Genomic DNA, 54429 nt, shown 5'->3' on the forward strand with positions numbered 1-54429 from the left:
AACGGTGCGTGCCGATTGCGCTGTTTCTGCCGGATTGGCAATCCTTGCTCCACCACCAAGTGTTCCTGAATTGCCCACCATTAGCGTAGTGTTGCGCAATCGTACCTTGAGCGAAGCCAGTGAATGGCTGGCAGAGGCTTTGCAAAAGACTGGATTACAAGCCGCGTGAGTTCCATCACCATATTCTGGAATTTCCGCAATACAATGCTCATACCTGCAAAAACTGTGTCGCTTAATTATACCTTACAGCGTCAAGACCTGAACATTTTTAAAGGTTTGAAAATTTGTTGTCATCAACTGGGTCAGTTCTTTCTTGTGATCGGTATCCAGCTTGTCGAGACAGTTGGTGATGGCCGCCTTGAAAGCGGGAAACTTATCATAGTATTTCGAGTACAAGCATTTTTTCTTGACGAACTTCCACAACCGTTCAATCAGATTGAGGTTGGGTGAATAGGTCGGTAAAAATAATAGTTCAATATTGAGCCTTTTCGCACAGGCAAACACGGCTTCACAGCGTTGATACTTGGCATTATCCAAGACCAAAGTGATCGGTATTTTGAGTGCTAACGCTGCAATTTTTTCCAATAATTCACACACGCTGTTAGCGTTGATATAGGAGTCGTTAGTGATCGTGATGAGTTGTAGCGTTATCGCATTGAGTGCGCCCAATACGTTGTAGCGTTGTCGACCACAGGGGGCTTTGATGAATACGCGGGAAAATGACCACAAAAACCCCAGAAACGGTGCTAACACGAAGTGGGCGGCATCGACAAAAAAGGGCGCGTTTGCCCTCCTTAGCCTCCTGAATGCGCGGTTTTAGTTCATTTTCCAGGAACTTTTCTTGTGCTTCCACATCAGCTTTGGCGGGTATCATCCCCACTTTATGGATGTCCATCCCTATTTTCTTCATAAAGACACGTACCCTGTCCTCACTGCGTTTGATGCCTGTCAGCTCCTCAATCTTAGCGGCTGCCGCCTTGCTGGTTGCGGGGGGATATTCACGAAAATAGGCTTCAATCTTGTCTTTATATGCCATCAAATCACTCTGTGGTTTATTGAATCGTATTTCTTTAAGAGCTTCTAAACCGTTAGGTTGTAGGTAGGCGTTTAGGTAGGCAAGCAGCGTGGCTTCTGTAATCCTTTCCAATCGTTTGATTTCCTTATGCGTCAACTGTTGGGATTTCAGGTACAGCACGGACATTTTCTTACGGACTCTGGGATGAGGATGGCGCTCCTTCCAGTAGAACAGCTCCGCTATCTCATCCTCAGTGAAAGTGATTTTTAATGTCATACATTACTCATGGCTGCTTTTGTTACCAGTCATCTAACCATATTTCCCTGATCAAAAAAACTATTTTATGGCACGGACTGGTATAAAGAAAATCTGTATCTGTAATGCTTTTTCTGGAAACCCTACACTGGCTATTCCGTAACAACAAGGATTCGGGGATCAGCCATGTTTGACCAAGCCCGCTGCTGGATAGACGGCAGCATTATGCCCGCCTCAGAAGCAAAAATTTCGGTTTTTGACCATGGTTTTCTGTATGGCGATGGCGTGTTTGAAGGCGTGCGTTTCTACAATGGCAAGGCATTCCGCTTGCCCTTGCACCTGAAGCGTTTGCAGCGTTCAGCGCAGGCGTTACAACTGGCAATTCCACTGTCAGGCGATGAATTGACGCAAGCGGTGGCGCAACTCATTGCCGCTTCGCCGCTGAGCGACGGCTATTTGCGGATTATTGTCACACGCGGGGTTGGCGTGCTGGGTATCAATCCCACCACTTGCCAACAGCCGAGTGTCATCATCATTGCCGACCAGTTGCAGATGGTGAGTGATGCGCAACGGGCGCAAGGGGTACGGGCAGTCATCGCTTCGACGCGCCGTTTGACACCCGATCGGCTGGATTCGCGCATCAAAAGCCTCAACTATCTCAACGCGATTCTGGCGCGGATGGAAGCCAACTACGCCGGGGTGGAAGAAGCGATTCTGCTCAATGATCGTGGTTGTGTGGCAGAAGGTACGGCAGACAACCTGTTCATCGTCAGCGATGGCGTGTTGCTGACCCCACCCGCGACCGAAGGCGCATTGGCAGGCATTACCCGCCAAACCGTGCTGGAACTAGCGGTCGCCAACGGCATCCCTGCGCGTGAGGCAATCCTCACACCCTACGATCTCTACAACGCCGATGAATGTTTCCTCACCGGCACAGGCGCGAAACTGATTCCGGTACGCGAAATCGACGGGCGCAAGATCGCAGCGTGTCCGGGGGCGATTTACCAGCAACTAACGGCGGCGTTTGCAGCTTTGATTGAAAGGGAGTTGTCTATTTCCGCCTGATTATCCGTTAGTGTCTGCACTGCCTTCCAATAGCAGCAAGCTTTGCTGGAGGCAGGCGGCTAACAACTCATCCACGGTTTCGCTGTCATCTAATGCCCTTGCAATGGCAACACCACCAATCATCAGTGCGGTTGCTGCCAAGCATTGCTCCCGCATCGGTGAGTTGCTGGATAATTTATCCAGCCATTTGACCATGCCTTGATAAACACGGGTGTAAATGTTGCGCACCAGCGGATCACGGTGGCTGACATCGGTTGCCAAAAACGCCAGTGGGCAAGGGTTAGTGTCTCGCTCAACATGTTCACGGCTGAGGTAGCTACTCAACAAAACAGCCAACCGCCCCTGCGGGTCTAACCCACGGGTATATTTGGCAAAACGGTTTTTGGCGGCATAGGTAATGGCTTCCGCATAGAGGGTGCTTTTGTCGGGAAAATGGCTGTAAAACGCGCCCCGCGTCAGCCCTGCATCCGCCATGACATTATCAATGGAAACATTGTCAAAACCTTGGTGTGAAAACAGTTTAGCGGCACTGTGCAGAATTTTTTCGCGGCTTTGCGGTTTGTGTGTACTGGGGTATGGCATGGTATTTTTCCTGAATATGTCGTTGAACATATTTTATGGCCTAGTAGACTCATCAGCAAATACCAAGGAGAGAATCATGCAACCGATAGCGATTTTATACCCCGCATTTGTGATGGCATTACTGACGTTTGTCGTGGCAGTGTGGTTATTACATTGCCGCATTAAGGCGGTGAAGGCGGGTTTGACACCACTCTATTTCAAGCTGAACCACGGTGCGAAGTTGCCGGACTATCTGGTGCAGGCAACCCAGCATTACGACAACCAGTTTGAAATGCCCGTATTGTTTTACGTTGTGCTGCTGTTGGCGTATGTCACGCAAGGGGCGGATTTGCCCATGATCGGCTTGGCGTGGGCATTCGTGGTAACGCGGGTAGTGCATACGGTGATTCATCTGTCATCTAACCGTTTACGCTGGCGGCGGGATGTTTTTTTGGTGGGTTTCGCCGTCTTGGTGACGCTGTGGGGGTGGTTATTGGCGCATTTACTGACAAATTCATGAGGTTATGAAAAATGGAATATGCCATGAAAACAGCTATCCGTGCAGCAGACATTCCGCCTCGCACCACGCCTTCCGTTTACCCTGAACCGTTCGCAGCGCGTATGGTCGGGCGGGAAAAACACCAGCTTGGAGATTTTTTCGGGCTGCATAATTTCGGGGTGAATCTAACTAGGCTTGCCCCTGGTGCAGTTTCTGCTTTACGTCATTCGCACACGAAACAGGATGAGTTTATTTATGTGCTGCAAGGTTGCCCGACACTGCATGCCAACGACGGTGCGAGCCGACTCGAACCGGGTATGTGTGCAGGTTTTCCGGCTGGCACGGGCAATGCCTGCAATCTGAGTAATGAGACCGATGAGGATGTCGTCTATCTCGAAATCGGCGATCGGATGGCAGGCGATTCAGCCAACTACCCGGACGATGATCTTCAGGCTGTGCAAGTTGATGGACAATGGCAATTCACCCGCAAGGATGGTACGCCCTATGAATAATCAGGAACAATCTTTTAATCCACAACTGTCCACGTTGGAATTCCTGCAACGGCAACTTGAGGGCACTCTGCCCGACAATGCCACCACCGCCATGCAGTACCCAACAGCCATCTCACAACTGCTGGGTTTCAGAATCAGTGCTATTGATAAAGGCTACGCCCGACTGGAAATGAATGCAGATGCCGCCATTCATGGCAATCAGCAACGTACCGTACATGGTGGTTTATTAAGTGAACTGGCTGATGCAACTATTGGCACAGCACATTCTACCGCCATAGAAAAAGGTGAAAGTTTTACCAGTATTGACCTCAGAATTAGTTTTTTTCGCCCAGTTTGGAAAACACTTCTAACCGCAACAGCCCGACAAATTCAGCATGGAAAAACTATTACACATTATCAATGTGAGATTACCAATGAGGATGGCAAGTTGGTTGCTTTGGCTGCTGGCACAGTAATGACCTTAAGGGGTTCCGCAGCAGCTCAAAGATAGAGCAGAAAATGCAATTGAATAGACAGAGGGAGAAAATCGTGAAAACCATACCTTTATTTCAAGTCGATGCCTTCACCAGTCAACCCTTTTCCGGCAATCCGGCAGCGGTGTGCCTGTTGGATAAGGCCGCCGATGCACGTTGGATGCAAGCAGTTGGGGCAGAAATGAACCTGAGCGAAACCGCGTTCGTCTGGCGCGAGGCGGATGGTTTCGGCTTGCGCTGGTTTACCCCGACGGTCGAAGTCGATTTGTGTGGACATGCCACGCTGGCTACTGCGCACATTCTTTGGCAGGAAGGCTGGTTAGTCAGCGACGCAACCGCCCGTTTTTATACCCGCAGCGGTGTTCTGACGGCGCAACTCGTCGGCAAGCGGATTGTGCTGGATTTTCCCGCGACACCGGCGACAACAGCATCAGCACCCACCGGGCTGTTGGCAGCCTTGGACGTGACTGACGCAGCGGTATTTTCCAACCATGTCGATTATTTGGTGCTGCTGGAGAGTGAAGCCGAAGTACGGCGGATACAAGTGGATTTTGCCGCCCTCAAAGCCTGCCAAGTCACACGGGGCATCATAGTGACGGCTGCGGCGCACGGCACGGAATACGATTTCGTGTCACGCTTTTTTGCCCCTGCTGCTGGCATTGACGAAGACCCAGTAACAGGCTCGGCGCATTGCACGCTTGCCCCTTTTTGGGCGGAGCGTTTGGGTAAAAACAGCCTGCAAGCGTATCAAGCATCCGCCCGTGGTGGTGAAGTATTGGTCGAATGGTTGGGTGAACGGGTATTGCTGGCGGGTTCAGCCGTGACGGTATTCAGCGGAACATTATGGGTTTGAGTTTAAAAAACCAAATATTGGAAGGAAAGAAGCATGGAATCAGCAATATTTAACCTCACCGCTTACTGCCAGCGCATCGGCTACACGGGCGAATTGCGTGCCGACCTTGCCACCGTACAAGCCCTGATGCAGCACCAGTTGCGCAGTGTACCGTTTGAAAATCTGGACGTGTTGGCAGGCAAACCCATTTCCCTTAGGAACTGTCCCGAAATAACTTCCCGAAATCAGGGGGACTGAGGGACAGCGGAGTAGTTCCATTTTGGCAGGAAGTCATCGAACTGGATGGTCATGTTATCCTTGAACGCTTGGGTATACTTGCGCCCGGTTTCAAAAACTTTACTGATGATGCGGACAGCGACCTTCAAGCCAGTGGTGGTTTCCGTTTTTGCCATGTAGTGTTTGGCGGTTTCGACCGTTTCCAACGGCACACCCCGGCAGGCACGGGTCACATGGGGGAACAGTCGGTGTTCAATCGGGTTGTATTTGGAGCAATAGGGCGGGTAGTGGGCGATGCGTATTGTCAGGTTCAGGCTGTCCGCCAATGCCTGCAAGTCTTGCTTGAACAGGTACGCAGAGGAACTGTTGCTGCCACCACCGTCACATAAGACCAACAGCTCGTCAGCTTCGGGGTAGTTGGGTTTCCCTTGCTCACGCCACCATAAGCCAAGGCTTTCGCAGGCAAACTCGGTGGTGTCGTGGCTGGTGTTCAGGTGCAGTGCCGCTTCGTTGCGGGCAAGGTCGTAGATGCCGTGGGGGATCACCTGACCATTGCCATAGCTGGGGAAGTCATGGTCATTGACCTCCGTGGGTTCGACGGCATCCGTTACCCCTTCACGGTAAAAGTTGCCCAGCAGTTCCTTCTTTTTGGTGTCAATGCTGATCACGGGTTTGCCTGCTTGCAGGTAGGTTTGTTTGAGTTGGGCAATCTTTTCAAACTGGGCATTACGGTCAGCGTGTTGCCCCATGGTGCGTTTCTTCTGGGGCTTGCGGCGGCGGTAGCCGTGCTCCCGTAATAGGCGCGACACCACGTTTTTCCCAGCCGATGTCCCCAATGCCTGCATCCGCCGGGCAATCTGCCGACGTGACAGGTTCGTCCATTTTACCGCCTCCCGCATGGGGTCGCCTGCCGTATGATCCTTTAAAACTTGGCGAAAATGGTCATCCAATTGCAGGTGCGTAGCGTTCAGCCGTTTGCGCCCGCCCCTTTTTTTCGCTGCCTTACGGTGGGCAAGCCATCTTCCGATTCCAACTCCGTCAACCCGTGGCGGATGGTTTTGGGGTCACAGTCCAATAACCGGGAAATGTAGTCCTGCCCCCCGTGCCCAAGCCGGACGGCTTCCACGGCGGCGTAGCGGCGGCGGTCACGCTCATTGAGCGATTGGTAGAACCGCTGCATTTGTTTTTCTATGGCTGATGGGTAAACATCCATTGGCTCATCCTCGGTGTTGATTGGCATTACAAGGGGCTATCTTCCCCCTTTCGCTGTTAGCAGAAAAGAGGGAGGTTATTTCGGGACAGTTCCTTAACCCCGATGACATCGTGGCGAAAATCGTTGGCAAGCAGCGCGGCGGCTACTGCTACGAAGTCAACGGACTGTTTGCAATGGCACTGCAATCGCTGCAAATCCCTTACCAATTCGTTGCCGCCCACCCGATGTTTTACCCCATGAAACGCCCGCGTACCCACATGGCCTTGCTGGTCACGTTGGACGGTACGGAATGGCTGTGTGATTTAGGTTTTGGCAGTTACGGCATCCGCGCACCGCTGCGGCTGGATGTGCTGGAAACGCCCATCTCACAAGGTTGCGACACTTTCATGCTGAGTGAGGAAGGTGGCGATATTGTCCTCAAAGCGCAAGTGGATGACGCATGGGTGAAGCAATACGGATTTAACCGCTGCCCAGTCGAGTGGATTGATTTTGCTCCGGCTAACTGGTTGAACTCTACCCATCCTGACGCGGTGTTTACCCAGAAACCGCTGGTGGTGCGCTTCACGGTCAGCGGGCGCAACATCCTGTTTGGCGACAGTTTCAAGCAGGTGAAGGAAGGTGTGACCACGCAATGCACCCTTGCCCTACACGAACAAGCGGCGGTATTGGCGGAACATTTCGGTATCAAACACTGACCGCGTGGCACATTCGATGATGCTGGATTCCGGCTACATTCCCCACACACCGATCGTGCGCCCGTTGGTGGTAGCCGTCTCCTGCCAAACCTTGTCATCCCACACCACGTCGGGGCGGCGGTCGAAAATGATCAAATGCGCTTCCGCTGCACCGCATTGGTCGGCATAGCCTGCGGTTTGTTGGATGCCTTCTGCCACCGTGGTTTCGCGGGATTTGTAGAGGATTTTGAGTTCCAGCACGATGCGTTGCACTTCGCCGTAAAAGCCATGTTCCTCATTGACAGGCCATTCGATGTACAGGTCGGTGCGCTTTCTGCCCAGCCCGTATTCGCGGTTGATGCGCCCGCCGCCGTTGATAATGCGTTGCAGGAAGGCTTGCAGCAGCAATTGCGGCCCTGCTTCTTTGTAGTCAAAGCGTTCAATCCACGCATCGGCATTTTCGCGGAAAAATTGCTGGAAGGCTTCCAACAGCTTGGGCATGTCGAGATGACGTTGCGGGGTCAGATACCACGCTTGTTCGTAGGCGATGGTGATTTGCTTCGTCCATGTCAATTCTCGCGGGATCACTTCTTGATAAATGCGGTTGGCAATGCGCAATTGCGGGCGTGATTCGATTAACCCCAAGTCGGCGACGTATTGCACATCGTCTTGCGGCAGGGTGTCATCCGTGGTTTTGCCTGCCAGCAACGCACTGATGACGGAATGCACACGCGCTTCTTTGAGCTTATCCGCCAACTGGTCGAGGTGGGTAGCGCGGGAATAAATCAGGCGTTCACGAGCCGCACGGTATTGTTCCAGCGTAATCGGTTGGGTACGGTCGCGGGCAGGTTTGTATTTCCATGTCATTTCGTGACCGAGGGCATTCACTAGCCAGGGTTGCCCACGAGTGTCTTCCCAAAGTTCAGGGAAAATAGTTGCGTCGAATACCTGCCCCGTGGCTTGGGTGTGTTGGGCATAGAGCGTTTGCACTTCAGTCAGCGTGAAACTACCCATGCGCAAGGATTCGGATTTGATATTGAAGGCACTTCCACCTGTGATCACCTCCTGATTCCCTTGCGTGATGCGGTAATCGCGTACATCGCGCACCCCGCAGAGGATCACACTTTGCGGGAAGGGGACATCAGGCCGCCCGATATAGCCTTCGCGCAATTGACGCAGCAAAGAAATGAGCGTGTCGCCGACCAACGCATCGACTTCATCAATCATGAGCACGATGGGTTTGCTGGATTCGGCTGCCCAGCGAGTGAGCAGGGTTTGCAGGACAGATGTTTCACCTGTGCGCCATGCGTCTTCCAGCCAATCTTGTAAGCGTAAGTCATGAAGGCGGTATTGTGCGCCTTCCACTACACGGCTGGCGATGGTGCGCATTCCCTGTTCCACATCATTGCGGGCAGCTTGCGCGGCTTCGACATTGATGTAGAGCGCGGTGTAATCCCCCGCTTGATTGAGCTTGTCGGCAAGCGCAAACAACGTGCTGGTTTTACCCGTTTGGCGTGGCGCGTGCAGCACGAAGAATTTTCCCGCGCCGATCAGGTATTGGATTTCTTCCCAATCCACCCGTGATACTGGGTCGATGCAGTAATGTTGCTTGGCGTGAACAGGGCCTGCGGTGTTGAAATGTTTCTGCATAGCGGTGGTCTGGTGATAAGGGATAGGGGCATTATAGCACGCTGGGTTGGGTGTTCCGTTTGTCGTTAGCTTGTGTCGATTAGTCACTTATATGTCATTTACCTTGTAATATGAAAGACAACATTTTAAATTACAAGGTATGGAAAGACACTTTACTGCATTCATCAACGAGCTGCTGACCCTGTTTCCGTGCGTGGCGATCACAGGAGTAAGGCAATCGGGCAAGACCACCGCTTTGCGTGACCTGCCACCACCATGGCAACGCTACGATTTGGAAACTGCCAGCGATTACGACCTAGTGGCGCGTGACCCCGACCTGTTTTTGCGCCTGAACCCCAAACAGGTGGCATTGGATGAAGCACAATTATTGCCAGCCGTGTTCCCCGCTTTGCGGGTGGCCATTGATGCTGATCGCAACAGCAATGGGCGTTTCTTCATCACAGGTTCAAGTTCACCGGAATTGCTGCATTCCATTTCAGAAAGTCTGGCGGGGCGCGTGGCAATGGTAGAAGTTGCGCCGCTAATGATGAGCGAGGCATTTGCACAACCACCCTCCGGCTTGTATGAACTGATCCAGTCGCGGCGTTTGCTGACGGATTTTGCCAGTTTGCAACCCAGCAACACCGATTTGCAACAGCACCATGATTATTGGTTGCGCGGGGGCTATCCCGAACCCTGGCTGAAAAACAATGCGCGTTTCCACAAGTTGTGGATGCAAAACTACGTCAAAACCTATCTGGAACGCGATATTTTGCGCCTGTTCCCCAGTTTGCAACGTGAAAAGTATCAGTTATTCCTGCAAATGCTGGCGCAATTGTCGGGGACGATCATCAATTATTCCGACGTAGCGCGGACATTGGGTATCTCACCGCCGACCGCGCGCGAATATTTCAGGATCGCACACGGTACATTCATCTGGCGGCATATTCCGCCGTATGAAAAGAACGCTGCCAAGCGCATCGTCAAACACCCCAAGGGCTATTTGCGGGATTCGGGCTTGTTGCACCACTTCCTGCACCTGTATACCCAGAACGACTTGCTGGCACATCCGCAAATGGGGCATTCGTGGGAAACGATGGTGATTGAAAACCTGATCCGGGGGCTGAATGCGCAGGGCATCCTGTTTGATTACTACCATTACCGCACCAGCGCCGGGGCGGAGGTGGATTTGGTGCTGGAAGGCGAATTTGGTTTATTACCGATAGAAATCAAGTACAAGCAAACCGTGTCGCTACGTGACCTGAAAGGCATCCACAGTTTCATCGAGGAATACCAATGCCCTTACGGGATTGTCGTCAGCAATAATGATCGACTGGGCTTGGTGAGCGAAAAGCTGATCAATGTGCCGTTTCGGTATGTGTAACGAATTGGGTTTAGGTAATGCTATAGTTGAGTGCAAGGGGTGGATTTCCACCCCACGCATCACAGGAGACATCGCATGTTACGCATACTCTTGGCTTTGCTGCTCACCAGCTTCCTCAGCGCCTGTTCCGGCACCGGTTCCATCACGCCCACTCCGCAAGTCATCAATGGCACAGCTTTGCAGGCCGCGAATACCGTGGTGCAAGCGATCAATGGCCTGCAAAATGGCACGGGTGGGTTACAACCCTTCACCGACCTGTTTGATCCGGCGGGAGTGCGCTTTTCGCCGTATTACCGGACGGAAGCCAGCGACCAAATCTTGACGGCAACGGCGTTTGAAAGCGATTTCATCCTGCAAAATCCGCCGACCCGCAACTGGGGGACTCAGGATGGTTCTGGCGACCCGATTGTGCTGCACATCCGCGATTATTTCGGGCGCTACGTATGGGATTTCCCCTACCATAGCAGTGCCACGGTCACGTTGATCAACACCAACAGCGATTTCCTGTCGCAAGGCAACCTGATCAATAACCTGCTGGCAAGCTACCCAGTGGCGCAATACCGCATCGTCGAATACCACCAGCCCGGCACTAACCCAGCCTACAACAGCATGGACTGGACGAGCCTGATGGTAATCTTGAAAGATGCAGGTGGCGGCAATCAGTGGACATTAGTCGGTCTGGCTCACGGTTCTTGGACGATTTAGGTTAATAGCACTCTGACTGCTGCATCAGTTTGACGAAATCACCCAAGGTTTGCCCCGGCAATTCCTCAAAGCTGCGTTCCAGCGTGTCCAACCCGCCGATGCGGTCAAGACGGAAGGTACGGAAATCGTTACGCAATTCGCACCACGCTGTCAGCGTCCACACATTACCCCAGAAAAACAGCCCCAGCGGTTTGACTTCGCGCTGACTGGATTCGTGGTCAGCGCGTTGGTAATCGAGCCGCAGGTAACGACGTTGTGCAATCGCATGGCGACAAGTGTCGAGGGTGGTTTCGAGATCTTCGCGCACCCCGAAACGCATCGCGAACAGGCGGCTTTCTTCCAGATGGCGATGCAATTCGGCGGGAATCACCGCATGAATCTTGTCGAGGACGGATTGCGCACTGCTACCCAATTCGCTGCCGCCCCACGCTTTCAACATTCGCGCCCCGACGACAAGGGCTTCGATTTCGGCGGCGGTAAACATCAGCGGCGGAATGTCGAGCGAATAACGCAGGTGATAACCCACACCCGCTTCGCCTTCCACCGGCACGCCCGACAGGCTCAAATCCTGAATGTCGCGGTAAATGGTGCGTTCGGAAACTTCCAAACGCTCAGCAAGTTCACGCGCCGTCACCAACCGCTTGTTACGCAGGATTTGCACAAGCTGGAACAAACGGTCGGCACGGCGCATAAGGTAGTCTTACGCCATCGAATGCAGGCCGATCATATTGCCTTCGGTATCAAACACCAGTGCAATGAAACCGTGTTCGCCGATAGGCATTTTTTCTTTGAAAATGCTGCCACCATTGGCTGCGGCGCGGGCGGCATCCACCGCACAATCTTCGCAACTGAAATACACCAACGTGCTGTTACCACCGGATGGGCAGCCGCCCATTTTGACCAATGCGCCTGCTGCACCATAGGTAGGATTGTCGCAATCGGACATCGGGAACGTCCACATTTCCAGATCAGGCCATGCTTCAGGGTCAGACATGGGCAGATTTTCCAGCTTGGTGGCAAGCATGGCTTCGTAGAAGGCGACGGCGCGGGGCATATCCTGCACGTAAATTTCAAACCAGCCGACTGGGTTCGCTTTCATGATATTTCTCCTTTGGTGGGTCATTGTTGATTGGTTTTTGTAGTGTAACTGCCTTCTCCTGACAGCATTGTGTCAGGAGAGTTTCAATGCTTAGCCGTAGTCTTGCGCAAGGGCTGTTGCCACCCTGCCGATGAGTTCGTAGGGGATCGGCTGGTTGAGCGGGAATTTCAAATTGCCCTTGGCATTGCGGAAAGGCAGCAGTTCCTTGAGCAAGGCTTCATCGTGTTTGACGGGCGGATAGATGCCGATATGCTGCTGGAAAGCCGCAAAGTAGATGAAGGTGCGTTTGCGCTTGAATGCGGGCATTTGGTAGCTGATGGTTTCCAGCGCATCGGGCACGTTGCGCTGGATCAGTTCCCGGATGCTGACAAGGATGGTGCGGGCTTCGGGCGTGACCGACAGCAGGTAAGCGTCAATGCTGGTCAGTTTGGCTTGGGCGGTCATGCGTATCTCCTGATTGTTATTTGTGAAACTGCGTGCCACCATTCAATGATCCCACAACCAACTGTTAGCGGTGACCTATCATGGGCATGACTTACTGGCTGAATGTACGCGACGACGACAAGATTGCAAGCGAAGAAAACGACTTGTCTGCTACCTGCAAACTAACGGATACCTTGGACAAAGTTTGTCTGGAGCTGGGTGTGCTGGCAGTCAGCGAATTTGTTGACAGCACCGAAATGAGCAGGGAATTCGACGATGAATTTGATCTTTCAGACGATGACGACGAGTTTTATGAAGAAGGCAAACGCCCTTACCCACTAGACGACATGCGCTGGTGTGCGACCAATAGCGGGCTGGAAACCTTTCGCGCTTTGCAAACCCACCTGAACGAATCGCCTGAAACCTTCAAACTTGACCTCGACGACATTGACATGCTCGCGGAGGAACTGGATGAAATCATTGAGCTATTAGAAGAAGCCTCTGCTCAAGGGCGAACGTTCCATCTGGAACTGCTGGGATAATAGGGTTTGAAATAGCTACCATAAAATCTATCTAAATCTATTAAAAATTTATCATTTTGGTTAGGTTTATAAAAGCGTAGTGCCGTTTATCCGTAAAAGATAGCAGCAAAAGCACGGATGACTAGACAACTATCACACCGCGCTGCATTCTGTTTGCCATGATCATCAGCCACAAAATCCGCCTTGACCCCAACCATAAGCAAGCGACGTACTTGGCGAAAGCCGCTGGTACAGCACGGTTCGCCTACAACTGGGCGTTGGCAGAATGGCAAACCCAATACGCCGCATGGAAAGACGATAACACCCAGCCAAAACCCAACCAAATGGGCTTGCGCCGCCAATTGAACGCCATCAAACGCGAACAATTCCCCTGGATGCTGGAAGTCACCAAAAACGCCCCGCAAATGGCGATTATCCAACTCGGTGCAGCTTTCAAGAACTTCTTTGCGGGGCGAGCCAAGTACCCGCAATTCAAAAAGAAAGGCAAAAGCCGCGACAGTTTCACCCTCACCAACGACCAGTTCAGCCTTGACGGTTGCCGCATCCGCATTCCCAACCTTGGGTTAGTGCGGATGCGGGAAACGTTACGCTTTTCCGGTAAAATTCTCTCTGCCACGGTTTCTCGCACCGCTGACCAGTGGTTCGCCAGCATCACCGTGGACACCATCTCAAACCACCTCCTGCCTGCCGAAAACCAAGGCACAGTGGGGGTAGATTTGGGTGTATCTGCACTGGCAACCCTATCAACGGGGGAAAAAGTGGTTGGGGCAAAGCCGCATAAAGCCTTGCTTTCCCGCCTAAAACGGCTCTCGCGCAGCCTGTCCCGCAAGGTCAAAAGCAGTGCCAACCGCCACAAGGCAAAACAAAAACTGGCAAAACTTCACGCACGTATCGCCAATATCCGCCAAGACAGTTTGCACCAACTCACCACGGATTTGACCCGCCGTTTTCACACCATCGGCATTGAAAACTTGAACGTATCGGGCATGGTGAAAAACCGTCATTTATCCCGTGCCATCAGTGACATGGGATTCTTCGAGTTCCGGCGGCAACTGGAATACAAGGCGGAAATGCGCGGTGCGGTGGTCGTGGTGGCTGATCGGTTTTTTGCTTCGAGCAAGACGTGTTCTGCTTCTCGCTGTGGGCATAAAGTGGAAAAGCTACCGCTGTCGGTGCGTGAATGGACTTGCCCTGACTGTCGTGCAGTCCATGACCGTGACATCAATGCCGCCAAAAATTTGAAAAAATATGCCGTGAGTTACACGGTGTCTGCCTGTGGAGGGGAAGGCTCTGGTCTTGGGCGCAAGCCGAAGACGAAACCAGCCCCCGTGAAGCAGGAATTCAACACCATGACTACTTTTAGTTAGCTATAGGTAGATTTGGGTAGGTTTGAAATAACGGTTGACCACGATCCCGTAAGGGCATAGCCATGCACATCACACATCTCCACGAACTGGGGTGGAATCATTTTTTCCAGTCACAACTTACGCTGGAAATGCTCGAAACCAGCCTGCCGTTTCGTGTCACTGGCGTAGAAGCGGTGCTGCAACTGATCGCCGCCAATACTGTTTGTGGTGACTTTCCGCAATGAAGAATTCAGCCTCAATCGGCTGGAACGCTATCTGGCGTTGGCAGCGGAGGCTGGGATTGATGCCGTCGTCGTCCTGACCAAGAAAGATTTGTGTGCGGATACGGCGGTGTATGTGGATGCGCTCCGCAAGCCTTACCCCCGCTTGCCGGTTGAGGTCATCAACGCGACAGATGCGCAGGACGTTGCGGCACTCGCCATGTGGTGCAGCAGTGGGCAAACCGTTGCCTTGCTGGGTTCATCCGGCGTGGGCAAATCCACCCTCCTCATAGCCTGCAAGGGGATGACGGGCAGGCAACCGCGCCTATTCGGGAAAAGGACAGTAAGGGTCGGCACACCACCACTTCCCGCAGCCTGCACGTTTGCAGGGCGGCGGCATCCTGCTGGATACGCCGGGAATGCGTGAGTTGCAAATGGTGGATTGCGAGGAAGGCATTCAATCCACTTTCGCCGACATTGAACAGCTTGCACGGCAATGCCATTTCCACGACTGCCAGCATCTGGCTGAACCGGCAATTGCAGTCTGCCTGTTTCCACCACCACCCTAACGGCGGCCATGAATGCAAGCGACTATGCCAATTCGGCAGCTTGCGGCGGTTTCATCAAGATAACCAACAACGATACGGGGCTAACGCTCAAGCGGGTAATCTCAAGCTCTATTTTGAGGGCAGTTCCAGTCAATGGTGGACGGCGGTGCAGGTGCGCGACCATCGCTATCCGATTGCAAAACTGGAAGCTCGCCTCTCCGGTTCTAGCAATGCCTACACGAGCGTGGCGCGGGAGTCACACAATTACTTTGTTGCGCCCAGCGGCTTGGGTAGCGGGCCTTGCGATTTTCGGATAACCGATTTCTGGGGACAAACCGTTGAAATCAAGGCGATTCAGCTAATGCCGGGGGTAGAACTCGATAGCGGTACGCAATTTGAGGTGTACGATGCCGCCACCCCTGCGAATAACAGCAGTACAGCAGCGGTTAGCACTGCTGCCAATACGAGTAGTAATGGGGGTTCGGGTGCTACAGACTGGATGATATTGCTCCTACTAGGCGGCTTAGTGGCGCGGCGTTTGCAGCGAGGTTGATAGATACGATGCTGTTCCTGTAAATTCATGGATTATGATCCTTAGATTTACAGGAATAGACTATGCTAAACCGCAACATTGCTGCTGACGTACAAGCCTATCTGGCGCATTTCCCGTCCTTGCTGATCACGGGCGCACGGCAAGTGGGCAAATCCACGCTGGCCTTGCAGTTGGGGATTGAACATTACGTCACGTTGGATGACATCGCCACTTACCAAAGTGCCAAGGCTGACCCGAAAGGGTTTGTGCTCAGTTTGCCTAAGCCGGTGGTGATTGATGAAGTGCAGCGTGTGCCGGAATTGTTCGTTGCCATTAAGGAACAGATTGACCTTGACCGCACGCCGGGGCGGTTTGTGCTGACGGGTTCGAGCAGTTTGCAGGGTTTCCGCGATATTTCCGATTCGCTGGCGGGGCGGATTGGGATTGTGGATTTGTATGCCTTTAACCTCAGCGAGTTGTACGGGTGCAGTTTCAATTTCATCGACCATGTGTTTTCTGGCGCGGCATTTCCGGCGGTGGCGCAAGTGACGGATATTGTGCCGCATTTGCTCAAGGGTGGGTTTCCCGAAGTGCAGACGATTGCACACGCTAAAACGCGCATGTTGTGGTTCAGTTCCTATATTCGCACTTACATTGAGCGCGATTTGCACGACATGGGCAATATCCGCAATCTCGACAGCTTTATGCGCTTGTACCTGTCGTTGGCGTTGCGCAGTGCCAATCTGCTCAACAAGGCTGATCTGGCGCGGGATTGCCAGCTTGACAATAAAACGCTGGATAATTACCTCGGCATCCTCAAGCACACTTACCAGATTGCGTTGCTCAAACCGTGGTTCAATAATGCGGCGAAACGGCTGGTGAAAATGCCCAAGGTGTTCATGCTCGATAGCGGCATTTTGTGCCATTTGCTCAAGCTCAGTAGCGCGGAGGATTTACAGCAATCCAGCCAGCGCGGGGCGGTGTATGAAACGTTTGTGCTGAGTGAGTTGGTGAAGGCGAATACTTACGCGGCGCAGCCAGTGGATTTGAGCTTTTACCGCACCAGTGATGGCAAGGAAATCGACTTCGTGCTAGATAACGGCAAAGGGCTGGTGCTGCTGGAGGTGAAGGCGGCGCATAGTGTGACCCCGGCGGATTTCCGGCATATCAGCTACTTTATCGGGCAGAATCCTGGGCGGGTGGCACAGGGGATTGTCTTGTATGGCGGGGAACGGGTGTTACCGTTTGGGGAAAGTGACGGGGTGAAGTTGTGGGCAGTGCCGTTGGGGATGATGGCGGGGTGAGGGGATATGGTGGGTTGAGATACAGTGCCAAGGCTTGGTGGGGCTTAGGTTTTTCTACAGCCTCAACGTCTCGTGTGACGGGCGCGGCGGGGAGTAAGCCGTTCGGAGTCGCGGGCTGTCACCGCGTCCGTCGTCGATGTTATTGTTAGCATTTGCATTCTTAAATTGATAACATTATCTAAATCAATCAAATTTTATTCTTAGATTAGTAAGTGGAATTTCCAAAAGTTTATATGAGTCTTCATCAACTATATCAACTAATTTTCTGTTAATCAAAAATTGAATACCTTGCTCAACGATTAATGGATCATCAATTATTTCCAATAATTTCGATTTACTTATCACTCTGTAAAAACCTTTATTCTGGAAGATATTTAGAATTTCACCGGCTGAGTCAGGTATGATTTTTAGTGATCGAGGAGATAGTAGTGCTAATGTTGTTATGGAAAGAACTCCTATAAAAATAGGATTTGATTTTAATGAGTCAGGCACTCCTGGATAACCCATCCATAAAGCGATTACTTCTGAAACTGAAGATGATTTACGTATAGAGCGACTTGCAAAATCCGACAAACTGAGTTGCTCAATTTTCAGCATTGACCGAACGCCGCATATTCAGCCGATTTTTTACTCAATTTGACCAACGAAACCTGAGCTTTTTCAGTTTTACCGTAACTTTTGCTAAATTTCACCCATACCGATGCGACTGCTCCTGTTTTTCAGTCAGTCTTCCCGTGTTTTTTCAAACCCAGTCGCTTTATAACAAGACACGCATCAGTTGATCAGCACTCAACACCAAAATCCCAAACATCAAGTGGCTGTAAACTTTTTGCGCACCTTGCACCCACACATTCCGACCACCAAATTCATCCTTCAGGCGGGCATTGGTTCGTTCTACGGTGCTGCGAATTTTGTAACGCTCGGCATCAGCAGGTTCAAACGCTTCTTTCTGTCCGCCGCGAGGATTGTGATCAATCAGAGGGACATGCCCCAGATGACGGCTGTATTCGTGCAAATCAGCACTGCAATAGGCCGCATCCATCAGGTCGTAGAGACTGGTGACACGTTGGGCACTGATTTGAGAGAGTGGGATGGCTGCCCCGCTGTCGTGAAAGGAGGCGGAAGACAGAATGGCTGCTATCGGGACACCACAATCGGCGGTATCGATATGCAGTTTGTAGCCGTTCCAACTGTGCTTGTAGCCTTGGGCATTCTTCTTCGTCCCCCGGTTACACTGAACCGGTATCTCATCGAGTGCTTGCTGAAGTGACTGTTCCCGTTGGCGCTGAATCCGTGTTTGCCCTTGTTTTTTCTTTGGCTTTTCCTCGGCAACAGGCCGTTCACGTGCCTCAATGGCTGTTGAATCCCGACACAGGTGGCCGATCAGCGCATCGCCCAAATACGTTTTCACCAACGTTTCATGCACACGTTCCGCTAAACGCTGTTCAGCAAATTCAGCGAAGGCACGTGAAAAGGTGGATTCGGAAGGCAGTTTCTTGGTCAGGGGAAACCCGCAGATGCGTCGCAGGGAGCGATCGTTTTGCAGCCGGTCAATGAGTGCTCGCGTATTGACAATATTGAGCACGCTTTTGGCGACAAAAGCATTGGCAAACCAAGATCGCTCCGTCGCTGGCCGTCCAGACCCATCACGAAAAGAGCGCACAAAATCTTCAATGCGCGTCAGCTCCAGTACGTGAATGAGCTTTTCAAGCTTGGGGGTCAATGTGCCAAAGGCATCATTGAAGCAAGGCAGTATTTCAATTTGCAGCAAACTCCAGCGTTGTGCAATCAGGGCGCGTTCGGTAGAATTCATAGCGTGGGCTTAATGGTTGTTTTGATGCTTCTATTATCGCCGAAAACGGCAGCCCACACTTCTTTTTTCCTTCAGATGAAGGAAGGTTCACGCTGAAAATGTAATTTTGCAAGTGGCTCCTATAGTAATAAGATGACTATTTAAAGAACCCGATTGAGGCGGTGAATGATTTTGAGTTTTATCTAATAAATCCCACAAATTCTCATTAGCTTTTCCATCCCACTCAACTATAAAATGCATCATGACTTTACTCAAATACAGAGTTTAATGAACGATTAAACATGAATTTAAAAGAATCTCCGACAGAATCTTCTTGATCACATGAATCAAAGAATTCTATTGAAGCTTTATCTATTGGAATGAAGCCATGCTTCTCACAACAATAAGGTAATTGAGGTGGATCACCTTCTTCAAAACGCCAAGAATATATTTGTAGTAACTTGATAACAAGTTCAGGCATCAGTCGCATCAATAAATATTCACCATGACTAACTTCATCTGCTTCTTGGAATGGTTTAACATAGACATTTTCACTAATTTCATAACAAAAGTATGGCATGAGTTTTCCTATGAGCGACTTGCAAAATCCGACAAACTGAGTTGCTCAATTTTCAGCATTGACCGAACGCCGCATATTCAGCCGATTTTTTACTCAATTTGACCAACGAAACCTGAGCTTTTTCAGTTTTACCGTAACTTTTGCTAAATTTCACCCATACCGATGCGACTGCTCCTGTTTTTCAGTCAGTCTTCCCGTGTTTTTTCAAACCCAGTCGCTTTATAACAAGACACGCATCAGTTGATCAGCACTCAACACCAAAATCCCAAACATCAAGTGGCTGTAAACTTTTTGCGCACCTTGCACCCACACATTCCGACCACCAAATTCATCCTTCAGGCGGGCATTGGTTCGTTCTACGGTGCTGCGAATTTTGTAACGCTCGGCATCAGCAGGTTCAAACGCTTCTTTCTGTCCGCCGCGAGGATTGTGATCAATCAGAGGGACATGCCCCAGATGACGGCTGTATTCGTGCAAATCAGCACTGCAATAGGCCGCATCCATCAGGTAAGCGACCATTTCAGCACGTCTAGCCCTCGCGATTTCCACGTCCTAAACTGGTTTCCAACCTGAACAACCGAAGGAAACCTCAATGAAACGCCCTCACCGCCGTGCCAGCGAATGGCAAACCCTCATTAGCCAATGGCAAGCCAGCGGCTTATCCGCCCCGGCATTTTGTGAACAGCACAGTATCGGTTACGCCAGTTTTTGCCAATGGCGGCAGCGTCTACGCTCCGCAGATGGCGTGGAGGAACCAGCCGTTCCCGCCAATACCTTCATCGACTTGGGAGCATTATCGGCGGGTCATGCCGCGCTGGGGCAAGGCTGGCACATTGTGCTGAGTTTGGGGAATGGTGTTGAACTACGCCTGAGCCAACGCTGATGTTTGCCCCCGCAGCCACCGCCCGCATCTGGCTATGCACCCAAGCCACCGACATGCGCAAAAGCTTTACGGGGCTGACCGCTTTGGTGAAAAACCAGTTAGGGCAAAATCCCCTGAGTGGGCATTATTTCGTGTTTGTGAACCTGCGTAAAACCCAGATGAAGATCCTCTATTTTGAACCCAGCGGCTATTGCTTATGGAGCCAACGCTTGGAGCAGGGGCAATACCGGGTGCAGCCGACAACCAGCGGGCAGCGCGAACTGACCCGGACGGATTTGCAGTTGATTTTAGCAGGCATTGAGGTGCAAAAATCCAGACAATTCAAGCGTTACCAGTACCCTGTGCAGCCACATTCTGGTACAATAAGCCCATGATTTTAAAGCCATCCACCCCGTCTGACACCAGCGTTCCCATGCCGCCGATTGTGGCGGAAATGCTGGCGTTGCGTGAGGAAAATGCGGGGTTACGTGCAGACAATGCCGTCCTGCAACAGGCAGTTTCTGAATTAAAACGCCAACTGGTGTGGTTCAGGCAACAGGTCTTTGGCAGCAAATCGGAAAAGCGTCCGGTTGAGATACCGGTGGCGCAGTTGCCGTTGTTTGCCCCCGCAGTCGCCCCAGTTGCCGCACCCGAGGGTGAAAGCATTACCGTCACCTACCAACGCGGTAAAGCCCCCAAGCTGCGCCCGGATGACTGCGTGAATGACAGCGGGTTACGCTTTACCGCCGATGTCCCGGTCAAGGTGATTCACCTCACCCCGCCGGAACTTCAGGGGGAAGAGGCTGACCAGTATGAGGTGATCGGCACCCAGGTGACCCATCGGGTGGCGCAACGCCCTGCCAGCTACCTCATCCTGCAATACGAGCGCCCGGTCATCAAACGTAAGGGCAGTGCTTCGGCTTCGCTCAGCAACCCACCACTTCCCAGCCCTGCACCCGCCAACGTGCTGGAACGTAGTGTCACCGATGTCAGCTTTTTGGTGGGGATGTTGGTGGACAAGTTCCAGTACCACCTGCCGTTGTACCGCCAGCACCAACGCCTGACCCAAGCGGGGATCACCCTCAGCCGCACGACGCTGACCAATGCGGTGAAACGTGCCATCGACCTGCTCAAACCCATTGCCGAAGCGCAACTCGCCAGTGTACTGCAAAGCAAGCTGCTGGCGATGGACGAAACCCCCATCAAAGCCAGCCCCGCAGGCAACGGCAAGATGAAGCAAGGCTACTTCTGGCCGCTGTACGGGGATCAGGACGAAATCGTCTTCACCTTCTCCGCCAGCCGTGGGCGGCAACACATTGAAAAGACTCTTCGCCAACAGTTCAGCGGCACACTGCTCAGCGACGGTTACCGTGCTTATGCCAGTTACGTCAACGCCAATGACAAGATTACCCATGCCCAATGCTGGGTACACAGCCGTCGCACCTTCATTGCCGCCGAAACCGCTGAACCACAAGCAGTACGCCAAGCCCTTGACACTATCGCGGCACTCTATCAGCACGAAGCCCAGATTAACGAGAAAAAACTCGACGGGGAAGCCAAACGTACCTACCGCCTCACCCACAGCAAGCCGTTGGTCGACCAGTTCTTTGAATGGTGCCAAACCCAATTACAACGTACCGATTTAGTCCCCTCCAACCCGCTGACCAAAGCCCTTGGTTATGTCATCCGCCGCGAACACGAACTGCGCGTGTTTCTGGAAGATCCCGACGTGCCAATGGATACCAACCACATCGAACGCGCCCTGCGGCCCATCCCCATGGGCAGGAAAAACTGGTTGTTCTGCTGGACAGAACTCGGCGCGGAACACGTGGGCATCATCCAAAGCCTGATCACCACCTGCCGCCTGCATGACATTAACCCGTATGTCTATCTGATGGATGTTCTGTTGCGCGTTAGTGAGCATCCCGCTTCTCAGGTGCAAGACCTTACGCCAAGATGTTGGAAACAACGGTTTGCGGATAAGCCATTGCGCTCGGATTTGTTTGCGGATATCAACGACGGGCTAGAATGACCGTTTACACACGTTGGGCACTGATTTGAGAGAGTGGGATGGCTGCCCCGCTGTCGTGAAAGGAGGCGGAAGACAGAATGGCTGCTATCGGGACACCACAATCGGCGGTATCGATATGCAGTTTGTAGCCGTTCCAACTGTGCTTGTAGCCTTGGGCATTCTTCTTCGTCCCCCGGTTACACTGAACCGGTATCTCATCGAGTGCTTGCTGAAGTGACTGTTCCCGTTGGCGCTGAATCCGTGTTTGCCCTTGTTTTTTCTTTGGCTTTTCCTCGGCAACAGGCCGTTCACGTGCCTCAATGGCTGTTGAATCCCGACACAGGTGGCCGATCAGCGCATCGCCCAAATACGTTTTCACCAACGTTTCATGCACACGTTCCGCTAAACGCTGTTCAGCAAATTCAGCGAAGGCACGTGAAAAGGTGGATTCGGAAGGCAGTTTCTTGGTCAGGGGAAACCCGCAGATGCGTCGCAGGGAGCGATCGTTTTGCAGCCGGTCAATGAGTGCTCGCGTATTGACAATATTGAGCACGCTTTTGGCGACAAAAGCATTGGCAAACCAAGATCGCTCCGTCGCTGGCCGTCCAGACCCATCACGAAAAGAGCGCACAAAATCTTCAATGCGCGTCAGCTCCAGTACGTGAATGAGTTTTTCAAGCTTGGGGGTCAATGTGCCAAAGGCATCATTGAAGCAAGGTAGTATTTCAATTTGCAGCAAACTCCAGCGTTGTGCAATCAGGGCGCGTTCGGTAGAATTCATAGCGTGGGCTTAATGGTTGTTTTGACGCTTCTATTATCGCCGAAAACGGCAGCCCACACTTCTTTTTTCCTTCAGATGAAGGAAGGTTCACGCTGAAAATGTAATTTTGCAAGTGGCTCCTATAAATTCAAACTCATGGTCAGTAACTAATCTAATCAATGTTTCTTCTTGATAATAGTCGGGCAAGAATTCAGAAAAATTACTTCCTACAGCATCTGCAATTTTTTTGTTTTTATTTTTGCAGAATTCATCTTTCATGGGTTCTGCAACTCTTGAATATACGGACTCTATAATTAAAGAAATAAATTTTGATATATGCAATGAAAGTTCTATAAGTGATTTTCTATTTGATGATGCATAGTATTTTTTAGATAATGGATCAAAAGCGCAAAATATATTACTATGTAATTTTTCTTCAAATTCTATTTTCTCATCTTCGGAGTCATACTCATCTTCGTCAATATTACATTTTAGATAAGAATCATGAGATGAATCTTTTGGCTTTATATGAGCCACTTGCAAAATTACATTTTCAGCGTGAACCTTCCTTCATCTGAAGGAAAAAAGAAGTGTGGGCTGCCGTTTTCGGCGATAATAGAAGCGTCAAAACAACCATTAAGCCCACGCTATGAATTCTACCGAACGCGCCCTGATTGCACAACGCTGGAGTTTGCTGCAAATTGAAATACTGCCTTGCTTCAATGATGCCTTTGGCACATTGACCCCCAAGCTTGAAAAGCTCATTCACGTACTGGAGCTGACGCGCATTGAAGATTTTGTGCGCTCTTTTCGTGATGGGTCTGGACGGCCAGCGACGGAGCGATCTTGGTTTGCCAATGCTTTTGTCGCCAAAAGCGTGCTCAATATTGTCAATACGCGAGCACTCATTGACCGGCTGCAAAACGATCGCTCCCTGCGACGCATCTGCGGGTTTCCCCTGACCAAGAAACTGCCTTCCGAATCCACCTTTTCACGTGCCTTCGCTGAATTTGCTGAACAGCGTTTAGCGGAACGTGTGCATGAAACGTTGGTGAAAACGTATTTGGGCGATGCGCTGATCGGCCACCTGTGTCGGGATTCAACAGCCATTGAGGCACGTGAACGGCCTGTTGCCGAGGAAAAGCCAAAGAAAAAACAAGGGCAAACACGGATTCAGCGCCAACGGGAACAGTCACTTCAGCAAGCACTCGATGAGATACCGGTTCAGTGTAACCGGGGGACGAAGAAGAATGCCCAAGGCTACAAGCACAGTTGGAACGGCTACAAACTGCATATCGATACCGCCGATTGTGGTGTCCCGATAGCAGCCATTCTGTCTTCCGCCTCGTTTCACGACAGCGGGGCGGCTATTCCACTGTCCCAAATCAGTGCCCAACGTGTCACCAGTCTCTACGACCTGATGGATGCGGCCTATTGCAGTGCTGATTTGCACGAATACAGCCGTCATCTGGGGCATGTCCCTCTGATTGATCACAATCCTCGCGGCGGACAGAAAGAAGCGTTTGAACCTGCTGATGCCGAGCGTTACAAAATTCGCAGCACCGTAGAACGAACCAATGCCCGCCTGAAGGATGAATTTGGTGGTCGGAATGTGTGGGTGCAAGGTGCGCAAAAAGTTTACAGCCACTTGATGTTTGGGATTTTGGTGTTGAGTGCTGATCAACTGATGCGTGTCTTGTTATAAAGCGACTGGGTTTGAAAAAACACGGGAAGACTGACTGAAAAACAGGAGCAGTCGCATCGGTATGGGTGAAATTTAGCAAAAGTTACGGTAAAACTGAAAAAGCTCAGGTTTCGTTGGTCAAATTGAGTAAAAAATCGGCTGAATATGCGGCGTTCGGTCAATGCTGAAAATTGAGCAACTCAGTTTGTCGGATTTTGCAAGTCGCTCATATGATAAGACGTGATTTTTCTTTGTATCTCTTGGTATGCTTTATTGTACTTTAATGTAAGGTTATCTGGAAAACACTTTGATAAGAATGAAGATTTATCACGCTCGTAAGAAATAGTTATTATATTTTCAATTTCGCAAACAAAATTAAGGAGATATTCATATATATCTACAGGGTGAGGATAAAATTCTTGAAAACTTGAGTTATCTTCTTCATCATCTATATCACCATATCGCAAAGCTGCACTAATAATTAAAACAAAAACCAACGGTTCTTTTCCTCCTGCATTTTTAAAAGCAGACCATGCAGCAGTATGTAAACGGTCATTCTAGCCCGTCGTTGACATCCGCAAACAAATCCGAGCGCAATGGCTTATCCGCAAACCGTTGTTTCCAACATCTTGGCGTAAGGTCTTGCACCTGAGAAGCGGGATGCTCACTAACGCGCAACAGAACATCCATCAGATAGACATACGGGTTAATGTCATGCAGGCGGCAGGTGGTGATCAGGCTTTGGATGATGCCCACGTGTTCCGCGCCGAGTTCTGTCCAGCAGAACAACCAGTTTTTCCTGCCCATGGGGATGGGCCGCAGGGCGCGTTCGATGTGGTTGGTATCCATTGGCACGTCGGGATCTTCCAGAAACACGCGCAGTTCGTGTTCGCGGCGGATGACATAACCAAGGGCTTTGGTCAGCGGGTTGGAGGGGATTAAATCGGTACGTTGTAATTGGGTTTGGCACCATTCAAAGTAAGCGACCATTTCAGCACGTCTAGCCCTCGCGATTTCCACGTCCTAAACTGGTTTCCAACCTGAACAACCGAAGGAAACCTCAATGAAACGCCCTCACCGCCGTGCCAGCGAATGGCAAACCCTCATTAGCCAATGGCAAGCCAGCGGCTTATCCGCCCCGGCATTTTGTGAACAGCACAGTATCGGTTACGCCAGTTTTTGCCAATGGCGGCAGCGTCTACGCTCCGCAGATGGCGTGGAGGAACCAGCCGTTCCCGCCAATACCTTCATCGACTTGGGAGCATTATCGGCGGGTCATGCCGCGCTGGGGCAAGGCTGGCACATTGTGCTGAGTTTGGGGAATGGTGTTGAACTACGCCTGAGCCAACGCTGATGTTTGCCCCCGCCGCCACCGCCCGCATCTGGCTATGCACCCAAGCCACCGACATGCGCAAAAGCTTTACGGGGCTGACCGCTTTGGTGAAAAACCAGTTAGGGCAAAATCCCCTGAGTGGGCATTATTTCGTGTTTGTGAACCTGCGTAAAACCCAGATGAAGATCCTCTATTTTGAACCCAGCGGCTATTGCTTATGGAGCCAACGCTTGGAGCAGGGGCAATACCGGGTGCAGCCGACAACTAGCGGGCAGCGCGAACTGACCCGGACGGATTTGCAGTTGATTTTAGCAGGCATTGAGGTGCAAAAATCCAGACAATTCAAGCGTTACCAGTATCCTGTGCAGCCACATTCTGGTATAACAAGCCCATGATTTTAAAGCCATCCACCCCGTCTGACACCAGCGTTCCCATGCCGCCGATTGTGGCGGAAATGCTGGCGTTGCGTGAGGAAAATGCGGGGTTACGTGCAGACAATGCCGTCCTGCAACAGGCAGTTTCTGAATTAAAACGCCAACTGGCGTGGTTCAGGCAACAGGTCTTTGGCAGCAAATCGGAAAAGCGTCCGGTTGAGATACCGGTGGCGCAGTTGCCGTTGTTTGCCCCCGCCGCCACCCCGGTTGCCGCACCCGAGGGTGAAAGCATTACCGTCACCTACCAACGCGGCAAAGCCCCCAAGCTGCGCCCCGATGACTGCGTGAATGACAGCGGGTTACGCTTTACCGCCGATGTCCCGGTCAAGGTGATTCACCTCACCCCGCCGGAACTTCAGGGGGAAGAGGCTGACCAGTATGAGGTGATCGGCACCCAGGTGACCCATCGGGTGGCGCAACGCCCTGCCAGCTACCTGATCCTGCAATACGAGCGCCCCGTCATCAAACGCAAGGGCAGTGCTTCGGCTTCGCTCAGCAACCCACCGCTTCCCAGCCCTGCACCCGCCAACGTGCTGGAACGTAGTGTCACCGATGTCAGCTTTTTGGTGGGGATGTTGGTGGACAAGTTCCAGTACCACCTGCCGTTGTACCGCCAGCACCAACGCCTGACCCAGGCGGGGATCACCCTCAGCCGCACGACGCTGACCAATGCGGTGAAACGTGCCATCGACCTGCTCAAACCCATTGCCGAAGCGCAACTCGCCAGTGTACTGCAAAGCAAGCTGCTGGCGATGGACGAAACCCCCATCAAAGCCAGTCCCGCAGGCAACGGCAAGATGAAGCAAGGCTACTTCTGGCCGCTGTACGGGGATCAGGACGAAATCGTCTTCACCTTCTCCGCCAGCCGTGGGCGGCAACACATTGAAAAGACCCTTCGCCAACAGTTCAGCGGCACACTGCTCAGCGACGGTTACCGTGCTTATGCCAGTTACGTCAACGCCAATGACAAGATTACCCATGCCCAATGCTGGGTACACAGCCGTCGCACCTTCATTGCCGCCGAAACCGCTGAACCACAAGCAGTACGCCAAGCCCTTGACACTATCGCGGCACTCTATCAGCACGAAGCCCAGATTAACGAGAAAAAACTCGACGGGGAAGCCAAACGTACCTACCGCCTCACCCACAGCAAGCCGTTGGTCGACCAGTTCTTTGAATGGTGCCAAACCCAATTACAACGTACCGATTTAGTCCCCTCCAACCCGCTGACCAAAGCCCTTGGTTATGTCATCCGCCGCGAACACGAACTGCGCGTGTTTCTGGAAGATCCCGACGTGCCAATGGATACCAACCACATCGAACGCGCCCTGCGGCCCATCCCCATGGGCAGGAAAAACTGGTTGTTCTGCTGGACAGAACTCGGCGCGGAACACGTGGGCATCATCCAAAGCCTGATCACCACCTGCCGCCTGCATGACATTAACCCGTATGTCTATCTGATGGATGTTCTGTTGCGCGTTAGTGAGCATCCCGCTTCTCAGGTGCAAGACCTTACGCCAAGATGTTGGAAACAACGGTTTGCGGATAAGCCATTGCGCTCGGATTTGTTTGCGGATATCAACGACGGGCTAGAATGACCGTTTACCATTCAAAGAACTGGTCGACCAACGGCTTGCTGTGGGTGAGGCGGTAGGTACGTTTGGCTTCCCCGTCGAGTTTTTTCTCGTTAATCCGGGCTTCGTGCTGATAGAGTGCCGCGATAGTGTCAAGGGCTTGGCGTACTGCTTGTGGTTCAGCGGTTTCGGCGGCAATGAAGGTGCGACGGCTGTGTACCCAGCATTGGGCATGGGTAATCTTGTCATTGGCGTTGACGTAACTGGCATAAGCACGGTAACCGTCGCTGAGCAGTGTGCCGCTGAACTGTTGGCGAAGGGTCTTTTCAATGTGTTGCCGCCCACGGCTGGCGGAGAAGGTGAAGACGATTTCGTCCTGATCCCCGTACAGCGGCCAGAAGTAGCCTTGCTTCATCTTGCCGTTGCCTGCGGGGCTGGCTTTGATGGGGGTTTCGTCCATCGCCAGCAGCTTGCTTTGCAGTACACTGGCGAGTTGCGCTTCGGCAATGGGTTTGAGCAGGTCGATGGCACGTTTCACCGCATTGGTCAGCGTCGTGCGGCTGAGGGTGATCCCCGCTTGGGTCAGGCGTTGGTGCTGGCGGTACAACGGCAGGTGGTACTGGAACTTGTCCACCAACATCCCCACCAAAAAGCTGACATCGGTGACACTACGTTCCAGCACGTTGGCGGGTGCAGGGCTGGGAAGTGGTGGGTTGCTGAGCGAAGCCGAAGCACTGCCCTTACGTTTGATGACCGGGCGCTCGTATTGCAGGATCAGGTAGCTGGCAGGGCGTTGCGCCACCCGATGGGTCACCTGGGTGCCGATCACCTCATACTGGTCAGCCTCTTCCCCCTGAAGTTCCGGCGGGGTGAGGTGAATCACCTTGACCGGGACATCGGCGGTAAAGCGTAACCCGCTGTCATTCACGCAGTCATCGGGGCGCAGCTTGGGGGCTTTGCCGCGTTGGTAGGTGACGGTAATGCTTTCACCCTCGGGTGCGGCAACCGGGGTGGCGGCGGGGGCAAACAACGGCAACTGCGCCACCGGTATCTCAACCGGACGCTTTTCCGATTTGCTGCCAAAGACATGTTGCCTGAACCACGCTAATTGGCGTTTTAATTCGGCTATATCCTGTTTCAGGGCAGCATTTTCCTCACGCAACGCCAGCATTTCCGCCACAATCGGCGGCATGGGAACGCTGGTGTCAGACGGGGTGGATGGCTTTAAAATCATGGGCTTATTGTACCAGAATGTGGCTGCACAGGATACTGGTAACGCTTGAATTGTCTGGATTTTTGCACCTCAATGCCCGCCAAAATCAACTGCAAATCCGTCCGGGTCAGTTCGCGCTGCCCGCTAGTTGTCGGCTGCACCCGGTATTGGCCCTGCTCCAGGCGTTGGCTCCATAAGCAATAGCCGCCGGGTTCAAAATAGAGGATCTTCATCTGGGTTTTACGCAGGTTCACAAACACGAAATAATGCCCACTCAGGGGATTTTGCCCTAACTGGTTTTTCACCAAAGCGGTCAGCCCCGTAAAGCTTTTGCGCATGTCGGTGGCTTGGGTGCATAGCCAGATGCGGGCGGTGGCTGCGGGGGCAAACATCAGCGTTGGCTCAGGCGTAGTTCAACACCATTCCCCAAACTCAGCACAATGTGCCAGCCTTGCCCCAGTGCGGCATGACCCGCCGATAATGCTCCCAAGTCGATGAAGGTATTGGCGGGAACGGCTGGTTCCTCCACGCCATCTGCGGAGCGTAGACGCTGCCGCCATTGGCAAAAACTGGCGTAACCGATACTGTGCTGTTCACAAAATGCCGGGGCGGATAAGCCGCTGGCTTGCCATTGGCTAATGAGGGTTTGCCATTCGCTGGCGCGGCGGTGAGGGCGTTTCATTGAGGTTTCCTTCGGTTGTTCAGGTTGGAAACCAGTTTAGGACGTGGAAATCGCGAGGGCTAGACGTGCTGAAATGGTCGCTTACAGCAGTATAGAGTTCTGGGTATGAATTTGGTGTGTCATCAATAGAATCAATATCAGAAATAGGTAATGAGAGTTTTGATGCTATCAACGCCTGCCCTTCAATCAAATGCTGTATTCCTATATTTAGAAATTTCGGTTCAGTTGCTTTAATAACAGCTTTACACCATTTTGCGATATATCGTGCAACACCCTCTCTTGTTTTGTCATTATCAATTGATTCTAGTGAGATAAGAAACGATTTACCAAACTCCCACTTTTTTCCTTTACTAAGATGTGAGAAAAATAATGTATTTTCCCAGCTTTCAATATTTTGCAATAAATCAACAAGCCTAAATACTGAACGGTAAGAGTGTTTCTGAATGGCATGTATTAATTCATGATTTCCAATCTCAAATAACTTAAAAATCGTCTTTAGTTCTGGAAAGTCATTTAATATTGATTCATTTATTTCTTTATTATCGTACATGGCTGGGTGGTTTTCAATTTCTTTAATTATCTCCTGATTTTTTTTGAAAAAATCTCTTGATAAAAATGGAATATTGATTTGGGAGTCTGTTAGTTTTATACCAGCAGTTAATCCATCAATTTCCAGTGTTGAATTTAGAAAACCAATTGATATTTTTGATCTGAATTTATCATAGTTCTTGATAGCATCTTGAACATTGTTCATATTAATGTGTTCTCCAATGGCAGTTTCTTTGTCGACAAGATAGATTGAGAAGCTAAAAGTTTATTAGGCGGCGTTCTGGAATATCAGGATAAGAAGCCTGCGCTCAATCACTGCGCACACGCCGCCGATATGGTTCGCCTAGCGTTCGCCTAGTCTGGGATTGTCGTTGCTGCCTTCTGATTCACGCCTGCCGTACATACACCGATGCCATACGGAGAATCGCTGACACGCTACCGCCCTACTGCGTCGAAACCAGCATAGGGTCAGTCGCGTGTTGTTATGATTGGTATGGCGTGTGTTGGGTTGTCGCCAATGCTTGACGAATGGTAAGCGACCATTTCAGCACGTCTAGCCCTCGCGATTTCCACGTCCTAAACTGGTTTCCAACCTGAACAACCGAAGGAAACCTCAATGAAACGCCCTCACCGCCGCGCCAGCGAATGGCAAACCCTCATTAGCCAATGGCAAGCCAGCGGCTTATCCGCCCCGGCATTTTGTGAACAGCACAGTATCGGTTACGCCAGTTTTTGCCAATGGCGGCAGCGTCTACGCTCCGCAGATGGCGTGGAGGAACCAGCCGTTCCCGCCAATACCTTCATCGACTTGGGAGCATTATCGGCGGGTCATGCCGCGCTGGGGCAAGGCTGGCACATTGTGCTGAGTTTGGGGAATGGTGTTGAACTACGCCTGAGCCAACGCTGATGTTTGCCCCCGCAGCCACCGCCCGCATCTGGCTATGCACCCAAGCCACCGACATGCGCAAAAGCTTTACGGGGCTGACCGCTTTGGTGAAAAACCAGTTAGGGCAAAATCCCCTGAGTGGGCATTATTTCGTGTTTGTGAACCTACGTAAAACCCAGATGAAGATCCTCTATTTTGAACCCAGCGGCTATTGCTTATGGAGCCAACGCCTGGAGCAGGGCCAATACCGGGTGCAGCCGACAACCAGCGGGCAGCGCGAACTGACCCGGACGGATTTGCAGTTGATTTTGGCGGGCATTGAGGTGCAAAAATCCAGACAATTCAAGCGTTACCAGTATCCTGTGCAGCCACATTCTGGTACAATAAGCCCATGATTTTAAAGCCATCCACCCCGTCTGACACCAGCGTTCCCATGCCGCCGATTGTGGCGGAAATGCTGGCGTTGCGTGAGGAAAATGCTGCCCTGAAACAGGATATAGCTGAATTGAAACGCCAATTGGCGTGGTTCAGGCAACATGTCTTTGGCAGCAAATCGGAAAAGCGTCCGGTTGAGATACCGGTGGCGCAGTTGCCGTTGTTTGCCCCCGCCGCCGCCCCGGTTGCCGCACCCGAGGGTGAAAGCATTACCGTCACCTACCAACGCGGTAAAGCCCCCAAGCTGCGCCCGGATGACTGCGTGAATGACAGCGGGTTACGCTTTACCGCCGATGTCCCGGTCAAGGTGATTCACCTCACCCCGCCGGAACTTCAGGGGGAAGAGGCTGACCAGTATGAGGTGATCGGCACCCAGGTGACCCATCGGGTGGCGCAACGCCCTGCCAGCTACCTCATCCTGCAATACGAGCGCCCGGTCATCAAACGTAAGGGCAGTGCTTCGGCTTCGCTCAGCAACCCACCACTTCCCAGCCCTGCACCCGCCAACGTGCTGGAACGTAGTGTCACCGATGTCAGCTTTTTGGTGGGGATGTTGGTGGACAAGTTCCAGTACCACCTGCCGTTGTACCGCCAGCACCAACGCCTGACCCAAGCGGGGATCACCCTCAGCCGCACGACGCTGACCAATGCGGTGAAACGTGCCATCGACCTGCTCAAACCCATTGCCGAAGCGCAACTCGCCAGTGTACTGCAAAGCAAGCTGCTGGCGATGGACGAAACCCCCATCAAAGCCAGCCCCGCAGGCAACGGCAAGATGAAGCAAGGCTACTTCTGGCCGCTGTACGGGGATCAGGACGAAATCGTCTTCACCTTCTCCGCCAGCCGTGGGCGGCAACACATTGAAAAGACTCTTCGCCAACAGTTCAGCGGCACACTGCTCAGCGACGGTTACCGTGCTTATGCCAGTTACGTCAACGCCAATGACAAGATTACCCATGCCCAATGCTGGGTACACAGCCGTCGCACCTTCATTGCCGCCGAAACCGCTGAACCACAAGCAGTACGCCAAGCCCTTGACACTATCGCGGCACTCTATCAGCACGAAGCCCAGATTAACGAGAAAAAACTCGACGGGGAAGCCAAACGTACCTACCGCCTCACCCACAGCAAGCCGTTGGTCGACCAGTTCTTTGAATGGTGCCAAACCCAATTACAACGTACCGATTTAATCCCCTCCAACCCGCTGACCAAAGCCCTTGGTTATGTCATCCGCCGCGAACACGAACTGCGCGTGTTTCTGGAAGATCCCGACGTGCCAATGGATACCAACCACATCGAACGCGCCCTGCGGCCCATCCCCATGGGCAGGAAAAACTGGTTGTTCTGCTGGACAGAACTCGGCGCGGAACACGTGGGCATCATCCAAAGCCTGATCACCACCTGCCGCCTGCATGACATTAACCCGTATGTCTATCTGATGGATGTTCTGTTGCGCGTTAGTGAGCATCCCGCTTCTCAGGTGCAAGACCTTACGCCAAGATGTTGGAAACAACGGTTTGCGGATAAGCCATTGCGCTCGGATTTGTTTGCGGATATCAACGACGGGCTAGAATGACCGTTTACGACGAATTGCCTGAAACTCTATCATAAGTTAGTAAAAAATACCCACTAATAACGCCCGCATTCGTGTTTATATGCGTCAACATCAACCTCTTCGACACCCGAAACACGATGTTTACCTTGCAAATTGGGGAGTATGTTCCATAATTTGCAGATGATTACCCGACAGCTATACCCACACCTTGTTGAAAATTTGGCACAATTTCCCGCAGTAGCCTTACTGGGGCCGCGTCAGGCCGGTAAGACAACGCTGGCGGAAGTGCTGTGCGCACAGCGTGAATCCTGCCTTTACCTTGATCTGGAAAGCCCGACTGACCGCAATAAGTTGCTTGATCCTGAAGCCTATTTGAGTCAGCACGAAGACAAGCTGGTGATTCTGGATGAGGTGCAACGTTTGCCAGAACTGTTCCAGCCGTTACGCAGCCTGATTGATCGCGGCAGGAAAAAAGGGCTGGATCACGGACGCTTCTTGTTACTGGGGTCTGCCTCCGGTGATTTGCTGCGGCAATCGGGTGAAAGCCTCGCGGGGCGGATTGCGTATCTGGAATTGCCACCGTTTCAGGTGCTGGAAACACCACCTACCGCGCAGGATGTGCTGTGGGTACGCGGCGGTTTCCCCACCAGTTTTCTGGCAGTGAATGACCGGCAAAGTGTCGTCTGGCGGCAAAACCTGATCAGCACTTACCTTGAACGGGATATTCCTTCTTACGGCACACGCATTCCGGCGGAAACCTTGCAGCGTTTCTGGACAATGCTGGCACACAATCAAGGTGGAATGCTCAACGTGTCGCAGTTGGGTAAAAACCTAATGGTGGATACCAAAACCGTGAGTCGCTATCTCGATTTATTGGTCGATTTGTTGCTGGTAAGACGGGTATTGCCTTGGCATAGCAACGTAGGCAAGCGTTTGGTGAAATCCCCCAAGGTGTATATCCGTGACAGTGGTCTGGTTCATGCCTTGCTGGGTATCCACGATGCCGATACCTTGTTGGGGCATCCCGTGGTGGGTAACAGTTGGGAAGGTTTTTGCATGGAAAACCTGCTGAATGCTGCTCCCTTTAATACCACATCGGGTTTTTACCGCAGCAGTGCGGGGGCAGAAGTTGATCTGTTGCTGGATATTGCTGGGCAAGGTTTGTGGGCGATCGAAATCAAACGCTCTGCCACAGCCAAGCCGCGCCGTGGTTTTTATCAGGCGTGTGAAGACCTGCAACCAGCCAAACGTTTGTTGGTGTATCCGGGCAACGAACGCTACCCGATTGGCGAAGGTGTGGAAGTGGTGGGATTGCGCTTGCTGGCAGAGCAATTGCAGCAGTTAGCGTGATGTTGGGTTAGCCAGTATTTTATTTGCTTGTCATCAACTCAAGCTGCTGCTAACTCCGCGATGAAACGGGTAAATGGCACAATGTTTTGCCCAACACTGGCCTGTTCCAGTGCATCCATGTATTCGTCGCGCTTTGCCAATGGAACAACTGTCCACGGGTAGCCGCCTGCTGCCATCATGAGATTCATCAGGAAACGCCCGCAACGTCCGTTGCCATCCATATACGGGTGGATGTAGACAAAGAAAAAGTGTGACAGCACCACATTCACGACGGGTTCGGGTTCATTTTCCATGAGTTCAAACAAGGCGGGCAGGAGTTCGCGCACCGCTTCGTGGTTGGGTGGGACGTGTTGGGAATGGCGGATGTAAACGGGGTGATTGCGGTAGCCCGCCAAATTGACAGCACTCAGGATACCGGCGGTAACGCTGGGGGCAAACAGTTCCCGATACCACGTATCGAGATCGTGGCTGGCAACTGTACCTGCGTTTTCGCCTTGCAATACTTTAGCAACGCTGTGTTTGACCGCTTGAAAGGCTTGCCAGTAACCGCGTGCCGCCATCGCATCCAGATGTTCGCGGTCGGCGGGGTTGGTTTGCGGATTCCATTGCCCGCTACGTACCTGCTCAATCAGTTGGGTGTTGACCCGATAGCCTTCGATGGAGAGGGAGTTGTAAGCATCGGTCAGGTACACCTCTTCGACGTGTTGCAGGTAGCTTGTCGCATCTGTGACTGGATTGGGGGTAACGTTGAAATGGTCGATGACAGGCTGGCGGTATTGCTGCCACATCATGCGTAAGCGGTTGACATAGGGGGAATGGCTGCGGCTTTGCAAAGGTAACGTCGGCCTATCGGCAAACGGGTCTTGCTCGCTAACGCTGTAACCGGCACTGCGGAGGGTGGCAATCAGATTATCAGCGATGGCATCCCGCCCGATATTGCGGAACGCGCCAACCAAACGCCCCGCCACGACACTATTGCCGCCTTCCAACAAATGCCGTAACAGGTTGGACGCATCGGGCAACATTGCCAATGCTGCCCGCATTTCAATCGGGTTGGCACTGAACTGGCGCGGTAAGCATTGGATGAGTGCCACTTCCAGCCGCATAACACGAATGCCGTCAAGGGTTTGGATGTATGCAGGGGCGGGAATCCCCAAGCGCAAATCCAGCAATGATGTGCCATGCAAGAGTGCTGTCGGCTTATTGCCTGCCTTGGGGGAACGTACCAGCAATTGCCGGGGAATAGTCCAGTTGCCGACGTGCAGACTGATGGATTGTTCTGCGCCCAAACACCATTCAGTGCCGAAGCGGGTATTTAGATAATCGTGACAGAAACCCCAGAATGAAGCGTACCAAGAAGTGCTTTCACCTTGGCGTTCATCCGGGCGGGTGGGGATGAACCAGCCCTTCATGACTTCGCGCAGGAAACCCTGTTGCAGCAGGCGTTCGCGGTGGGTGCGGGTTAGCTCGTTGCTTTGGATGCCAACGCGCTGTTGATCTTGTAGAGCTTTCAAGGCACTCAGGGATTGCGCCAGTTTGTTGGCTGGGGACATGGGGGTACTCGCGGGCTGTGACAGACAATCTTTAGGTTATCATGCTATACCATTGTTAGGTTATTCTGTTGTGCGATCTTTAGGTTATTGTGCTTTTTTCTGTGGGGAATACAGGAATAGCCCATGCTAAACCGGCATATCAGCTACTTTATCGGACAGCATCCGGGGCGGGTGATACAGGGGATTGTGTTGTATGGCGGGGAACGGGTGTTACCGTTTGGGGAAAGTGACGGGGTGAAGTTGTGGGCAGTGCCGTTGGGGATGATGGCATGAAACCGTATGTTTACCTTGCAAATTGGGGAGTATGTTCCATAATTTGCAGATGATTACCCGACAGCTATACCCACACCTTGTTGAAAATTTGGCACAATTTCCCGCAGTAGCCTTACTGGGGCCGCGTCAGGCCGGTAAGACAACGCTGGCGGAAGTGCTGTGCGCACAGCGTGAATCCTGCCTTTACCTTGATCTGGAAAGCCCGACTGACCGCAATAAGTTGCTTGATCCTGAAGCCTATTTGAGTCAGCACGAAGACAAGCTGGTGATTCTGGATGAGGTGCAACGTTTGCCAGAACTGTTCCAGCCGTTACGCAGCCTGATTGATCGCGGCAGGAAAAAAGGGCTGGATCACGGACGCTTCTTGTTACTGGGGTCTGCCTCCGGTGATTTGCTGCGGCAATCGGGTGAAAGCCTCGCGGGGCGGATTGCGTATCTGGAATTGCCACCGTTTCAGGTGCTGGAAACACCACCTACCGCGCAGGATGTGCTGTGGGTACGCGGCGGTTTCCCCACCAGTTTTCTGGCAGTGAATGACCGGCAAAGTGTCGTCTGGCGGCAAAACCTGATCAGCACTTACCTTGAACGGGATATTCCTTCTTACGGCACACGCATTCCGGCGGAAACCTTGCAGCGTTTCTGGACAATGCTGGCACACAATCAAGGTGGAATGCTCAACGTGTCGCAGTTGGGTAAAAACCTAATGGTGGATACCAAAACCGTGAGTCGCTATCTCGATTTATTGGTCGATTTGTTGCTGGTAAGACGGGTATTGCCTTGGCATAGCAACGTAGGCAAGCGTTTGGTGAAATCCCCCAAGGTGTATATCCGTGACAGTGGTCTGGTTCATGCCTTACTGGGTATCCACGATGCCGATATTTTGTTGGGGCATCCGGTGGTGGGTAACAGTTGGGAAGGTTTTTGCATGGAAAACCTGCTGAATGCCGCGCCCTTTAACACCACATCGGGTTTTTACCGCAGCAGTGCGGGGGCAGAAATTGATCTGTTGCTGGATATTGCGGGGCAAGGTTTGTGGGCTGTCGAAATCAAACGCTCTGCCACAGCCAAGCCGCGCCGTGGGTTTTATCAAGCGTGTGATGACCTGCAACCTGCCAAACGTTTGTTGGTGTATCCCGGCAACGAACGCTACCCGATTGGCGAAGGTGTGGAAGTGGTGGGATTGTGCTTGCTGGTGGAGCAATTGCAGCAGTTGGTGTGACTGTGCGGCGATGTGGTGGTATGGGGCGGGGGAACGCCTCAATTTGACGTTCCGGCAGGCATTGTGAGAAAGTAGCAAATACCAGACTTTCTCTGTTTTCCTGCCCCAGGAGATTCCAATGTCGGATAAGAGCGACATTAGCAAACGTCGTCGTCATGCCAGTACAGGCAATGATTCCGTGTTGCTGGCACTCGGCGATCAAATACGCTCAGCCCGCCTCGCTAATACCATGACCCAAGAAGAACTCGCGCTGGTTTCCGGCGTTGGGCGCGAACTGGTGATCCAGCTTGAAAACGGCAAACCGGGCGTGACCTTGGGCAAAGCCTGCCGGGTGCTGGCGGTATTAGGGCTGCAATTGACGGCATTGGAGCGTTGAGCATGTTGCAAGTGTTGTACGCGGATCAAACGGTCGGGCAGTTATGGAGCGAAGCGCGTGAACTGTGTTTCTGTTACGCTGCCAGTTGGGTGCAAGCCTCGCACGCCTTTCCGCTGACACCGCAGTTGCCACTTGGTTTGCAGCCGTTTCGTGGTGACAAGGTGCTATTCTTTTTCAGCAATCTGTTGCCAGAAGGCGCGGTGCTGGATGTGATCCTGAAACTCAAACGCTTGCCGCGTGGTGACGTGTATGCACAATTGGCGGCCTTTGGCGAAGATGCGGCAGGTGCATTTGCGCTAGTGCCGGAAGGTGAAATCCACCAACGCCAAGCGGCGTATCAACCCTACACCACTGAACATATCCGCGCTGATCTGGTGCGACTGAAAGACCATTTACCACTGTTGTTCCAGCATGGCGAATTGCGCCTCTCCTTAGCAGGAGCGCAGGACAAAATTCCGGTGCATTACGCGTCGGGTCAGTTTGGCTTGCCGATGGGGGGAGCGGCTTCAACGCATATTCTCAAACCAACGATTCAACCAGAAAAGTTGTTCCCTGATGCGGTGTTGAATGAAGCGTTTTGCTTGCGATTGGCGCGGCTGAGTGGGCTGGATGCAGTCAAATCGGAAGTCGTGCGCTTACCCGAACCTGTGTTGGTGGTTGAGCGTTACGACCGCATGGTGCAAGCTGGGCAAGTGCAACGTTTGCATCAACTGGATTTTTGCCAGCTTGCCGGAGTGTTGCCAGACCAGAAATACGCTAAAGATGGCAGTCCCAGCTTGGCAGACATTTTCCGCTTAATTGACCAACACGCGGCTGTACCGGGGCGCGACCGTTTGAAGGTGCTGGATTGGGTAGTGTTCAACTACCTGATCGGCAATGCTGATGCACACGCGAAAAATCTGGCGATGTTGTTGATGGCGGGTAACCGTTTGCAGCTTACGCCGCTCTACGACTTGCTGTGTACCACGGTTTATCCGTCACTCGATACCCGCATGGCGATGGCAATTGGTGGTGAGTACCGCCCAGAATGGGTGCAACAACGCCATTGGCAACGCTTTGCTGCCGAAGCAGGCATTAATCCCACCTTATTGCAGAAACGTAGTCTTGCCCTGAGTAAGCGCGTATTGGCGAATATCCAGCCCATTGTTGCTGAATTAGCCGTGGGAAATTGCCCCTTGATTGCAGACATTATCCGCCTTGTTCAGAAACGGTCGGAGTGGTTGGAATCACGCCAGATGGGGTTGTGATAGGAGCTATCGGCTTGGTGTTTGAAGTAGCGGTAGTGCCGTTGGGCATTGATGGTAGGGAGCGGAAAAGCGGTGTAAACCGTTAGACGATTCATAGGTTATTCTGTTGTGCGATCTTTAGGTTATTGTGCTTTTTTCTGCGGCGATTCTGGGTAAACGGTCTGTCGAGACTACTAATTCATTGAGTTTGCGCAGTTTGGTTAGCGAGATTTGAAATTGCCCATTGCTGGGGAGCGTCTTGCCTGCAAACTGTTGCCAGATGAGATGCCCCGACCCGTTAAATATTTCTTCAAACGTACCATCTGCGAGTATTTTGATAATGATGGCATGGGTTGGCTGGCTACGAAATCCTACACTGTCGGCTTGCGTCGCTTTGATTTCGACCTCGCACCCGGATGCGCTAATCGCGTCGTATCCTTTGGGTGAATTCAAGTAATAAGTGCATAACCCACCAACTTTTCGGCCTCTATGCCGGATAGTTCTCGGAACACCTCGTAAGGTGTCTTGAATCCCAGACACTTCCTTGGTCTGTTGTTGAGTTTATGTACAGCCTCCAGTACCTGTCGGGTGGTCACGTCCAATAGCCCCATTGCCTTGGGGAAGTATTGGCGTAACAGCCCATTGGCGTTCTCATTTTGCCCACGCTCCCACGAATGGTAGGGCTTGGCGAAATACGTTTCGCACCCAAGGGCTTGGGCAACTTGCTCATGTTTGGCAAACTCTTTGCCGTTGTCGAAGGTGAGCGTGTGCACCCAATCCTTGAAGCTGTCCAGCAAGGTGATAATGCTGCTGGTTACGGCTTCTGCGGTCTTGTTTGCCACTGGAAAAGCTAGGCGTAGCTTGGATTTGCGTTCATCCAGTGTCACCAGTGCGCCTTGGTGTCCCTTGCCGATCATGGTGTCGGCTTCCCAGTCACCGAGCCGTTCACGCTGGTTGGCTACCGCTGGGCGTTCGTCAATGTCCACTCGGTTGGGGATGCCTTTGACGCTGCCCGTTTTACTGCCGTAACGCTGGCGGTATTTCTTCGTATGGCGGCGCAGGTTCAGGTACAGCTTGCCGCCCGCACGCTTGTCCCTGAGTACATGCTGGTAGATGGCTTCATGGCAAATATACTTTGCCCGTGAATAGCTGTTGAATAATGAGAAGCCCTCAAGCAAAGTACGGCTGTTATTGGCAACCGGTCGTCCTTTCCATGATCCAGATAGACTTCAGCGAATCCGATCAAACCGCCTTGAATGAGGGGCGTTACCGCCATGCCCACCCTCGCGTCCGCCAACGGATGGAAGTGTTGTGGCTAAAAAGCCAGGGAATGGCGCATGGGGACATTGAACGGCTGGCACAGGTGAGTTCAACGACGGTCACCCGTTATTTGAAACGTTACCAACAAGGTGGGATCGCTGCCTTGGAACAACTGGATTTCCGTCGCCCAACCCGCCGGTTGGAACCTTTCCGTGAGCCCCTGAAGAAACATTTTGAGAAGCATCCACCGACCCGGATCAGTCAGGCGATCGCTGATATACAGCGCTTAACCGGCCTTGAACTCAAGCGGGAAGCCGTGCGGCTATTCCTGCATGACTTGGGTTTGTCCGTCAGGAAGGTGGGGATGATACCGGCGAAAGCCGACCCTGCTGCCCAGGAGACTTTTAAAAAAAGAGCTGGAGCCGCGTCTTGAGGAGGCCAAGGCCGGAAAACGCGCCGTTTTCTTTGTCGACGCCGCCCATTTTGTCCTGGCCCCGTTTCTGGGGTTCCTGTGGTGTTTCACCCGGCTGTTCATCCGCGCCCCTGCCGGACGCCAGCGCTACAATGTCCTCGGTGCGTTGAATGCAGTCACCCATGAACTGGTCACCGTGACCAATGACAGTTATACCTTACAGCGTCAAGACCTGAACATTTTTAAAGGTTTGAAAATTTGTTGTCATCAACTGGGTCAGTTCTTTCTTGTGATCGGTATCCAGCTTGTCGAGACAGTTGGTGATGGCCGCCTTGAAAGCGGGAAACTTATCATAGTATTTCGAGTACAAGCATTTTTTCTTGACGAACTTCCACAACCGTTCAATCAGATTGAGGTTGGGTGAATAGGTCGGTAAAAATAATAGTTCAATATTGAGCCTTTTCGCACAGGCAAACACGGCTTCACAGCGTTGATACTTGGCATTATCCAAGACCAAAGTGATCGGTATTTTGAGTGCTAACGCTGCAATTTTTTCCAATAATTCACACACGCTGTTAGCGTTGATATAGGAGTCGTTAGTGATCGTGATGAGTTGTAGCGTTATCGCATTGAGTGCGCCCAATACGTTGTAGCGTTGTCGACCACAGGGGGCTTTGATGAATACGCGGGAAAATGACCACAAAAACCCCAGAAACGGTGCTAACACGAAGTGGGCGGCATCGACAAAAAAAGGGCGCGTTTGCCCTCCTTAGCCTCCTGAATGCGCGGTTTTAGTTCATTTTCCAGGAACTTTTCTTGTGCTTCCACATCAGCTTTGGCGGGTATCATCCCCACTTTATGGATGTCCATCCCTATTTTCTTCATAAAGACACGTACCCTGTCCTCACTGCGTTTGATGCCTGTCAGCTCCTCAATCTTAGCGGCTGCCGCCTTGCTGGTTGCGGGGGGATATTCACGAAAATAGGCTTCAATCTTGTCTTTATATGCCATCAAATCACTCTGTGGTTTATTGAATCGTATTTCTTTAAGAGCTTCTAAACCGTTAGGTTGTAGGTAGGCGTTTAGGTAGGCAAGCAGCGTGGCTTCTGTAATCCTTTCCAATCGTTTGATTTCCTTATGCGTCAACTGTTGGGATTTCAGGTACAGCACGGACATTTTCTTACGGACTCTGGGATGAGGATGGCGCTCCTTCCAGTAGAACAGCTCCGCTATCTCATCCTCAGTGAAAGTGATTTTTAATGTCATACATTACTCATGGCTGCTTTTGTTACCAGTCATCTAACCATATTTCCTTGATCAAAAAAACTATTTTATGGCACGGACTGGTATACATCAACTCCCAAAGTGTTTGTCAGTTGCTTCGGCAAATCAAGGCATTGGCCCTGGATGTCCCGGTGACCTTGGTGATGGACAATGCCCGTTACCAGCGCTGTAGCCTGGTACAAACATTCGCCCAAACACTCGGGATCGAACTGTTGTTCCTACCCGCTTATTCCCCCAACCTGAACCTGATTGAGCGCCTGTGGAAGTTTGTGAAGAAGGAATGCCTGTATTCACGTTACCATGAAAACTTTACCGCGTTTGCGCAGGCCATTGATGCCTGTTTGGCACAAACCCACACTACGCATAAAAAAGCCTTGGACTCCTTGCTGACTCTCAACTTTCAGACCTTTGAGGAATCTGCAATTATGGGCGGTTGAAGTATAGTCGTTTTGCCTTCCGCTTTCAGTCGACCGCTGATCTGCTCAGGACTCCATTGTTGTTCCAGCAGCGTATCAATGCTGACCGCCAGTTCCGGGGTCAACTTGACCGCTTTGGGCTTGTCCGCATGGCGTTGTTGCGCTTTGGTGTGCGCTTGCTTGTGCCGATAGCCGCGTTGCCCTCGGTTGCGGGTCAGTTCACGACTGATCGTCGATTGACTGCGCCCCAAGGTTAACGCGATTGTTGCCGTCGATTCCTTCATCTTGTGCCGGGTTTCGATATAATGCCTCTCCTCAGAGGTAAGGTGTGTGTAAGCCATGAAGCTCTCCTGTCAGTGGTTTTTCGGGATGCTTTTTACCACATTTTGCCTCTGACCTGATAAGGAAAATCGCATCCCGTCTTGATTAACAGGCTATGCACTTATGATACGAATTCGCCGTCTGGTATTTCAGTCAGTTGAGCAATAACAGGAGTTTCATTTTCTGGAATAACAAATAACAGCCATTCAGTTGCAACACTGGATGCGCCAGTATTCCAAATTTTGGCGTTTATCCCTATTCCTGTCCAGACTCCTCGCATGTCTGTTGCGTCTGGGTCGAAGACACCAGCCCCTATCATTGATATACCTTACAGCGTCAAGACCTGAACATTTTTAAAGGTTTGAAAATTTGTTGTCATCAACTGGGTCAGTTCTTTCTTGTGATCGGTATCCAGCTTGTCGAGACAGTTGGTGATGGCCACCTTGAAAGCGGGAAACTTATCATAGTATTTCGAGTACAAGCATTTTTTCTTGACGAACTTCCACAACCGTTCAATCAGATTGAGGTTGGGTGAATAGGTCGGTAAAAATAATAGTTCAATATTGAGCCTTTTCGCACAGGCAAACACGGCTTCACAGCGTTGATACTTGGCATTATCCAAGACCAAAGTGATCGGTATTTTGAGTGCTAACGCTGCAATTTTTTCCAATAATTCACACACGCTGTTAGCGTTGATATAGGAGTCGTTAGTGATCGTGATGAGTTGTAGCGTTATCGCATTGAGTGCGCCCAATACGTTGTAGCGTTGTCGACCACAGGGGGCTTTGATGAATACGCGGGAAAATGACCACAAAAACCCCAGAAACGGTGCTAACACGAAGTGGGCGGCATCGACAAAAAAAGGGCGCGTTTGCCCTCCTTAGCCTCCTGAATGCGCGGTTTTAGTTCATTTTCCAGGAACTTTTCTTGTGCTTCCACATCAGCTTTGGCGGGTATCATCCCCACTTTACGGATGTCCATCCCTATTTTCTTCATAAAGACACGTACCCTGTCCTCACTGCGTTTGATGCCTGTCAGCTCCTCAATCTTAGCGGCTGCCGCCTTGCTGGTTGCGGGGGGATATTCACGAAAATAGGCTTCAATCTTGTCTTTATATGCCATCAAATCACTCTGTGGTTTATTGAATCGTATTTCTTTAAGAGCTTCTAAACCGTTAGGTTGTAGGTAGGCGTTTAGGTAGGCAAGCAGCGTGGCTTCTGTAATCCTTTCCAATCGTTTGATTTCCTTATGCGTCAACTGTTGGGATTTCAGGTACAGCACGGACATTTTCTTACGGACTCTGGGATGAGGATGGCGCTCCTTCCAGTAGAACAGCTCCGCTATCTCATCCTCAGTGAAAGTGATTTTTAATGTCATACATTACTCATGGCTGCTTTTGTTACCAGTCATCTAACCATATTTCCCTGATCAAAAAAACTATTTTATGGCACGGACTGGTATAGCATCAGATTGGGCTGCTGTGAAAGTTGTGTCTCTGAAGCACTCCTTTTGTTGGATATGAGCAATCCTATTGCTAATCCAAGCAAAAATATGCCGAATCCAACTCCAGTGAAAGTTACCCATGCAGGTATTAGAGGAAACCTTGTTGGGGCAATACTCCAAAGCCCAAAAACAATGGTGAGAGCTAACCCAGATACCCCAATGGCTCTGTCTATCATTGAAAATTTCCCAATTTGGCAGTCGATTGCCAAAGATTATAGCGTCAAAGGTTAGCATTATGGAGAGCTTTTATCGGTAGCTTCTATTATGAAAATTACCTGCATCAACCTAACCCAACCGCTAAAATCCCCCCATGAACCTCAACCTCTTCAACACCCCGCCCGAACCGTGGACTGAACCCTTAAGCCCCGGTGCGCTGGTATTGCGCCAATACGCCACCGCCCACACCGACCGCTTGCTGACAGGCATCCACGCCATTGCTGCCCAAGCCCCGTTCCGGCAGATGCAAACGCCCGGCGGCTATACGATGTCGGTGGCGATGACCAATTGCGGCACGGCGGGTTGGATCACCGACCGCAAAGGCTACCGCTACAGCACCATCGACCCGCTGAGTGGGCAAGCGTGGCCTGCGCTGCCAGCGGATTTCCGCAGCCTGGCGCAAGCCGCAGCACTGGCGGCAGGTTTCCCCGCATTCCAGCCGGATGCTTGCCTGATCAACCGCTATCCGGTGGGCGCAAAAATGGCACTGCATCAAGATCGCGACGAACGCGACCTGACCGCGCCGATTGTGTCGGTGTCGTTGGGTTTGCCTGCAACGTTTTTGTGGGGCGGATTGCAGCGCAATGACAAGGCGGCGAAAGTGCCATTGCTGCACGGCGATGTAGTGGTGTGGGGCGGGGCAGCGCGGTTGGTGTTTCACGGCATTGCGCCACTGAAGGCGGGGCAACATCCGCTGCTGGGTGAGGCGCGTATCAACCTGACGTTTCGGCAAGCGTTGTGACAACAACATTGCCCTTTTTGCGCCCGCTATCCACATAACGATGCGCTGCTACGATCTGCTCGAATGGAAAACACCGGTCAATAACCGGGCGATATTTCCCTTTCAATGCCAAATCCGCGAGAAAACTTAATGCCTTAGCATCACCAAATGCTACCCCGGTAATAAGCCTTTTGTTGCCTGTCATCGCCCCCCACGGGATTGCCAGCATCTCCGGCAAACTCGCTGCCACCAGCACAAGACGGCCTCCGGCCTTGAGTGCAGCTTTACAGTGGGCGTATGACACGTTGCCCGTGGTGTCGAGGATGACATGGTACGTTGTATTCTGCTGGGTGAAATCTTCTTGCGTATAATCAATTACATGATCAACACCGAGTGATTTCACCAAGGCCAGATTGGTGGTGCTGCATACGCCCGTGACTTCAGCGCCAAAGTGTTTTGCCAGTTGTACCGCAGCCGTGCCTACACCACCGGAAGCGCCATTGATGAGTATTTTGTCTCCGCTTTGCAGCTTGGCTTTGCGGAGGAAGTGCAAGGCAGTCGTTCCGCCAAACGACAGGGCGGCAGCCTCTGCAAAGCTGAGGTTAGCGGGCTTGCGTACTATTGCGCCCTTTTCGGGCAGGCAGGTGTATTCTGCGTAACAGCCCATGCGGGTATCGGTGAAAGCAAACACGGGATCGCCTACCTGAAATCGGCTGACGTTTGCACCGATGGCGGCAACTGTCCCGGCAAGCTCGCTTCCCAAAATGGCTTGTCTAGGGCGGTTAATGCCCAGTGCCAAACGCATCAACAGCCGGAAACCTTTGGGAGTATTAAGGCCGCGTACCCGGCAATCCGCTGACGTGACCGTTGTGGTGTGTATTTTGATCAGAATTTCATTGTCTTTCGGAACAGGTTTTTCCACATGCTGCCATTGCAGGACTTCGGGGGAACCGTATTGCTTGCACACTATCGCTTTCATGCGTTGCCTTCCGGGAATGAAAAGTTGACCACTTCCACTCGCTCGCCATCCGTGACCAGCAGCCATGCAACAAGGTTTTTCAGCGCAGCAATTTCCGGCAGTTGCAAATAGCCTTGCACCTGCTCGATACCTTCCTGCTTTTTGGCTGCCCAACCCGCTGCCTTATCGCTTTTCTTGCTGTATTTCAGTTCGATCAAATGCTGGTGCGGCACTGCGATGGGGTTGCGTTCCAGCAGCAAAATGTCGGGGTAACGGCGGTTGAGTTCACGTTCGCTTTGCACGAAATAGATTTGTGTCTGATACAACAGCGTCAGCAGCAGCACCTTGACGTGCTTTTCATCCATCCCCATCGCATCACGGTTGGAAAGCAGTTGCAAGGCACGCACCATTTCATCCATCAAGGGCTGGATGTTGGCGTACAGCGCCAGCTTTTCCACCGCCAGCCGCAATGCCTGATTGGGGATGCTGATCTGGTTGCGGCGTTCCAGTTCCACCTTGAAATAATGGAAGTAAAACTCGCGGATGGCGTAATTGGGAATGACGAATGTTTCACCCGCCAAGGTTTTGCGTTCCAGCGTGACAAAGCCCATATACGCCAGCAGGCTGATGAAATCGTCACGATCAAAACCTTTGTCGAATTCAAACTTACGGCGTTGCAATGCGGTCACTGCCTCGGTATTGATCAGCTCATCCAGCACCGCAAAATTCACGTCGCGGTTGCCAATGCTGAACATGCCCATGATTTTGCCGTAATCGGAGGCAATGTTTTCATCCATCATTGGGTCGGGGTATTCACAGTTGCGCAGATCAAAATTCTTCACGAAATACAGCACCATATTGGCGTTGTAGACCGTTTCAGGGGCTTTGATGTTGAAACGGTAGCCGTTGTACCAGCGGGTGACGTCCGCCAGTAACTGTTCCAACGCCACCGGGCAACTGTCTGCCAACGGTTGCAGCAAATTGCTGACTTCCGTTTTGGTAAAACCAATCGCTTCGTTGAAACCTTCATGCAGCGAGAGATTTTGCCCGATATTAAAACCGCTGGTCATGCTATCCAGCATAATGGGGGTAACGCCGGTGACGAACAGCCGATCCAGCGTGCCGCGTTGCGTGGCGGTTTTGAGCGTTTCGTAAAAGCTGCGCACAAAGCCGCCTTTGCCCATGACCCGCAAGAACAGTTTCATATCAGCAGCCAGAATGCTGTTAGCAAAATGGTCGTATTCGTCGATCAGCAGCAACAGCTTTTGCCCGGACATCGCATCCATGAAATATTCCATCTTGGCTGCGGGAGAGTTTTTTTCAGTGACCTTGGTTTGTATTTCGGTCGCGTGACCATACCGCAGCAAAAAACTCAGGAGGTAAGTGTCCAGTTTGTCATTGATACGTTGCAAAATGGCATCATGCCCTGCATCGGTATCAATGCCGCTGAAATCCATAAACAGCACCTGATAGCTGTTGTGCAACGGGGTGGGATTTTGCCCAATAGCCAAGCGACCAAACAGGGTATCGAATTCATCCCGATACGCCACGTCGTAATAATATTCGAGCATCGATAAAAACAGGCTTTTACCGAAACGGCGCGGGCGCAGCAGAAACAAGTATTTGCCTGCTTCTTCCAACTGGGTAATGGTCGCAGTCTTATCGACATAAACATAACCACCGCTGATGACGGTTTTGAAATTGCTTTCGCCGTAGGGGATTTTCATGCCGTTATTATCCTTCGGGTTGATAGAGGAAGTTTAGCATAAGCCGTGCCGCCAATAGTTAAGCGAACGTCACCACTTCCACCCGTTCCCCATCCGTCACCAGCAGCCATGCGACGAGGTTTTTCAGCGCAGCAATTTCCGGCAGTTGCAGATAGCCTTGCACCTGCTCGATACCTTCCTGCTTTTTGGCTGCCCAACCCGCTGCCTTATCGCTTTTCTTGCTGTATTTCAGTTCGATCAAATGCTGGTGCGGCACTGCGATGGGGTTGCGTTCCAGCAGCAAAATGTCGGGGTAACGGCGGTTGAGTTCGCGCTCGCTTTGCACGAAATAGATTTGTGTCTGATACAACAGCGTCAGCAGCAGCACCTTGACGTGCTTTTCATCCATCCCCATTGCATCGCGGTTGGAAAGCAGTTGCAGGGCACGCACCATTTCATCCATCAAGGGCTGAATGTCGGCGTACAATGCCAATTTTTCCACCGCCAGCCGCAATGCCTGATTGGGGATGCTGATCTGGTTGCGGCGCTCCAGTTCCACCTTGAAATAATGGAAGTAAAACTCGCGGATGGCGTAATTGGGGATGACGAATGTTTCGCCCGCCAAGGTTTCATTTTGTAGGGTCACAAAGCCCATGTAGGCGAGTAAGCTGATGAAATCATCGCGATCAAAACCTTTGTCAAATTCAAATTTGCGGCGTTGTGAAGCCTGCACTGCGCCCTGATTAATCAGCTCATCCAGCACTGCGAAATTTTCATCACGATTACCAATACTGAACATACCCATGATTTTGCCGTAATCGGAGGCAATATTTTCATCCATCATTGGCTTGGGGTAAGCACAACGGCGTAAATCAAAATTCTTCACGAAATACAGCACCATATTGGTGTTGTAAACCGTTTCAGGGGACTTGATGTTGAAACGGTAGCCGTTGTACCAGCGGGTGACGTCCGCCAGCAACTGTTCCAACGCCACAGGGCAACTGTCTGCCAACGGTTGCAACAGGCTGCTGACTTCCGCTTTGGTAAAACCAATCGCTTCGTTGAAACCTTCATGTAGCGAGAGATTTTGCCCGATATTGAAACCGCTGGTCATGCTATCCAGCATAATGGGGGTAACGCCGGTGACGAACAGCCGATCCAGCGTGCCGCGTTGTGTAGCGGTTTTGAGCGTTTCGTAGAAGCTGCGCACAAAGCCGCCTTTGCCCATGACCCGCAAGAACAGTTTCATATCAGCAGCCAGAATGCTGTTAGCAAAATGGTCGTATTCGTCGATCAGCAGCAACAGCTTTTGCCCGGACATCGCATCCATGAAATATTCCATCTTGGCTGCGGGAGAGTTTTTTTCAGTGACCTTGGTTTGTATTTCGGTCGCGTGACCATACCGCAGCAAAAAACTCAGGAGGTAAGTGTCCAGTTTGTCATTGATACGTTGCAAAATGGCATCATGCCCTGCATCGGTATCAATGCCGCTGAAATCCATAAACAGCACCTGATAGCTGTTGTGCAACGGGGTGGGATTTTGCCCAATAGCCAAGCGACCAAACAGGGTATCGAATTCATCCCGATACGCCACGTCGTAATAATATTCGAGCATCGACAAAAACAGGCTTTTACCGAAACGGCGCGGGCGCAGCAGAAACAGGTATTTGCCTGCTTCTTCCAACTGGGTAATGGTCGCAGTCTTATCGACATAAACATAACCACCGCTGATGACGGTTTTGAAATTGCTTTCGCCGTAGGGGATTTTCATGCCGTTATTATCCTTCGGGTTGATAGAGGAAGTTTAGCATAAGCCGTGCCGCCAATAATTAAGCGAACGTCACCACTTCCACCCGTTCCCCATCCGTCACCAGCAGCCATGCAACGAGGTTTTTCAGCGCAGCAATTTCCGGCAGTTGCAAATAGCCTTGCACCTGCTCGATACCTTCCTGCTTTTTGGCTGCCCAACCCGCTGCCTTATCGCTTTTCTTGCTGTATTTCAGTTCGATCAAATGCTGGTGCGGCACTGCGATGGGGTTGCGTTCCAGCAGCAAAATGTCGGGGTAACGGCGGTTGAGTTCACGTTCGCTTTGCACGAAATAGATTTGTGTCTGATACAACAGCGTCAGCAGCAGCACCTTGACGTGCTTTTCATCCATCCCCATCGCATCACGGTTGGAAAGCAGTTGCAAGGCACGCACCATTTCATCCATCAAGGGCTGGATGTTGGCGTACAGCGCCAGCTTTTCCACCGCCAGCCGCAATGCCTGATTGGGGATGCTGATCTGGTTGCGGCGTTCCAGTTCCACCTTGAAATAATGGAAGTAAAACTCGCGGATGGCGTAATTGGGAATGACGAATGTTTCACCCGCCAAGGTTTTGCGTTCCAGCGTGACAAAGCCCATATACGCCAGCAGGCTGATGAAATCGTCACGATCAAAACCTTTGTCGAATTCAAACTTACGGCGTTGCAATGCGGTCACTGCCTCGGTATTGATCAGCTCATCCAGCACCGCAAAATTCACGTCGCGGTTGCCAATGCTGAACATGCCCATGATTTTGCCGTAATCGGAGGCAATGTTTTCATCCATCATTGGGTCGGGGTATTCACAGTTGCGCAGATCAAAATTCTTCACGAAATACAGCACCATATTGGCGTTGTAGACCGTTTCAGGGGCTTTGATGTTGAAACGGTAGCCGTTGTACCAGCGGGTGACGTCCGCCAGTAACTGTTCCAACGCCACCGGGCAACTGTCTGCCAACGGTTGCAGCAAATTGCTGACTTCCGTTTTGGTAAAACCAATCGCTTCGTTGAAACCTTCATGCAGCGAGAGATTTTGCCCGATATTAAAACCGCTGGTCATGCTATCCAGCATAATGGGGGTAACGCCGGTGACGAACAGCCGATCCAGCGTGCCGCGTTGCGTGGCGGTTTTGAGCGTTTCGTAAAAGCTGCGCACAAAGCCGCCTTTGCCCATGACCCGCAAGAACAGTTTCATATCAGCAGCCAGAATGCTGTTAGCAAAATGGTCGTATTCGTCGATCAGCAGCAACAGCTTTTGCCCGGACATCGCATCCATGAAATATTCCATCTTGGCTGCGGGAGAGTTTTTTTCAGTGACCTTGGTTTGTATTTCGGTCGCGTGACCATACCGCAGCAAAAAACTCAGGAGGTAAGTGTCCAGTTTGTCATTGATACGTTGCAAAATGGCATCATGCCCTGCATCGGTATCAATGCCGCTGAAATCCATAAACAGCACCTGATAGCTGTTGTGCAACGGGGTGGGATTTTGCCCAATAGCCAACCGACCAAACAGGGTAGCGAATTCATCCCGATACGCCACGTCGTAATAATATTCGAGCATCGACAGAAACAGGCTTTTACCAAAACGGCGTGGACGCAGCAGAAACAAGTGGCTGCCGATGGTTTCCAAGGTTGTGATGTAGTGGGTTTTGTCGATGTAGACAAAACCGTCCGTCATGACTTTTTTGAAATTGCTTTCGCCGTAGGGGATTTTCATGCCGTTATTATCCTTCGGATTGATAGAGGGAGTTTAGCATAAGCCAGCCCCTTCAAGGGTGAGTGGTACACGGCGGAATCAGGGTCGCCAATTCCTTGCCTTCCACTTTTTGGCGCAAATCGTAATTGACCAACAAGGGCAGATAGCCCGATTCCCTGTCCAGTTGCAGGAACGTGGTGGCGGGGATTTTGCCTGCGGGCAGTTCAGTCTTGCGGCACGCATCCACCCCGACACCCATTGAGGCTTCCGGTTTCTTGCCACCATCGGCTTTTTTCGCCTTCAACGTGTCGCGGAAGTGTTGCAGGCGCGGAATATCCGCCGGTGCAAGTCGGTACGCATACAGGGTATAGCCCGGTTTGGTGGCATCGGCGAGTGTTTTGCCTTCCAGTGCCAGAGGTACTGCTTCGAGGTTGAAACGTTCGTTAATGGGTGTTTCACCCTCGCGTTTCATGCCGAGTTCCAGCTTGACACCATCCGGTTGTGGCGCAACCCAATCCGGCATTTGTGCGGCAACCCGTAAAATGCTGGGGTCAACCGTCATCAGGTCAGCGGTGGCGAGTTTGTAGAGCGTTTTGACGGGGATGGACGTACATGCGCCCAGCATGACGGCGGCGGCGATGGGGAGGAGTTGCTTCATAGTTTAATACCGTTTTGGTTGAAAAAATTATTGTAATACAGTAATATTTTTTCATGCAACATGAAATGAGGTTACTATGAAATTCAATACTTCTCACCTGAAACATTGGCTGGCACCGGCGGCAAAAGTGATTGCGGCATTGCTGCTCTTATCCAATGCGCTGCTGTGGTGGCTGCCGGATGGACAAACACTCGTCGTTAAACATTTTGCCACCTTGACCACGGAAACTTTGCAGTTGACCCCGTTTGCACTGTGGATGGGGTGGGGCGTTTCCACGCTGCACTTGTTGATCATGGTCTTTGGGATTTGGGCGATGGCGGGCGTGTTTCGCTTATTGGCGCAACGCGATTATTTCCACCCAGACATTGCGACGGAATTGCAGTGTTTCGCGTGGATGTTGGTGGTGTTTGGTGTGACCAGCCCCTTGGCGCGGCTCTTGACGGTGTTGGTGCTAACGCTTGAAAATCCCGCAGGGCATCAGGTGATAGCAGTTAGTTTTGAGATGAATGATGTGCTGGTGGTGTTAATCGGGGCGTTAATGCTGATGCTTGCCCATGCCCTGCAAGCCGCCGCCGTGATTGCCGACGATAACCGCCAGATTGTGTGACCTCCATGCCTATAATTGTGAACCTTGATGTGATGCTCGCCAAACGCAAGATGCGCTCGAAAGAGCTGGCGGAACGCATTGGCATTACCGAACAGAATGTGTCCCTGCTCAAATCGGGTAAGGTGAAAGGCATCCGCTTTGATACGCTGGCGAAGATTTGCGAAGTGTTGCAGTGCCAGCCGGGGGATATTTTGGCGTTTGAGTCTGAAACCGTAGAGTAAAAGGAATACCACCGTGAATGCTGTTACACCTGACACCACCCTGTGCCGTTGCGCATGGGTAGACTTGAGCAAACCCGATTACGTCGCCTACCACGACGAAGAATGGGGCGTACCCGTCCACGATGACCACAAATTGTTCGAGTTCATCGTGCTGGAATCGGCGCAAGCAGGCTTGAGTTGGTACACCATCCTGCGCAAGCGCGACAATTACCGGCAAGCCTTTGATGATTTCGACCCGGAAAAAATCGCGCTTTACGACGCTGCCAAAGTCGAGGAATTGCTCGGCAATGCCGGAATCATCCGCAATCGCCTGAAAGTGTTGGCTACCATCAATAACGCGCAACGCTTTCTGGCAGTGCAGGCAGAATTCGGCAGTTTTGACACGTATATGTGGCAGTTTGTTGGCGGCAAACCCATCGTCAACCATCGGAAAACCTTGGCAGAATACACCGCCACTACCCCGGAATCGGATGCGATGAGCAAGGATTTGAAAAAGCGCGGCTTCAAATTCATGGGTTCGACCGTGTGTTATGCGTTTATGCAAGCGACGGGGATGGTGAATGACCACATGCTCGATTGCTTCCGACGCAACGAGGAGCCTTAAATGGGCATCATTGGCAGCCCCCTTGCCCCATGAAAAATTTCCCTGTATAGTGCCAACCATGAACACCGTCACTACGTTTTTCACTCACGCCTATCGCTGGCTAACACTCTGCTAATACACGCGGAGCAGCTAGTTTTTGCCTTTTTTCATTAGCTGCGGGATTCCCCCAGTTAATGATGCTTAATCCCGCAGCACTCTTTGGAGACAATCATGCGGGAAATACCCAACGCCACCACCACCCCACACTATTTCCGCTCAGGCTGGATGCTGGCAGTGGGCGGCACGGCGTTGTTCGCACTCAAATCCATTTTCATCAAGCTGGCTTACGCGCAAGGGGTCGATACCACGACCTTGCTAACGTTGCGGATGCTGGTTGCGCTGCCGTTTTATGCGGTGATGCTGGCTTGGTTGTTGCGCGAACCCCGCACGGTGAAGCCGTTGCCGTTGGAATTTGTCGCCATTATGGGGCTGGGTTTCATGGGCTATTACTTGTCATCGTGGCTGGATATGCAGGGTTTGAACTACGTGTCGGCGCAACTGGAACGCCTGACGCTGTATACCTACCCGATTATGACGACGGTGTTGGGTTGGTTGTGGTTGCGCGAAGTGATTACGCTGCGCGTTTT

The 54429-nt window shown here is 51.8% G+C and carries 63 protein-coding genes and 9 pseudogenes (2 of these 72 only partly in view); 39 read left to right on the forward strand and 33 right to left on the reverse strand.

Annotated elements, in window-relative coordinates:
• Positions 1–169, forward strand: partial view of a LysR substrate-binding domain-containing protein gene (locus tag QJT81_02005; protein ID WGZ94790.1) — the 3' portion only. It extends 686 nt beyond the left edge of the window; 169 of the gene's 855 nt are visible here — the last part of the coding sequence; its start codon lies beyond the left edge, outside the window; it ends in the stop codon at positions 167–169.
• 74 nt (positions 170–243) lie between these two features.
• On the opposite strand, the pseudogene QJT81_02010 reads toward QJT81_02005, so the two are convergent.
• Positions 244–1291: pseudogene (locus QJT81_02010) on the reverse strand (IS630 family transposase).
• A 165-nt stretch (positions 1292–1456) separates the two neighbouring features.
• Between QJT81_02010 and ilvE the strand changes: the two are divergent.
• On the forward strand, positions 1457–2335 hold the full coding sequence (gene ilvE / locus QJT81_02015; GenBank protein ID WGZ94791.1) for a branched-chain-amino-acid transaminase: 879 nt from the start codon (positions 1457–1459) through the stop codon (positions 2333–2335).
• Here the strand turns inward: ilvE and QJT81_02020 are convergent, their stop codons facing one another.
• Positions 2336–2917: a TetR/AcrR family transcriptional regulator gene (locus tag QJT81_02020; protein ID WGZ94792.1), complete on the reverse strand. Its 582-nt coding sequence runs from the start codon at positions 2915–2917 to the stop codon at positions 2336–2338. It lies immediately after the preceding gene.
• Between the two features lie 76 nt (positions 2918–2993).
• On the opposite strand from QJT81_02020, the gene QJT81_02025 reads away from it, so the two are divergent.
• Genes QJT81_02025 through QJT81_02045 form a run of 5 tightly spaced genes read left to right on the forward strand, consistent with a single transcriptional unit; the run spans position 2994 to position 5470 of the window.
• Positions 2994–3416, forward strand: coding sequence for an MAPEG family protein (locus tag QJT81_02025; GenBank protein WGZ94793.1), 423 nt, complete (start codon positions 2994–2996; stop codon positions 3414–3416).
• A 23-nt stretch (positions 3417–3439) separates the two neighbouring features.
• Positions 3440–3907 carry a cupin domain-containing protein gene (locus QJT81_02030; protein ID WGZ94794.1) on the forward strand — a complete coding sequence of 156 codons (468 nt, stop codon included), beginning with the start codon at positions 3440–3442 and terminating at the stop codon, positions 3905–3907.
• On the forward strand, positions 3900–4397 hold the full coding sequence (locus QJT81_02035; protein WGZ94795.1) for a PaaI family thioesterase: 498 nt from the start codon (positions 3900–3902) through the stop codon (positions 4395–4397). Before QJT81_02030 ends, QJT81_02035 begins: the two co-directional genes overlap by 8 nt.
• A 38-nt stretch (positions 4398–4435) precedes the next feature.
• Entirely contained in the window at positions 4436–5233 is a 798-nt protein-coding gene (locus QJT81_02040) for a PhzF family phenazine biosynthesis protein (GenBank protein WGZ94796.1), read from the forward strand.
• A gap of 33 nt (positions 5234–5266) precedes the next feature.
• Complete coding sequence (locus tag QJT81_02045) at positions 5267–5470, forward strand: arylamine N-acetyltransferase (protein WGZ94797.1); 204 nt, start codon at positions 5267–5269, stop codon at positions 5468–5470.
• Here the strand turns inward: QJT81_02045 and QJT81_02050 are convergent.
• Complete coding sequence (locus QJT81_02050) at positions 5458–6399, reverse strand: ISAzo13 family transposase (GenBank protein WGZ94798.1); 942 nt, start codon at positions 6397–6399, stop codon at positions 5458–5460. The two genes, QJT81_02045 and QJT81_02050, sit on opposite strands and share 13 nt — an antisense overlap.
• 17 nt (positions 6400–6416) lie before the next feature.
• On the reverse strand, positions 6417–6689 hold the full coding sequence (locus tag QJT81_02055) for a hypothetical protein (GenBank protein WGZ94799.1): 273 nt from the start codon (positions 6687–6689) through the stop codon (positions 6417–6419).
• Between the two features lie 83 nt (positions 6690–6772).
• On the opposite strand from QJT81_02055, the gene QJT81_02060 reads away from it, so the two are divergent.
• The gene (locus QJT81_02060; GenBank protein WGZ94800.1) at positions 6773–7357 is read left to right on the forward strand and encodes an arylamine N-acetyltransferase; all 585 of its coding nucleotides are present in this window, start codon (positions 6773–6775) and stop codon (positions 7355–7357) included.
• Positions 7358–7390: 33 nt separating this feature from the next.
• Here QJT81_02060 and QJT81_02065 read toward each other — a convergent pair whose 3' ends face one another.
• The gene (locus tag QJT81_02065) at positions 7391–8986 is read right to left on the reverse strand and encodes an AAA-like domain-containing protein (protein WGZ94801.1); all 1596 of its coding nucleotides are present in this window, start codon (positions 8984–8986) and stop codon (positions 7391–7393) included.
• A 139-nt stretch (positions 8987–9125) separates the two neighbouring features.
• On the opposite strand from QJT81_02065, the gene QJT81_02070 reads away from it, so the two are divergent.
• Both QJT81_02070 and QJT81_02075 read left to right on the forward strand, forming a co-directional pair.
• Entirely contained in the window at positions 9126–10349 is a 1224-nt protein-coding gene (locus QJT81_02070) for an ATP-binding protein (GenBank protein WGZ94802.1), read from the forward strand.
• Positions 10350–10424: 75 nt separating this feature from the next.
• The gene (locus tag QJT81_02075) at positions 10425–11054 is read left to right on the forward strand and encodes a hypothetical protein (protein ID WGZ94803.1); all 630 of its coding nucleotides are present in this window, start codon (positions 10425–10427) and stop codon (positions 11052–11054) included.
• Position 11055: 1 nt separating this feature from the next.
• Here QJT81_02075 and QJT81_02080 read toward each other — a convergent pair whose 3' ends face one another.
• The 3 genes from QJT81_02080 to QJT81_02090 form a co-directional block, all read right to left on the reverse strand.
• Positions 11056–11745 carry a YafY family protein gene (locus QJT81_02080; GenBank protein WGZ94804.1) on the reverse strand — a complete coding sequence of 230 codons (690 nt, stop codon included), beginning with the start codon at positions 11743–11745 and terminating at the stop codon, positions 11056–11058.
• Positions 11746–11754: 9 nt separating this feature from the next.
• Entirely contained in the window at positions 11755–12153 is a 399-nt protein-coding gene (locus tag QJT81_02085; GenBank protein ID WGZ94805.1) for a VOC family protein, read from the reverse strand.
• A gap of 90 nt (positions 12154–12243) precedes the next feature.
• On the reverse strand, positions 12244–12597 hold the full coding sequence (locus QJT81_02090; protein WGZ94806.1) for a DUF1801 domain-containing protein: 354 nt from the start codon (positions 12595–12597) through the stop codon (positions 12244–12246).
• An 86-nt stretch (positions 12598–12683) separates the two neighbouring features.
• Between QJT81_02090 and QJT81_02095 the strand changes: the two genes are divergently transcribed.
• From QJT81_02095 to QJT81_02120, 6 genes are all read left to right on the forward strand, one after another.
• Complete coding sequence (locus tag QJT81_02095) at positions 12684–13118, forward strand: hypothetical protein (GenBank protein ID WGZ94807.1); 435 nt, start codon at positions 12684–12686, stop codon at positions 13116–13118.
• 158 nt (positions 13119–13276) lie between these two features.
• On the forward strand, positions 13277–14485 hold the full coding sequence (locus QJT81_02100) for an RNA-guided endonuclease TnpB family protein (protein WGZ94808.1): 1209 nt from the start codon (positions 13277–13279) through the stop codon (positions 14483–14485).
• Between the two features lie 62 nt (positions 14486–14547).
• Positions 14548–14709 (forward strand): hypothetical protein, encoded by a 162-nt coding sequence (locus QJT81_02105; GenBank protein ID WGZ94809.1) that lies wholly within the window; start codon positions 14548–14550, stop codon positions 14707–14709.
• Positions 14693–15112 (forward strand): GTPase RsgA, encoded by a 420-nt coding sequence (gene rsgA / locus QJT81_02110; protein WGZ94810.1) that lies wholly within the window; start codon positions 14693–14695, stop codon positions 15110–15112. Before QJT81_02105 ends, rsgA begins: the two co-directional genes overlap by 17 nt.
• The gene (locus QJT81_02115) at positions 15109–15786 is read left to right on the forward strand and encodes a hypothetical protein (protein WGZ94811.1); all 678 of its coding nucleotides are present in this window, start codon (positions 15109–15111) and stop codon (positions 15784–15786) included. The genes rsgA and QJT81_02115 overlap by 4 nt, the downstream gene beginning before the upstream one ends.
• Positions 15787–15848: 62 nt before the next feature.
• Positions 15849–17069, forward strand: a complete 1221-nt coding sequence (locus QJT81_02120; GenBank protein ID WGZ94812.1) for an ATP-binding protein — start codon at positions 15849–15851, stop codon at positions 17067–17069.
• 183 nt (positions 17070–17252) lie between these two features.
• On the opposite strand, the gene QJT81_02125 is transcribed toward QJT81_02120, so the two are convergent.
• The 4 genes and pseudogenes from QJT81_02125 to QJT81_02140 all read right to left on the reverse strand — a co-directional run bounded on the left by QJT81_02125 (position 17253) and on the right by QJT81_02140 (position 19948).
• On the reverse strand, positions 17253–17666 hold the full coding sequence (locus QJT81_02125; protein WGZ94813.1) for a hypothetical protein: 414 nt from the start codon (positions 17664–17666) through the stop codon (positions 17253–17255).
• A gap of 160 nt (positions 17667–17826) precedes the next feature.
• The gene (locus QJT81_02130; GenBank protein ID WGZ94814.1) at positions 17827–18882 is read right to left on the reverse strand and encodes a transposase; all 1056 of its coding nucleotides are present in this window, start codon (positions 18880–18882) and stop codon (positions 17827–17829) included.
• 247 nt (positions 18883–19129) lie between these two features.
• Positions 19130–19441 carry a hypothetical protein gene (locus QJT81_02135; GenBank protein WGZ94815.1) on the reverse strand — a complete coding sequence of 104 codons (312 nt, stop codon included), beginning with the start codon at positions 19439–19441 and terminating at the stop codon, positions 19130–19132.
• 219 nt (positions 19442–19660) lie between these two features.
• Positions 19661–19948, reverse strand: a pseudogene (locus QJT81_02140) (transposase).
• Positions 19949–20033: 85 nt separating this feature from the next.
• Here QJT81_02140 and QJT81_02145 point away from each other — a divergent pair.
• Genes QJT81_02145 through QJT81_02155 form a run of 3 tightly spaced genes read left to right on the forward strand, consistent with a single transcriptional unit; the run spans position 20034 to position 22335 of the window.
• Positions 20034–20324, forward strand: a complete 291-nt coding sequence (locus QJT81_02145) for an IS66 family insertion sequence element accessory protein TnpB (GenBank protein ID WGZ94816.1) — start codon at positions 20034–20036, stop codon at positions 20322–20324.
• Positions 20324–20698, forward strand: coding sequence for an IS66 family insertion sequence element accessory protein TnpB (tnpB, locus tag QJT81_02150; protein ID WGZ94817.1), 375 nt, complete (start codon positions 20324–20326; stop codon positions 20696–20698). The genes QJT81_02145 and tnpB (QJT81_02150) overlap by 1 nt, the downstream gene beginning before the upstream one ends.
• A complete protein-coding gene (locus QJT81_02155; protein WGZ94818.1) occupies positions 20695–22335 on the forward strand; it encodes an IS66 family transposase in 1641 nt (546 codons plus the stop codon). The genes tnpB (QJT81_02150) and QJT81_02155 overlap by 4 nt, the downstream gene beginning before the upstream one ends.
• 7 nt (positions 22336–22342) lie before the next feature.
• On the opposite strand, the pseudogene QJT81_02160 reads toward QJT81_02155, so the two are convergent.
• Both QJT81_02160 and QJT81_02165 read right to left on the reverse strand, forming a co-directional pair.
• A pseudogene (locus tag QJT81_02160) lies at positions 22343–23095 on the reverse strand (transposase).
• Between the two features lie 87 nt (positions 23096–23182).
• On the reverse strand, positions 23183–23617 hold the full coding sequence (locus QJT81_02165; protein ID WGZ94819.1) for a hypothetical protein: 435 nt from the start codon (positions 23615–23617) through the stop codon (positions 23183–23185).
• 106 nt (positions 23618–23723) lie between these two features.
• On the opposite strand from QJT81_02165, the gene QJT81_02170 reads away from it, so the two are divergent.
• Complete coding sequence (locus QJT81_02170; protein ID WGZ94820.1) at positions 23724–24779, forward strand: transposase; 1056 nt, start codon at positions 23724–23726, stop codon at positions 24777–24779.
• Positions 24780–24958: 179 nt separating this feature from the next.
• Here the strand turns inward: QJT81_02170 and QJT81_02175 are convergent, their stop codons facing one another.
• Positions 24959–25255, reverse strand: coding sequence for a hypothetical protein (locus tag QJT81_02175; protein WGZ94821.1), 297 nt, complete (start codon positions 25253–25255; stop codon positions 24959–24961).
• Between the two features lie 55 nt (positions 25256–25310).
• A pseudogene (locus QJT81_02180) lies at positions 25311–25700 on the reverse strand (transposase).
• A gap of 121 nt (positions 25701–25821) precedes the next feature.
• On the opposite strand from QJT81_02180, the gene QJT81_02185 reads away from it, so the two are divergent.
• Genes QJT81_02185 through QJT81_02195 form a run of 3 tightly spaced genes read left to right on the forward strand, consistent with a single transcriptional unit; the run spans position 25822 to position 28123 of the window.
• Entirely contained in the window at positions 25822–26112 is a 291-nt protein-coding gene (locus QJT81_02185) for an IS66 family insertion sequence element accessory protein TnpB (GenBank protein WGZ94822.1), read from the forward strand.
• A complete protein-coding gene (tnpB, locus tag QJT81_02190) occupies positions 26112–26486 on the forward strand; it encodes an IS66 family insertion sequence element accessory protein TnpB (GenBank protein ID WGZ94823.1) in 375 nt (124 codons plus the stop codon). The genes QJT81_02185 and tnpB (QJT81_02190) overlap by 1 nt, the downstream gene beginning before the upstream one ends.
• Positions 26483–28123, forward strand: coding sequence for an IS66 family transposase (locus QJT81_02195; GenBank protein ID WGZ94824.1), 1641 nt, complete (start codon positions 26483–26485; stop codon positions 28121–28123). Before tnpB (QJT81_02190) ends, QJT81_02195 begins: the two co-directional genes overlap by 4 nt.
• Positions 28124–28130: 7 nt before the next feature.
• Here the strand turns inward: QJT81_02195 and QJT81_02200 are convergent.
• The 4 genes and pseudogenes from QJT81_02200 to QJT81_02215 all read right to left on the reverse strand — a co-directional run bounded on the left by QJT81_02200 (position 28131) and on the right by QJT81_02215 (position 30748).
• Positions 28131–29252: pseudogene (locus QJT81_02200) on the reverse strand (IS66 family transposase).
• 77 nt (positions 29253–29329) lie between these two features.
• Entirely contained in the window at positions 29330–29704 is a 375-nt protein-coding gene (tnpB, locus tag QJT81_02205) for an IS66 family insertion sequence element accessory protein TnpB (protein WGZ94825.1), read from the reverse strand.
• Entirely contained in the window at positions 29704–29994 is a 291-nt protein-coding gene (locus tag QJT81_02210) for an IS66 family insertion sequence element accessory protein TnpB (protein ID WGZ94826.1), read from the reverse strand. The genes tnpB (QJT81_02205) and QJT81_02210 overlap by 1 nt, the downstream gene beginning before the upstream one ends.
• Before the next feature lie 19 nt (positions 29995–30013).
• A complete protein-coding gene (locus QJT81_02215) occupies positions 30014–30748 on the reverse strand; it encodes a hypothetical protein (GenBank protein WGZ94827.1) in 735 nt (244 codons plus the stop codon).
• 411 nt (positions 30749–31159) lie between these two features.
• Here QJT81_02215 and QJT81_02220 point away from each other — a divergent pair, with 411 nt between their 5' ends.
• The 4 genes and pseudogenes from QJT81_02220 to QJT81_02235 all read left to right on the forward strand — a co-directional run bounded on the left by QJT81_02220 (position 31160) and on the right by QJT81_02235 (position 34769).
• Entirely contained in the window at positions 31160–31450 is a 291-nt protein-coding gene (locus tag QJT81_02220) for an IS66 family insertion sequence element accessory protein TnpB (GenBank protein ID WGZ94828.1), read from the forward strand.
• Positions 31450–31824 (forward strand): IS66 family insertion sequence element accessory protein TnpB, encoded by a 375-nt coding sequence (gene tnpB, locus QJT81_02225; GenBank protein ID WGZ94829.1) that lies wholly within the window; start codon positions 31450–31452, stop codon positions 31822–31824. Before QJT81_02220 ends, tnpB (QJT81_02225) begins: the two co-directional genes overlap by 1 nt.
• A 77-nt stretch (positions 31825–31901) precedes the next feature.
• Positions 31902–33440, forward strand: a pseudogene (locus QJT81_02230) (IS66 family transposase).
• 141 nt (positions 33441–33581) lie between these two features.
• Positions 33582–34769, forward strand: a complete 1188-nt coding sequence (locus QJT81_02235) for an ATP-binding protein (GenBank protein ID WGZ94830.1) — start codon at positions 33582–33584, stop codon at positions 34767–34769.
• 38 nt (positions 34770–34807) lie between these two features.
• Here the strand turns inward: QJT81_02235 and QJT81_02240 are convergent, their stop codons facing one another.
• Positions 34808–36322: a Fic family protein gene (locus QJT81_02240; GenBank protein WGZ94831.1), complete on the reverse strand. Its 1515-nt coding sequence runs from the start codon at positions 36320–36322 to the stop codon at positions 34808–34810.
• 123 nt (positions 36323–36445) lie between these two features.
• Here QJT81_02240 and QJT81_02245 point away from each other — a divergent pair, with 123 nt between their 5' ends.
• From QJT81_02245 to QJT81_02260, 4 genes are all read left to right on the forward strand, one after another.
• Entirely contained in the window at positions 36446–36595 is a 150-nt protein-coding gene (locus tag QJT81_02245) for a hypothetical protein (GenBank protein ID WGZ94832.1), read from the forward strand.
• A gap of 31 nt (positions 36596–36626) precedes the next feature.
• Complete coding sequence (locus QJT81_02250; GenBank protein ID WGZ94833.1) at positions 36627–37814, forward strand: ATP-binding protein; 1188 nt, start codon at positions 36627–36629, stop codon at positions 37812–37814.
• A 118-nt stretch (positions 37815–37932) separates the two neighbouring features.
• Positions 37933–38190 carry a helix-turn-helix domain-containing protein gene (locus QJT81_02255; protein ID WGZ94834.1) on the forward strand — a complete coding sequence of 86 codons (258 nt, stop codon included), beginning with the start codon at positions 37933–37935 and terminating at the stop codon, positions 38188–38190.
• Between the two features lie 2 nt (positions 38191–38192).
• Positions 38193–39437, forward strand: a complete 1245-nt coding sequence (locus QJT81_02260) for a type II toxin-antitoxin system HipA family toxin (protein WGZ94835.1) — start codon at positions 38193–38195, stop codon at positions 39435–39437.
• A gap of 117 nt (positions 39438–39554) precedes the next feature.
• Here QJT81_02260 and QJT81_02265 read toward each other — a convergent pair whose 3' ends face one another.
• Both QJT81_02265 and QJT81_02270 read right to left on the reverse strand, forming a co-directional pair.
• Positions 39555–39869, reverse strand: a complete 315-nt coding sequence (locus QJT81_02265; protein WGZ94836.1) for a hypothetical protein — start codon at positions 39867–39869, stop codon at positions 39555–39557.
• Positions 39866–40594 carry an IS30 family transposase gene (locus tag QJT81_02270; protein WGZ94837.1) on the reverse strand — a complete coding sequence of 243 codons (729 nt, stop codon included), beginning with the start codon at positions 40592–40594 and terminating at the stop codon, positions 39866–39868. The genes QJT81_02265 and QJT81_02270 overlap by 4 nt, the downstream gene beginning before the upstream one ends.
• A 35-nt stretch (positions 40595–40629) precedes the next feature.
• On the opposite strand from QJT81_02270, the gene QJT81_02275 reads away from it, so the two are divergent.
• Complete coding sequence (locus tag QJT81_02275) at positions 40630–41109, forward strand: winged helix-turn-helix domain-containing protein (protein WGZ94838.1); 480 nt, start codon at positions 40630–40632, stop codon at positions 41107–41109.
• Here the strand turns inward: QJT81_02275 and QJT81_02280 are convergent.
• Positions 41081–41272, reverse strand: coding sequence for a hypothetical protein (locus tag QJT81_02280; GenBank protein WGZ94839.1), 192 nt, complete (start codon positions 41270–41272; stop codon positions 41081–41083). The genes QJT81_02275 and QJT81_02280 overlap by 29 nt on opposite strands.
• Positions 41273–41305: 33 nt before the next feature.
• Positions 41306–42354, reverse strand: a pseudogene (locus tag QJT81_02285) (IS630 family transposase).
• Positions 42355–42437: 83 nt separating this feature from the next.
• Between QJT81_02285 and QJT81_02290 the strand changes: the two are divergent.
• Positions 42438–42809 (forward strand): annotated as a pseudogene (locus QJT81_02290) (transposase).
• Here the strand turns inward: QJT81_02290 and QJT81_02295 are convergent.
• The 3 genes and pseudogenes from QJT81_02295 to QJT81_02305 all read right to left on the reverse strand — a co-directional run bounded on the left by QJT81_02295 (position 42773) and on the right by QJT81_02305 (position 44486).
• Entirely contained in the window at positions 42773–43129 is a 357-nt protein-coding gene (locus QJT81_02295; GenBank protein ID WGZ94840.1) for a helix-turn-helix domain-containing protein, read from the reverse strand. The pseudogene QJT81_02290 and the gene QJT81_02295 overlap by 37 nt on opposite strands.
• Before the next feature lie 101 nt (positions 43130–43230).
• A complete protein-coding gene (locus QJT81_02300) occupies positions 43231–43428 on the reverse strand; it encodes a hypothetical protein (GenBank protein ID WGZ94841.1) in 198 nt (65 codons plus the stop codon).
• A gap of 9 nt (positions 43429–43437) precedes the next feature.
• Positions 43438–44486 (reverse strand): annotated as a pseudogene (locus QJT81_02305) (IS630 family transposase).
• Positions 44487–44618: 132 nt separating this feature from the next.
• On the opposite strand from QJT81_02305, the gene QJT81_02310 reads away from it, so the two are divergent.
• Both QJT81_02310 and alkB read left to right on the forward strand, forming a co-directional pair.
• The gene (locus QJT81_02310; protein ID WGZ94842.1) at positions 44619–44843 is read left to right on the forward strand and encodes a hypothetical protein; all 225 of its coding nucleotides are present in this window, start codon (positions 44619–44621) and stop codon (positions 44841–44843) included.
• 79 nt (positions 44844–44922) lie between these two features.
• Positions 44923–45570, forward strand: coding sequence for a DNA oxidative demethylase AlkB (gene alkB, locus QJT81_02315; GenBank protein WGZ94843.1), 648 nt, complete (start codon positions 44923–44925; stop codon positions 45568–45570).
• On the opposite strand, the gene QJT81_02320 is transcribed toward alkB, so the two are convergent.
• From QJT81_02320 to QJT81_02340, 5 genes are read right to left on the reverse strand one after another with little or no spacing between them, the layout of a single operon-like run.
• Positions 45542–46528, reverse strand: coding sequence for an NAD(P)-dependent alcohol dehydrogenase (locus tag QJT81_02320; GenBank protein ID WGZ94844.1), 987 nt, complete (start codon positions 46526–46528; stop codon positions 45542–45544). The genes alkB and QJT81_02320 overlap by 29 nt on opposite strands.
• On the reverse strand, positions 46525–48234 hold the full coding sequence (locus QJT81_02325; GenBank protein ID WGZ94845.1) for an AAA family ATPase: 1710 nt from the start codon (positions 48232–48234) through the stop codon (positions 46525–46527). Before QJT81_02325 ends, QJT81_02320 begins: the two co-directional genes overlap by 4 nt.
• A gap of 58 nt (positions 48235–48292) precedes the next feature.
• Complete coding sequence (locus QJT81_02330; protein WGZ94846.1) at positions 48293–49984, reverse strand: AAA family ATPase; 1692 nt, start codon at positions 49982–49984, stop codon at positions 48293–48295.
• A 58-nt stretch (positions 49985–50042) separates the two neighbouring features.
• Positions 50043–51734, reverse strand: a complete 1692-nt coding sequence (locus tag QJT81_02335) for an AAA family ATPase (protein WGZ94847.1) — start codon at positions 51732–51734, stop codon at positions 50043–50045.
• Between the two features lie 52 nt (positions 51735–51786).
• Complete coding sequence (locus tag QJT81_02340) at positions 51787–52371, reverse strand: hypothetical protein (protein ID WGZ94848.1); 585 nt, start codon at positions 52369–52371, stop codon at positions 51787–51789.
• Positions 52372–52447: 76 nt separating this feature from the next.
• Between QJT81_02340 and QJT81_02345 the strand changes: the two genes are divergently transcribed.
• From QJT81_02345 to QJT81_02360, 4 genes are all read left to right on the forward strand, one after another.
• Entirely contained in the window at positions 52448–52978 is a 531-nt protein-coding gene (locus QJT81_02345; GenBank protein WGZ94849.1) for a hypothetical protein, read from the forward strand.
• Between the two features lie 5 nt (positions 52979–52983).
• The gene (locus QJT81_02350; GenBank protein WGZ94850.1) at positions 52984–53199 is read left to right on the forward strand and encodes a helix-turn-helix transcriptional regulator; all 216 of its coding nucleotides are present in this window, start codon (positions 52984–52986) and stop codon (positions 53197–53199) included.
• 40 nt (positions 53200–53239) lie between these two features.
• A complete protein-coding gene (locus tag QJT81_02355) occupies positions 53240–53803 on the forward strand; it encodes a DNA-3-methyladenine glycosylase I (protein ID WGZ96443.1) in 564 nt (187 codons plus the stop codon).
• A 210-nt stretch (positions 53804–54013) separates the two neighbouring features.
• Positions 54014–54429: the 5' portion of a DMT family transporter gene (locus QJT81_02360; protein WGZ94851.1), read on the forward strand. Its footprint extends 496 nt past the window's final position; the window shows 416 of its 912 coding nt (coding positions 1–416); the start codon lies at positions 54014–54016; its stop codon lies off the right edge, out of view.

This window comes from Candidatus Thiothrix putei (assembly GCA_029972225.1).
GTDB classification, from domain to species: Bacteria; Pseudomonadota; Gammaproteobacteria; order Thiotrichales; family Thiotrichaceae; genus Thiothrix; species Thiothrix putei.

Coding starts and splice junctions, on each gene's coding strand:
- ilvE (WGZ94791.1), top strand. CDS start 1,457: ATGTTTGACCAAGCCCGCTGCTGGATAGACGGCAGCATTATGCCCGCC.
- QJT81_02020 (WGZ94792.1), bottom strand. CDS start 2,917: ATGCCATACCCCAGTACACACAAACCGCAAAGCCGCGAAAAAATTCTG.
- QJT81_02025 (WGZ94793.1), top strand. CDS start 2,994: ATGCAACCGATAGCGATTTTATACCCCGCATTTGTGATGGCATTACTG.
- QJT81_02030 (WGZ94794.1), top strand. CDS start 3,440: ATGAAAACAGCTATCCGTGCAGCAGACATTCCGCCTCGCACCACGCCT.
- QJT81_02035 (WGZ94795.1), top strand. CDS start 3,900: ATGAATAATCAGGAACAATCTTTTAATCCACAACTGTCCACGTTGGAA.
- QJT81_02045 (WGZ94797.1), top strand. CDS start 5,267: ATGGAATCAGCAATATTTAACCTCACCGCTTACTGCCAGCGCATCGGC.
- QJT81_02055 (WGZ94799.1), bottom strand. CDS start 6,689: ATGCCAATCAACACCGAGGATGAGCCAATGGATGTTTACCCATCAGCC.
- QJT81_02065 (WGZ94801.1), bottom strand. CDS start 8,986: ATGCAGAAACATTTCAACACCGCAGGCCCTGTTCACGCCAAGCAACAT.
- QJT81_02070 (WGZ94802.1), top strand. CDS start 9,126: ATGGAAAGACACTTTACTGCATTCATCAACGAGCTGCTGACCCTGTTT.
- QJT81_02075 (WGZ94803.1), top strand. CDS start 10,425: ATGTTACGCATACTCTTGGCTTTGCTGCTCACCAGCTTCCTCAGCGCC.
- QJT81_02080 (WGZ94804.1), bottom strand. CDS start 11,745: ATGCGCCGTGCCGACCGTTTGTTCCAGCTTGTGCAAATCCTGCGTAAC.
- QJT81_02085 (WGZ94805.1), bottom strand. CDS start 12,153: ATGAAAGCGAACCCAGTCGGCTGGTTTGAAATTTACGTGCAGGATATG.
- QJT81_02090 (WGZ94806.1), bottom strand. CDS start 12,597: ATGACCGCCCAAGCCAAACTGACCAGCATTGACGCTTACCTGCTGTCG.
- QJT81_02095 (WGZ94807.1), top strand. CDS start 12,684: ATGACTTACTGGCTGAATGTACGCGACGACGACAAGATTGCAAGCGAA.
- QJT81_02100 (WGZ94808.1), top strand. CDS start 13,277: ATGATCATCAGCCACAAAATCCGCCTTGACCCCAACCATAAGCAAGCG.
- QJT81_02105 (WGZ94809.1), top strand. CDS start 14,548: ATGCACATCACACATCTCCACGAACTGGGGTGGAATCATTTTTTCCAG.
- QJT81_02120 (WGZ94812.1), top strand. CDS start 15,849: ATGCTAAACCGCAACATTGCTGCTGACGTACAAGCCTATCTGGCGCAT.
- QJT81_02125 (WGZ94813.1), bottom strand. CDS start 17,666: ATGCTGAAAATTGAGCAACTCAGTTTGTCGGATTTTGCAAGTCGCTCT.
- QJT81_02130 (WGZ94814.1), bottom strand. CDS start 18,882: ATGAATTCTACCGAACGCGCCCTGATTGCACAACGCTGGAGTTTGCTG.
- QJT81_02135 (WGZ94815.1), bottom strand. CDS start 19,441: ATGCCATACTTTTGTTATGAAATTAGTGAAAATGTCTATGTTAAACCA.
- QJT81_02145 (WGZ94816.1), top strand. CDS start 20,034: ATGAAACGCCCTCACCGCCGTGCCAGCGAATGGCAAACCCTCATTAGC.
- tnpB (WGZ94817.1), top strand. CDS start 20,324: ATGTTTGCCCCCGCAGCCACCGCCCGCATCTGGCTATGCACCCAAGCC.
- QJT81_02155 (WGZ94818.1), top strand. CDS start 20,695: ATGATTTTAAAGCCATCCACCCCGTCTGACACCAGCGTTCCCATGCCG.
- QJT81_02170 (WGZ94820.1), top strand. CDS start 23,724: ATGAATTCTACCGAACGCGCCCTGATTGCACAACGCTGGAGTTTGCTG.
- QJT81_02185 (WGZ94822.1), top strand. CDS start 25,822: ATGAAACGCCCTCACCGCCGTGCCAGCGAATGGCAAACCCTCATTAGC.
- tnpB (WGZ94823.1), top strand. CDS start 26,112: ATGTTTGCCCCCGCCGCCACCGCCCGCATCTGGCTATGCACCCAAGCC.
- QJT81_02195 (WGZ94824.1), top strand. CDS start 26,483: ATGATTTTAAAGCCATCCACCCCGTCTGACACCAGCGTTCCCATGCCG.
- tnpB (WGZ94825.1), bottom strand. CDS start 29,704: ATGTTTGCCCCCGCAGCCACCGCCCGCATCTGGCTATGCACCCAAGCC.
- QJT81_02210 (WGZ94826.1), bottom strand. CDS start 29,994: ATGAAACGCCCTCACCGCCGCGCCAGCGAATGGCAAACCCTCATTAGC.
- QJT81_02215 (WGZ94827.1), bottom strand. CDS start 30,748: ATGAACAATGTTCAAGATGCTATCAAGAACTATGATAAATTCAGATCA.
- QJT81_02220 (WGZ94828.1), top strand. CDS start 31,160: ATGAAACGCCCTCACCGCCGCGCCAGCGAATGGCAAACCCTCATTAGC.
- tnpB (WGZ94829.1), top strand. CDS start 31,450: ATGTTTGCCCCCGCAGCCACCGCCCGCATCTGGCTATGCACCCAAGCC.
- QJT81_02235 (WGZ94830.1), top strand. CDS start 33,582: ATGTTCCATAATTTGCAGATGATTACCCGACAGCTATACCCACACCTT.
- QJT81_02240 (WGZ94831.1), bottom strand. CDS start 36,322: ATGTCCCCAGCCAACAAACTGGCGCAATCCCTGAGTGCCTTGAAAGCT.
- QJT81_02245 (WGZ94832.1), top strand. CDS start 36,446: ATGCTAAACCGGCATATCAGCTACTTTATCGGACAGCATCCGGGGCGG.
- QJT81_02250 (WGZ94833.1), top strand. CDS start 36,627: ATGTTCCATAATTTGCAGATGATTACCCGACAGCTATACCCACACCTT.
- QJT81_02255 (WGZ94834.1), top strand. CDS start 37,933: ATGTCGGATAAGAGCGACATTAGCAAACGTCGTCGTCATGCCAGTACA.
- QJT81_02260 (WGZ94835.1), top strand. CDS start 38,193: ATGTTGCAAGTGTTGTACGCGGATCAAACGGTCGGGCAGTTATGGAGC.
- QJT81_02275 (WGZ94838.1), top strand. CDS start 40,630: ATGATCCAGATAGACTTCAGCGAATCCGATCAAACCGCCTTGAATGAG.
- QJT81_02280 (WGZ94839.1), bottom strand. CDS start 41,272: ATGGGTGACTGCATTCAACGCACCGAGGACATTGTAGCGCTGGCGTCC.
- QJT81_02295 (WGZ94840.1), bottom strand. CDS start 43,129: ATGGCTTACACACACCTTACCTCTGAGGAGAGGCATTATATCGAAACC.
- QJT81_02300 (WGZ94841.1), bottom strand. CDS start 43,428: ATGATAGGGGCTGGTGTCTTCGACCCAGACGCAACAGACATGCGAGGA.
- alkB (WGZ94843.1), top strand. CDS start 44,923: ATGAACCTCAACCTCTTCAACACCCCGCCCGAACCGTGGACTGAACCC.
- QJT81_02320 (WGZ94844.1), bottom strand. CDS start 46,528: ATGAAAGCGATAGTGTGCAAGCAATACGGTTCCCCCGAAGTCCTGCAA.
- QJT81_02325 (WGZ94845.1), bottom strand. CDS start 48,234: ATGAAAATCCCCTACGGCGAAAGCAATTTCAAAACCGTCATCAGCGGT.
- QJT81_02330 (WGZ94846.1), bottom strand. CDS start 49,984: ATGAAAATCCCCTACGGCGAAAGCAATTTCAAAACCGTCATCAGCGGT.
- QJT81_02335 (WGZ94847.1), bottom strand. CDS start 51,734: ATGAAAATCCCCTACGGCGAAAGCAATTTCAAAAAAGTCATGACGGAC.
- QJT81_02340 (WGZ94848.1), bottom strand. CDS start 52,371: ATGAAGCAACTCCTCCCCATCGCCGCCGCCGTCATGCTGGGCGCATGT.
- QJT81_02345 (WGZ94849.1), top strand. CDS start 52,448: ATGAAATTCAATACTTCTCACCTGAAACATTGGCTGGCACCGGCGGCA.
- QJT81_02350 (WGZ94850.1), top strand. CDS start 52,984: ATGCCTATAATTGTGAACCTTGATGTGATGCTCGCCAAACGCAAGATG.